50 protein-coding genes, 1 riboswitch and 1 other annotated feature (1 of these 52 only partly in view) are annotated in these 57,243 nt (G+C 64.7%); of the genes, 26 read left to right on the forward strand and 24 right to left on the reverse strand.

Features of this window, described 5'->3' with window-relative positions:
• Positions 1–106: 106 nt before the first annotated feature.
• The 5 genes from tnpA (at position 107) to asrB (ending at position 6,557) form a co-directional block, all read left to right on the forward strand.
• Entirely contained in the window at positions 107–562 is a 456-nt protein-coding gene (tnpA, locus tag H8S57_RS12570; protein WP_186908423.1) for an IS200/IS605 family transposase, read from the forward strand.
• A 268-nt stretch (positions 563–830) separates the two neighbouring features.
• The gene (locus tag H8S57_RS12575; RefSeq protein ID WP_186908378.1) at positions 831–3,506 is read left to right on the forward strand and encodes a molybdopterin-containing oxidoreductase family protein; all 2,676 of its coding nucleotides are present in this window, start codon (positions 831–833) and stop codon (positions 3,504–3,506) included.
• Complete coding sequence (locus tag H8S57_RS12580) at positions 3,503–4,117, forward strand: 4Fe-4S dicluster domain-containing protein (protein WP_186908379.1); 615 nt, start codon at positions 3,503–3,505, stop codon at positions 4,115–4,117. Before H8S57_RS12575 ends, H8S57_RS12580 begins: the two co-directional genes overlap by 4 nt.
• Positions 4,114–5,772 carry an anaerobic sulfite reductase subunit AsrA gene (asrA, locus tag H8S57_RS12585; RefSeq protein ID WP_243204817.1) on the forward strand — a complete coding sequence of 553 codons (1,659 nt, stop codon included), beginning with the start codon at positions 4,114–4,116 and terminating at the stop codon, positions 5,770–5,772. Before H8S57_RS12580 ends, asrA begins: the two co-directional genes overlap by 4 nt.
• Positions 5,769–6,557, forward strand: coding sequence for an anaerobic sulfite reductase subunit AsrB (gene asrB / locus H8S57_RS12590; protein ID WP_186908380.1), 789 nt, complete (start codon positions 5,769–5,771; stop codon positions 6,555–6,557). The genes asrA and asrB overlap by 4 nt, the downstream gene beginning before the upstream one ends.
• A 107-nt stretch (positions 6,558–6,664) precedes the next feature.
• On the opposite strand, the gene H8S57_RS12595 is transcribed toward asrB, so the two are convergent.
• From H8S57_RS12595 to ychF, 8 genes are all read right to left on the reverse strand, one after another.
• On the reverse strand, positions 6,665–7,663 hold the full coding sequence (locus tag H8S57_RS12595) for an amidohydrolase family protein (RefSeq protein WP_186908381.1): 999 nt from the start codon (positions 7,661–7,663) through the stop codon (positions 6,665–6,667).
• Positions 7,664–7,686: 23 nt separating this feature from the next.
• On the reverse strand, positions 7,687–8,883 hold the full coding sequence (locus H8S57_RS12600) for a M24 family metallopeptidase (protein WP_186908382.1): 1,197 nt from the start codon (positions 8,881–8,883) through the stop codon (positions 7,687–7,689).
• A 44-nt stretch (positions 8,884–8,927) separates the two neighbouring features.
• On the reverse strand, positions 8,928–9,902 hold the full coding sequence (locus tag H8S57_RS12605; RefSeq protein WP_186908383.1) for a D-2-hydroxyacid dehydrogenase: 975 nt from the start codon (positions 9,900–9,902) through the stop codon (positions 8,928–8,930).
• 37 nt (positions 9,903–9,939) lie between these two features.
• Positions 9,940–11,265, reverse strand: coding sequence for a TRAP transporter large permease (locus tag H8S57_RS12610; RefSeq protein WP_186908384.1), 1,326 nt, complete (start codon positions 11,263–11,265; stop codon positions 9,940–9,942).
• Positions 11,262–11,810, reverse strand: coding sequence for a TRAP transporter small permease (locus tag H8S57_RS12615; RefSeq protein ID WP_186908385.1), 549 nt, complete (start codon positions 11,808–11,810; stop codon positions 11,262–11,264). The genes H8S57_RS12610 and H8S57_RS12615 overlap by 4 nt, the downstream gene beginning before the upstream one ends.
• 137 nt (positions 11,811–11,947) lie before the next feature.
• Positions 11,948–13,093, reverse strand: coding sequence for a TRAP transporter substrate-binding protein (locus H8S57_RS12620; protein WP_186908386.1), 1,146 nt, complete (start codon positions 13,091–13,093; stop codon positions 11,948–11,950).
• A 282-nt stretch (positions 13,094–13,375) separates the two neighbouring features.
• A complete protein-coding gene (locus H8S57_RS12625; RefSeq protein WP_186908387.1) occupies positions 13,376–14,155 on the reverse strand; it encodes an IclR family transcriptional regulator in 780 nt (259 codons plus the stop codon).
• Positions 14,156–14,420: 265 nt separating this feature from the next.
• Positions 14,421–15,512 carry a redox-regulated ATPase YchF gene (gene ychF, locus H8S57_RS12630; protein ID WP_186908388.1) on the reverse strand — a complete coding sequence of 364 codons (1,092 nt, stop codon included), beginning with the start codon at positions 15,510–15,512 and terminating at the stop codon, positions 14,421–14,423.
• A gap of 320 nt (positions 15,513–15,832) precedes the next feature.
• On the opposite strand from ychF, the gene H8S57_RS12635 reads away from it, so the two are divergent.
• The 3 genes from H8S57_RS12635 (at position 15,833) to H8S57_RS12645 (ending at position 18,287) form a co-directional block, all read left to right on the forward strand.
• Entirely contained in the window at positions 15,833–17,194 is a 1,362-nt protein-coding gene (locus H8S57_RS12635) for an MATE family efflux transporter (RefSeq protein ID WP_186908389.1), read from the forward strand.
• 167 nt (positions 17,195–17,361) lie between these two features.
• The gene (locus tag H8S57_RS12640; RefSeq protein ID WP_243204818.1) at positions 17,362–17,994 is read left to right on the forward strand and encodes a hypothetical protein; all 633 of its coding nucleotides are present in this window, start codon (positions 17,362–17,364) and stop codon (positions 17,992–17,994) included.
• Positions 17,991–18,287, forward strand: a complete 297-nt coding sequence (locus H8S57_RS12645) for a DUF1294 domain-containing protein (RefSeq protein WP_256174484.1) — start codon at positions 17,991–17,993, stop codon at positions 18,285–18,287. The genes H8S57_RS12640 and H8S57_RS12645 overlap by 4 nt, the downstream gene beginning before the upstream one ends.
• A gap of 324 nt (positions 18,288–18,611) precedes the next feature.
• Here the strand turns inward: H8S57_RS12645 and H8S57_RS12650 are convergent, their stop codons facing one another.
• The 5 genes from H8S57_RS12650 to H8S57_RS12670 form a co-directional block, all read right to left on the reverse strand.
• A complete protein-coding gene (locus H8S57_RS12650; RefSeq protein ID WP_186908390.1) occupies positions 18,612–20,453 on the reverse strand; it encodes a DEAD/DEAH box helicase in 1,842 nt (613 codons plus the stop codon).
• 172 nt (positions 20,454–20,625) lie between these two features.
• The gene (locus tag H8S57_RS12655; protein ID WP_186908427.1) at positions 20,626–21,117 is read right to left on the reverse strand and encodes a shikimate kinase; all 492 of its coding nucleotides are present in this window, start codon (positions 21,115–21,117) and stop codon (positions 20,626–20,628) included.
• A 54-nt stretch (positions 21,118–21,171) separates the two neighbouring features.
• Positions 21,172–22,011, reverse strand: coding sequence for a hypothetical protein (locus tag H8S57_RS12660; protein ID WP_186908391.1), 840 nt, complete (start codon positions 22,009–22,011; stop codon positions 21,172–21,174).
• A gap of 138 nt (positions 22,012–22,149) precedes the next feature.
• Positions 22,150–23,526 carry an MATE family efflux transporter gene (locus H8S57_RS12665; protein WP_186908392.1) on the reverse strand — a complete coding sequence of 459 codons (1,377 nt, stop codon included), beginning with the start codon at positions 23,524–23,526 and terminating at the stop codon, positions 22,150–22,152.
• Between the two features lie 5 nt (positions 23,527–23,531).
• Entirely contained in the window at positions 23,532–24,116 is a 585-nt protein-coding gene (locus H8S57_RS12670; protein WP_186908393.1) for an HD domain-containing protein, read from the reverse strand.
• Between the two features lie 117 nt (positions 24,117–24,233).
• Between H8S57_RS12670 and H8S57_RS12675 the strand changes: the two genes are divergently transcribed.
• Positions 24,234–24,794, forward strand: coding sequence for an MntP/YtaF family protein (locus tag H8S57_RS12675; RefSeq protein WP_186908394.1), 561 nt, complete (start codon positions 24,234–24,236; stop codon positions 24,792–24,794).
• Positions 24,795–24,819: 25 nt separating this feature from the next.
• Here H8S57_RS12675 and mnmA read toward each other — a convergent pair whose 3' ends face one another.
• The 3 genes from mnmA to H8S57_RS12690 all read right to left on the reverse strand — a co-directional run bounded on the left by mnmA (position 24,820) and on the right by H8S57_RS12690 (position 28,817).
• On the reverse strand, positions 24,820–25,824 hold the full coding sequence (gene mnmA / locus H8S57_RS12680) for a tRNA 2-thiouridine(34) synthase MnmA (RefSeq protein ID WP_186908395.1): 1,005 nt from the start codon (positions 25,822–25,824) through the stop codon (positions 24,820–24,822).
• Positions 25,825–25,863: 39 nt separating this feature from the next.
• Positions 25,864–27,675: a tRNA uridine-5-carboxymethylaminomethyl(34) synthesis enzyme MnmG gene (gene mnmG, locus H8S57_RS12685; protein ID WP_186908396.1), complete on the reverse strand. Its 1,812-nt coding sequence runs from the start codon at positions 27,673–27,675 to the stop codon at positions 25,864–25,866.
• 251 nt (positions 27,676–27,926) lie between these two features.
• Complete coding sequence (locus H8S57_RS12690; RefSeq protein ID WP_186908397.1) at positions 27,927–28,817, reverse strand: diacylglycerol/lipid kinase family protein; 891 nt, start codon at positions 28,815–28,817, stop codon at positions 27,927–27,929.
• Positions 28,818–28,983: 166 nt separating this feature from the next.
• On the opposite strand from H8S57_RS12690, the gene H8S57_RS12695 reads away from it, so the two are divergent.
• Both H8S57_RS12695 and H8S57_RS12700 read left to right on the forward strand, forming a co-directional pair.
• Complete coding sequence (locus H8S57_RS12695) at positions 28,984–29,694, forward strand: AzlC family ABC transporter permease (RefSeq protein WP_186908398.1); 711 nt, start codon at positions 28,984–28,986, stop codon at positions 29,692–29,694.
• Complete coding sequence (locus H8S57_RS12700; protein ID WP_186908399.1) at positions 29,688–30,020, forward strand: branched-chain amino acid transporter permease; 333 nt, start codon at positions 29,688–29,690, stop codon at positions 30,018–30,020. The genes H8S57_RS12695 and H8S57_RS12700 overlap by 7 nt, the downstream gene beginning before the upstream one ends.
• Before the next feature lie 80 nt (positions 30,021–30,100).
• Here the strand turns inward: H8S57_RS12700 and H8S57_RS12705 are convergent, their stop codons facing one another.
• The 6 genes from H8S57_RS12705 to H8S57_RS12730 all read right to left on the reverse strand — a co-directional run bounded on the left by H8S57_RS12705 (position 30,101) and on the right by H8S57_RS12730 (position 35,747).
• Positions 30,101–30,922 carry an Mrp/NBP35 family ATP-binding protein gene (locus tag H8S57_RS12705; RefSeq protein WP_186908400.1) on the reverse strand — a complete coding sequence of 274 codons (822 nt, stop codon included), beginning with the start codon at positions 30,920–30,922 and terminating at the stop codon, positions 30,101–30,103.
• 97 nt (positions 30,923–31,019) lie between these two features.
• Positions 31,020–31,964 (reverse strand): uridine kinase family protein, encoded by a 945-nt coding sequence (locus tag H8S57_RS12710; protein WP_186908401.1) that lies wholly within the window; start codon positions 31,962–31,964, stop codon positions 31,020–31,022.
• Between the two features lies 1 nt (position 31,965).
• Positions 31,966–33,462 (reverse strand): coproporphyrinogen dehydrogenase HemZ, encoded by a 1,497-nt coding sequence (gene hemZ, locus H8S57_RS12715; protein WP_186908402.1) that lies wholly within the window; start codon positions 33,460–33,462, stop codon positions 31,966–31,968.
• Positions 33,463–33,537: 75 nt separating this feature from the next.
• Positions 33,538–34,143, reverse strand: a complete 606-nt coding sequence (locus H8S57_RS12720; RefSeq protein ID WP_186908403.1) for an MBL fold metallo-hydrolase — start codon at positions 34,141–34,143, stop codon at positions 33,538–33,540.
• Positions 34,144–34,222: 79 nt separating this feature from the next.
• Entirely contained in the window at positions 34,223–34,666 is a 444-nt protein-coding gene (gene dtd, locus H8S57_RS12725) for a D-aminoacyl-tRNA deacylase (RefSeq protein ID WP_186908404.1), read from the reverse strand.
• A 13-nt stretch (positions 34,667–34,679) separates the two neighbouring features.
• Positions 34,680–35,747: an alanine racemase gene (locus H8S57_RS12730; protein WP_186908405.1), complete on the reverse strand. Its 1,068-nt coding sequence runs from the start codon at positions 35,745–35,747 to the stop codon at positions 34,680–34,682.
• 212 nt (positions 35,748–35,959) lie between these two features.
• Here H8S57_RS12730 and miaB point away from each other — a divergent pair, with 212 nt between their 5' ends.
• The 10 genes from miaB to ileS all read left to right on the forward strand — a co-directional run bounded on the left by miaB (position 35,960) and on the right by ileS (position 50,422).
• A complete protein-coding gene (miaB, locus tag H8S57_RS12735) occupies positions 35,960–37,369 on the forward strand; it encodes a tRNA (N6-isopentenyl adenosine(37)-C2)-methylthiotransferase MiaB (protein WP_186908406.1) in 1,410 nt (469 codons plus the stop codon).
• A 158-nt stretch (positions 37,370–37,527) separates the two neighbouring features.
• Positions 37,528–40,122: a DNA mismatch repair protein MutS gene (gene mutS, locus H8S57_RS12740; protein ID WP_186908407.1), complete on the forward strand. Its 2,595-nt coding sequence runs from the start codon at positions 37,528–37,530 to the stop codon at positions 40,120–40,122.
• Positions 40,123–40,158: 36 nt separating this feature from the next.
• Positions 40,159–40,857: a CPBP family intramembrane glutamic endopeptidase gene (locus H8S57_RS12745; RefSeq protein WP_186908408.1), complete on the forward strand. Its 699-nt coding sequence runs from the start codon at positions 40,159–40,161 to the stop codon at positions 40,855–40,857.
• 132 nt (positions 40,858–40,989) lie between these two features.
• A complete protein-coding gene (gene mutL / locus H8S57_RS12750) occupies positions 40,990–42,927 on the forward strand; it encodes a DNA mismatch repair endonuclease MutL (protein WP_186908409.1) in 1,938 nt (645 codons plus the stop codon).
• A 302-nt stretch (positions 42,928–43,229) separates the two neighbouring features.
• Positions 43,230–43,514, forward strand: coding sequence for an RNA chaperone Hfq (gene hfq, locus H8S57_RS12755; protein ID WP_186908410.1), 285 nt, complete (start codon positions 43,230–43,232; stop codon positions 43,512–43,514).
• A 108-nt stretch (positions 43,515–43,622) separates the two neighbouring features.
• On the forward strand, positions 43,623–44,903 hold the full coding sequence (locus H8S57_RS12760) for a biotin/lipoyl attachment domain-containing protein (protein WP_186908411.1): 1,281 nt from the start codon (positions 43,623–43,625) through the stop codon (positions 44,901–44,903).
• A gap of 45 nt (positions 44,904–44,948) precedes the next feature.
• A complete protein-coding gene (locus H8S57_RS12765) occupies positions 44,949–45,653 on the forward strand; it encodes a YggS family pyridoxal phosphate-dependent enzyme (RefSeq protein WP_186908412.1) in 705 nt (234 codons plus the stop codon).
• Positions 45,654–45,677: 24 nt separating this feature from the next.
• Positions 45,678–46,172 (forward strand): cell division protein SepF, encoded by a 495-nt coding sequence (locus tag H8S57_RS12770; RefSeq protein WP_186908413.1) that lies wholly within the window; start codon positions 45,678–45,680, stop codon positions 46,170–46,172.
• A gap of 217 nt (positions 46,173–46,389) precedes the next feature.
• The gene (locus tag H8S57_RS12775; protein ID WP_186908414.1) at positions 46,390–47,187 is read left to right on the forward strand and encodes a DivIVA domain-containing protein; all 798 of its coding nucleotides are present in this window, start codon (positions 46,390–46,392) and stop codon (positions 47,185–47,187) included.
• A gap of 79 nt (positions 47,188–47,266) precedes the next feature.
• Positions 47,267–47,502, forward strand: a binding site (T-box leader).
• Between the two features lie 118 nt (positions 47,503–47,620).
• Positions 47,621–50,422, forward strand: a complete 2,802-nt coding sequence (gene ileS, locus H8S57_RS12780; protein WP_186908415.1) for an isoleucine--tRNA ligase — start codon at positions 47,621–47,623, stop codon at positions 50,420–50,422.
• A gap of 48 nt (positions 50,423–50,470) precedes the next feature.
• On the opposite strand, the gene H8S57_RS12785 is transcribed toward ileS, so the two are convergent.
• Positions 50,471–51,454 (reverse strand): LysR family transcriptional regulator, encoded by a 984-nt coding sequence (locus H8S57_RS12785; protein ID WP_186908416.1) that lies wholly within the window; start codon positions 51,452–51,454, stop codon positions 50,471–50,473.
• Between the two features lie 216 nt (positions 51,455–51,670).
• Between H8S57_RS12785 and H8S57_RS12790 the strand changes: the two genes are divergently transcribed.
• Both H8S57_RS12790 and H8S57_RS12795 read left to right on the forward strand, forming a co-directional pair.
• Positions 51,671–52,804, forward strand: a complete 1,134-nt coding sequence (locus tag H8S57_RS12790; protein ID WP_186908417.1) for a M24 family metallopeptidase — start codon at positions 51,671–51,673, stop codon at positions 52,802–52,804.
• 32 nt (positions 52,805–52,836) lie between these two features.
• The gene (locus tag H8S57_RS12795) at positions 52,837–54,327 is read left to right on the forward strand and encodes a transporter permease (RefSeq protein ID WP_186908418.1); all 1,491 of its coding nucleotides are present in this window, start codon (positions 52,837–52,839) and stop codon (positions 54,325–54,327) included.
• 69 nt (positions 54,328–54,396) lie between these two features.
• On the opposite strand, the gene H8S57_RS12800 is transcribed toward H8S57_RS12795, so the two are convergent.
• Positions 54,397–55,278, reverse strand: coding sequence for a glycosyltransferase family 2 protein (locus H8S57_RS12800; RefSeq protein WP_186908419.1), 882 nt, complete (start codon positions 55,276–55,278; stop codon positions 54,397–54,399).
• Between the two features lie 177 nt (positions 55,279–55,455).
• Here H8S57_RS12800 and lspA point away from each other — a divergent pair, with 177 nt between their 5' ends.
• From lspA to H8S57_RS12815, 3 genes are all read left to right on the forward strand, one after another.
• On the forward strand, positions 55,456–55,944 hold the full coding sequence (gene lspA, locus H8S57_RS12805) for a signal peptidase II (RefSeq protein WP_186908420.1): 489 nt from the start codon (positions 55,456–55,458) through the stop codon (positions 55,942–55,944).
• Positions 55,919–56,833: an RluA family pseudouridine synthase gene (locus H8S57_RS12810; RefSeq protein ID WP_186908421.1), complete on the forward strand. Its 915-nt coding sequence runs from the start codon at positions 55,919–55,921 to the stop codon at positions 56,831–56,833. Before lspA ends, H8S57_RS12810 begins: the two co-directional genes overlap by 26 nt.
• 23 nt (positions 56,834–56,856) lie before the next feature.
• Positions 56,857–56,973, forward strand: a riboswitch (TPP riboswitch).
• Positions 56,974–57,047: 74 nt separating this feature from the next.
• On the forward strand, positions 57,048–57,243 hold the 5' end (the start) of the coding sequence (locus tag H8S57_RS12815; RefSeq protein WP_243204820.1) for an energy-coupled thiamine transporter ThiT. It continues 380 nt past the right edge of the window; only the first 196 of its 576 coding nucleotides appear in the window; its start codon is at positions 57,048–57,050; its stop codon lies off the right edge, out of view.

A 57,243-nucleotide genomic window follows, 5' to 3' on the forward strand; every position in this document is an offset into this window, starting at 1 on the left:
CGGACATGGTTTACAGACTCCTTTCAGAATGGTGTGTCGCAACTTCATTCTACCAGAGTTCTGCAAACCATGTCTCTTTTTATCCTCTTTTATATTTGCGCAACTTATTTTACCTTATCAGCATACGAGTTGGAGATGTCAATATCATATTGTGTTTGCACCGAAATATCGGAGGATGGAGATATATGGGCAGATCAAACCGGATATAGGGATAATTTTGCGAAAGTTATGCCAGCAAAAAGGAGTAGAAATCATAGAAGCAAAAGCTTGTCCGGACCATATTCATATGCTTGTAAGTATCCCGCCGAAGTATGGTGTATCTCAGATTATGGGGTATCTGAAAGGAAAGAGCAGTCTGATGATATTCGATCGGCACGCAAATTTAAAGTACAAGTATGGAAATCGCCATTTCTGGGCTAGAGGCTATTATGTAGACACAGTAGGAAGGAACAAAAAGCAAATAGCGGAATATATCCGAAACCAATTAGAATCGGACCAGCTGGCGGATCAACTGGGACTTAAGGAGTTCGTGGACCCGTTTACGGGTCGCCAGAACAAATAGGCGCAGCGAAAACCCCTTAAGGGGCAGCCCGTGAAAGAAATGCGGTCGGCAAACCTTTCGGGGCCCCTTAAGGGGCTTCGTCCGTATCATGCCCTTCTAGGGCTTACTCAAGCCTCCGGCTTTGCCGGAGGTTTTGACTGCAGCGTACAAGGGGATCAAAACAAAAAACAGGGCTTGCTTTTTGTACGTCCCTATGGCATACTTTTGGTATACCAAAGGAATTCCGGTTGGCGGCGCAGCCGCCGGCCGAAGGAAACAGGAGGGGACTATGCAGGCAAACACATTCAGCCAGGCGGAATTTCTGGCTGCCGCCGGGATCGGGGGCCTGTGCCCGGCACAGGACGACACGCCGGCGTTTGCGGCGCTGGAGGGAGAGGGCCGGGCCGGGGCGGACGAGACCAGGATCGTCAAGACCTGCTGCCGGGCCTGCATCGCCAACTGCGGCGTGCTGGCCACGGTGCGCAACGGCCGGGTGGTCAAGCTCCAGGGCAACCCGGAGGATCCTATGAGCAAGGGGCGCATGTGCGCCAAGGGCCTGTCGGGCATCCAGGCCCTCTATCACCCCAACCGCAACAAGTATCCGCTCATCCGCGCGGGCGAGCGGGGGGAAAACAAGTGGCGCCGCGCCTCCTGGGACGAGGCGCTGGAGTACATCGCAAAGGGCCTGATGAAGGTGCGGGAGCAGTACGGAGCGGAGGCGGTGGCCTGCTCCACCGGCGGCGGCGGCAACCCGGAGATCTGGAGCATCGCCCGCTTCTGCAACATCTTCGGCACGCCCAACTGGTTCGAGCCGGGTTGCGCCCAGTGCTATCTGCCCCGGGTGCTGGCCTACACCATGATGTACGGCGGGGTGGACCCCAGCATTGCCGATTCCAACGCGCTGGAGCTCTACTTCCCCGACGAGACCCCCATCAAGACCCTGGTGCTCTGGGGGACGGCCCCCTCCTACTCCTGCCCCGCCAGCGGCGGCGGCATGGTCAGCGACCTGCGGGCCAAGGGGGTCAAGACCGTGGTCGTAGACCCCCGCATGACCCCGGACGCCGCCAAGTCCGACGTGTGGCTGCCCATCCGGCCGGGCAGCGACGTGGCCCTGATGCTCGCCTGGATCCGGTACATCCTGGAGCATAAGCTCTTTGACCGGGACTTTGTGCGCAAGTGGACCAACCTGCCCTATCTGGTGGACGTGGAGAGCAAGATGCTCCTCCGGGCGGAGAAGAGCCAGGACCCGGATGAGCCCGACACGTTTGTGGTCTGGGATCAGAAGACGGCCGGTCCCCGCCCCCTGCCCTATCCCTGGGACGACGCCCTGGACCCCGCGCTGGAGGGGACGTTCACCGTAGACGGACGGCGCTGCAAGACCGGCTTCCAGCTTTTGTGGGAGCGGGTGCAGGCGTATACCCTGGAGAAGGCGGCCGAGCTGTGCTGGCTGGACGCGGAGCGGATCGAACGGGCCATCCGGCTCTTCACCGACAACAGCCCCAGCGGCCTGGCCATCGGAGTGGCCACCGACCAGGGCGCCAACTCCGTCCAGGCGGCCATGGCGGCGGCCACCATCGACCTGCTCATGGGCAATGTGGAACGTCCCGGCGCGCTGCTCCAGCGCTTCCGCACCAGCGGGCTGTTCGATATGCCCAACTACCCGGTGCCCATCGCCGCCCGGATGCTGCCCGAGGAACAGCTGAAAAAGCGCCTGGGCGCCAACGAGCACAAGGGCCTGCACATCTGGTTTGCGGGGCATCCCTCCAGCATCCGGGACGCCATGATCACCGGCAAGCCCTACCCGGTCAAGGCGTGGATCGACCGTTCCGGCAATAAGCTGGGCGCGGTGGCCGACAGCCAGAGCTGGCTGCCCGCCATTGAGAACATGGACCTGATCGTCCACATGTACACCACGCCCACCTCCTTCTCCGCCTATGCCGACGTGCTCCTGCCCGCCGAGGAGTGGCTGGAGACCGACATGATGGTGGAGACCTGCAACAAACTTTTCGCCCGTCAGGCGGCGACCCACCTGTGGGAGACCATGGACGAGACGCTGTTCTGGTCCCGGCTGGCGAAAAAGTGCGCCGAGCTGGGCCATGAGCGCTGCCGGCTGGCCTTCGATCCGGAGTTTATGGGGAAGGATCTGGCCTACTGGGACAGCATGGACGAATTTTTTACCCACTTTACCTCCCGCATCGGCCTGACCTGGAAGCAGTTCAAGGAAAAGGCGCCCTTTGAGTACCTGCCCCGGGACCAGTGGCGCTCCTACTACGTCTACCGGCAGACCGATCCCAAGACCGGCAAGCCCGGGGGCTTCGCCACGCCCTCCAAAAAGCTGGAGCTGTATCTGGAGAGCATGATCACGCTCAGCCGCACGGGCAAGCCCTTCAGCCTGTATGAGCTGCCCCCCGCGTCCAGGGACTACGATCCCCTCCCCTATTACTTTGAGCCCTATGAAAGCCCCATCGCCAGCACGGAGCTGGCCAAGGAGTACCCCCTGGTGCTCACCAGCGGGCGGGTGCCCTTTTACCACCACGGTACGCTGCGCAACATCCCATGGCTGCGGGAGATCTATCCGGCCCCCGAGCTGTGGATCCACCCCACGGCGGCAGGGCAGTGCGGCGTGGCCGACGGAGACTGGGTCTGGGTGGCGTCCCAGCGGGGCAGGACCCAGGCCATCGCCCGGGTCACCGAGGGCATCAACCCGGGCACGGTGTGCATGGAGCGCTTCTGGAACCCGGAGAAGCTGAACACCCCCACCCACGGCTGGCGGGAGATGAACGTGAACATGCTCACCAAGGCCGACGCCCCCTTCAACGACGTGGTGGGCACCTATACCCTGCGGGGCTTTCTGGTAAAGGTCACCAAGGCGGAGGGCCCGCCGGAGGGCGTGTGGCTCAAGCCGGAGGACTTCAAGCCCTGGCTGCCGCAGCCCACCGAACCGACTCCGGAGGTGCGCGTATGAAACATGGTTTTGTGATCGACCTGGACCGCTGCATTGGCTGCAAGGGGTGCCAGGTGGCCTGCAAGCAGGAGAACGGCGTGGCGCTGGGGGCCAACCGCACGCTGGTGCGCACGGTAGGCCCCATGGGGAGCTATCCCGACGTGCAGATGTATTTCCTGCCCACCCCGTGCCAGCAGTGTGCCGACCCGCCCTGCGTACAGGTCTGTCCCACCGGGGCCTGCTGGCAGAACCGGGAGGAGGGCGTGGTGCTCATCGACCGGGAGCAGTGCATTGGCTGCCGCAGCTGCGGGGAGGCCTGCCCCTACCAGGCCAATACGTTTAATCAGGAGCTGCGGGTCATGGACAAGTGCGACACCTGCATCGCCGCCCGGGCGCAGGGGGAGCTGCCGGCCTGCGTGCGCAACTGCGCCGGCGGGGCCCTGCGCTTCGGGGACCTGGACGACCCCGAAAGCGAGGTCTCACGCCTGCTCGCTTCCGTCCCGGCGGAGAAGGTCCATTCCCTGCGGGACTTTGGCAACGGACCGTCCATCCGCTACATCCTGCGCCGGGACAAGTGGGTGGACGCGCTGCCCCAGGAGCTGGAAACTGCGAAAGGAGGGCGCAACGGATGACACATCCTGAGCTGAACGCCGCCCGGGAAGGGCTGTACCGCCTGCTCTCCCGCCTGTACCGGCAGGAGGTGGACGCCCCCCTGCTGGAGCGGCTGCGCGGCATGACCTTTCCCCAAACCTGCCCCCAGCCGGAGCTGGAGGCGGGCTACCGCGCCCTGGAGCGCTGGCTGAGCGCCGGCACAGAGGACGCTCTGGACGCGCTGGCCGTGGATTTTGCCCGGGTATTCCTTGGGGCCGGCAGCGCCGAGGGCTGCGCGGCCTTTCCCTACGAATCGGTGTACACCAGCCCCAAGCGGCTGGTGATGCAGGACGCGTGGGAGCGGGTAAAGTCCCTCTATGCCGCCCACGGAGTACGCATCGACACAGATTCCTCCGAGCTGATGGAGGACCACATCGCCTATGAGCTGGCCTATATGGCCCTTTTGTGCCGGGAGGGGGCCGAACGCGCGGAGCAGCGCGCCTTCCTGGAGGAGCACCTGCTGACCTGGGTCCCGGACTTCTGCGCGGATCTGCAGCGCTGCGCCGGGACCGGGTTCTACCGCTGCGTGGCCCAGCTGACCCTGGGCTGGCTGAAGCTGGAGGAGGGCCTTCTGCAGGCGGAGGAGAACGCTCCGTCCCCGTTCAGCTGCCGCGTCAGCACCCCGGCGCTGGACCGGATCCTGGAGGCGCTGGGGAAAGAGTACCGCATCTACGCCCCCAAACGCTTTCCCGGCCGGGGCGCCAGGGCGGGGAGCGATTTGGTGCGCTACGCCCCCATCCGCTCGGCGGCTGAGATCGTCACCGACGCGCCCTCCGATTTTTCCGCCAAGGAGATCTTCTACCCCGTCAACCAGACCATGCTGTACTTTCAGGACGATGCGTGCCGGGAGAGCGTGCTCTCCGACCAGCGTGAGATCCTGATCTTTGCCCGGCCCTGCGACATCAACGCCGTCCGGCGGCTGGACCAGATCTTTTTGGGAAACGGCGGGGAGCAGGACGTCTATTACCGGCGCCTGCGGGAAAAGGTACGCTTCCTCCTGCTGGAGTGCGGCGGCGGCTGGGATACCTGCTTCTGCGTCAGCATGGGCAGCAACCGGACCGAGGACTACAGTCTGGCCCTGCGCCTGGAGGAGGGCGGCGCGCTGGTACAGGTGAAGGACCCGGCCTTCGCACCCTATTTTGAGGGGGCCGACGCCTGCGCGTATACCCCGGGCTTTGTGGAGGAGAACCGGCGTGCCGCCCGCCTGCCCGTCATCCCCGACCGGGAGACGCTGAAGACGGCCAGTGGCCTGGATTTCTGGAAGCAGTATGACGAGCGGTGCATCGGCTGCGGCGGGTGCAACACCGTTTGCCCCACCTGCTCCTGCTTCGACACGGTGGATGTGATCTACAACGAGACCAGCCGGGACGGCGAGCGGCGGCGGGTGTGGTCCTCCTGCATGCTCCGTGACTTTACCGCCACGGCCGGGGGGCACCGGGCCCGGAGTACGCCGGGAGCCAATATGCGCTTCAAAGTGCTCCACAAGGTCTACGATTACAAGGCCCGCTTCGGCGGCGAAGAGCACATGTGCGTGGGCTGCGGCCGGTGCGACCGGCGCTGTCCCAAGGACATCTCGTTCTACGACGCGGTCTGCGGCTTTACACAGGCCCTGGAACAGGAGGCGGAACACAAATGAACAACATCATGCTGCCCGCGCCCCATAAGATCCTGAAGGTCGTCAAGGAGACCCGCGCGGAATATACCTTCCGGGTGGCCTACGAGGGCGAGACCCGCCACGGCCAGTTTTTTCAGCTCTCCATCCCCAAGGTGGGCGAGGCTCCCATTTCCGTCAGCGGCAAGGGGGAAGGCTGGGTGGAATTCACCATCCGAAAGGTGGGCCGTCTCACAGAGGGGATCTTCGGTCTGGGCGCGGGAGACCTGCTTTTCATGCGGGGGCCTTATGGAAATTCCTTCCCGGTGGAGGAGTTTGAGGGAAAAGATCTGGTGGTGATCTGCGGCGGCACCGGCATGGCTCCAGTGAAGACCCTGCTCAATCACTTTTACGACCACCCGGAGGTGTGCCGCTCCGTCCATCTGATCGCCGGATTCAAGGACCTGGACTGCGTCCTGTTTACCGAGGAGCTGGAGAAGTTCAAGGGCCGGTTCCATACGGTGGCCACGCTGGATACCATGCAGGCGCCCGGCTTTCAAACGGGCATGGTCACCGCTCATATCCCCGCCATCCCCTTTGCGCGCTTTGCGGATTATAACGTGGTCATCGTGGGCCCGCCGGTGATGATGCACTTTGCCGCGCTGGCATGCCGCAGCGCCGGCGTGCCGGAAGAAAAGATCTGGGTCTCCTTTGAACGCAAGATGTCCTGCGCCGTGGGCAAATGCGGGCACTGCAAGATCAACGAGACCTATGTGTGCCTGGAGGGACCGGTATTCAATTACACCAAGGCCAAAGACCTGTTTGACTGAAGAAACGCCCCGCGCCTTCTCGGAAGGCGCGGGGCGTTTTTATGCAAAAAAGGATCGGACGGGAAGGGGGCCACCCGCCCGGCGGCCTCTTTTACCGGGCGATGTGTTCAGATTTGGGGGAAAATGGCCTGAGCGTTGCCGAAAAAGATCTGATCCAGGTCGTTTTTGCTCATCGGCACTGCGTCAAAGAACTCGTCCACCGCCTCGGGATACTCATAGGGGTAGTCGGTCCCAAACAGGATCCGGTCGAGCCCCAGCACGTCCACGGCACAGCGCAGGGCGCTGGGGCAGAAATCGCCGCTGGTGGTGACCCAGATGTTGTGACGGAAGTAATGTTCCGGCAGCTGCCGGTTGACGGCGGGCGCGATGCTGTGGTAGCCGCGGATCTTTTCATTCATGCGCCGCATGGTATAGGGGAAAATTTCCCCCATATGGCCGATGAGGACCTTCAGTGTGGGCAGACGGTCAAAGATGCCCTTGCAGATCATGCGCATCAGGTCTACCGACACGTCGATGCCGAAGCCGAAGGGGGCGGCGGCCAGTTGGGGGCCCAGGCCCTTCATCCGCTCGTCGATGGGCTGGGTGGGGTGGATGTACAGTGCGCCGTGATAGTCCGCCAGCTTCTTCAGCAGCGGGAAGTAGCAGTCGTCGTCAATATGGGAGGCGCCGAAGTTGGAATCGACCAGCCAGCCCAGAAAGCCCAGCTCCTTCATGCACCGCTCCAGCTCCTGAAGGGAGGCGTCGAGATCCGCCACCGGCAGGGCGGCAAAGCCCTGGAAGCGGCCGGGATACTTCCGCATCCCCTCGTAGAGGTAATCGTTGGCCTTCCGGCACCATTCCACGCTCTCCTCCGGAGACAGAAAGTCGATGCCGGAGGAGACGCTGAGCACCTGCATGCGGACGCCGTGGGCGTCCATGATCCGGATCCGCTCGTCCAGGGACTCCTCCAGGTGGGTGAGACGGTAGGGATGGCGGAGGGTAAAATCGTCGCTGCGGCGGAAGGTCCTGGTCGCGCGGTCATACATGGGATAATCGGTCCGGGTGGAGAAATAATCCATCAGCTCCGGAAAGTAATAGTGTGCTTCAAAATCAATTCGGTTCGTCATGTTATCCCCTCAATTTGGTGTCGTTAAAATTCCAGGGCAAATATCCTCTGTTCCGTGCGGGTGAGCCGTTCGGCGCCGCCGGCGGCGACGCGGAAGTTGTCACAGCAGATGGAGAACTGTCCGTCCCGCATCAGTTCCGGGTGGATGGCCAGGAACATGCCCTCCTCCAGCGCCATCTCCTCCTGGGGGCAGATGACGGGGGCTTCCATCATATCGTAGCCCTGGCCGTGGCCTGCAAAGCGGCCGTTTTTTGCGATCCCCCGGGCGGTGACAAAGTCGTCGAACACCTCGTTCAGCTCCCGGCCCGTGACTCCGGGCCGGGCCGCCGCCGCCACGGCATGCTGCACGTCCCTGGCGGTCTCATACAGCTCCAGCAGGGCGGGGGCGGGCTCGCCCAGACAGAAGGTGCGGGCCAGCTCCCCATAGATCCCGCCGGGGCCGGACACCTCGATCATCACGGTGACGCCGTCTCCCCGCTCGATGCGGCGGTTGGCGGCCGGGTTCTGGTGGAAGGGGACGCCGCCGCCGCCGGGGGCGGAGCCCACAGCCACGTTGCCCAGCCAGTCGCAGCACAGATAGCGGGAGGCGTGCTCCAGATCGGCCAGCACCTCATACTCCATGCGCCCCGGCCGCAGCAGCGCCGGGACCATGGCCATGAGCTGCTCATGGGCGCGCAGACAGCGGTCGATCAGCGCCCACTCTTCCGGACTTTTGACCGCTTTGATGCGGCTGAATTCCGCCGTGAAATCCACCAGCTCGCAGCCGGGTACGCCTTCCCGGACCCCCTCCAGCGTATCCGCGCTCATCAGCTGCCGGAGGATCACGCCGATGCGCCGAAAACCGCGGGAGCGGATCTCACGGGAGAGCACGGCGCCGATCATCCCGTCGGTGCAGCCGAAGGGCTGGCAGTAGGGCTTGCGGATGAGTTTTTCCACGTTGCGCAGGGTGGGAGGGATCGGCGCGGGGTCCATTTCCACCCCGTGGTTGATCAGGACCAGCCCGCCCTGGGCGGGAATGAGCAGGGTAGTGCTGTAGGGATTGGCGGCGGAATCCGTCAGATAACGGGTGATGCTGTCAAAAATGGTGCTCTGGGTCTGGGCAATGCAGCAGTCCAGGCCCTTGTCCCGCATGGCGGCCTGTACCGCCGACAGGCGGCGCTCCAGCTCCGCGCTGGAGACGGGATACTTATAGCGCGGGCCCGCCAGGTTCCATTCCGGCATGTCGTTGGCGCTCCTTTCCATTGGGCCGATCTGCGCCCGGCCGTTCAGCGCAGGGAGGCCACGTCGATCACGTTGAACAGCGGCCGGCCGGCCCGGAAGTTGTCCAGGTTTTCCAGGAACTGTTCCACCGCCCGGTCCACATACAGGGGGCTGGTGGCGGAATACTGGGGCGTGAGGAATACGTTGGGCATGTCCCAGAGCGGGCTGTCCGCGGGGAGGTCGGCCTCGTCGATGGCGTCCAGGGCGCAGCCGCCCAGATGCCCGCTCCGGAGCGCCTGGATCAGGGCGGCGGTCTCCACCACCGGACCCCGGGCGATATTGATGAGGTACGCGCCCGGCTTGCAGGCGGCGAGACGGCCGGCGTCGAACAGGCCGCGGGTCTCCTGCGTCAGGGGGGTCAGGATCACCACGAAGTCCATCTGGCCCAGTGCCAGGTCCAGGTCTTGGTTGGAGTAGACCCGGTCATAGTGCTCCAACGGCACCGCCCTGCGCTTGACGCCGATGACCCGGAAGCCCAGGGTCTTGGCGTACTTGGCCACCTCGGAGCCGATGGCTCCCGCGCCCACGATGCCCAGCGTCTTCCCCTCCGGCTCTTCGGGCAGCGCATCCGGCTTCTGCCGGATGTGCTTTTTCTGATTCTCCAGCATCAGCGGAAATTTGCGCAGGTAGGAGATCACATAGCCCATGGTGGTGACGCCCATGGGCTTGCCATGGATGCCGGCGGCATTGGTAATGATGATGTCCAGGTCTTTGATGCCGCATTCCATCAGCGGGTTGACCCCGGCGGAAAAGGAGTTGAACCATTTCAGGCGGCGGGACTGCCGGCAGAAGGTCTCGGGCTGCTTGCCGGTCCCGCCCCAGGCGAAGAGCACCTCCGCATCAGCGCCGCTGGCGAGCAGCTCTTCCTCGTTTTTAAAGTAGTATACATGATCCGCATGCCGGCGCATCTGCTCCAGATGGCACGCCCGGATCTTCAGGGGCATTTTTTCGCTGTTGGCGTGCATAACGATGACGTCCATTCTGCTTCCCTTCTCTCTCCTGTTTTGTGCCGCGGCGTCAGACCGCCCACATGATCAGCGCGGGGATGTATGCGATCAGCAGCAGTCCCACGACCATGGCGACGATATAGCGCGCCGCGGCGCCCGCCAGCTCATGCAGCTTGGTGTCCGTGACCGCCATGGTGGTAAACAGGACGTTGCCGAAGGGCGGCGTGATCATACCGATACAGCAGGCGATGGAAATGACGGTGCCCCAGTGCACCATGTCGTAGCCCAGTTTCACGAACAGGCTCTGGAACAGGGGCACCACGATGAGGATGATCGGGGAGGTACCCATAAAACACCCCATGATCAGTACGATGACGATGACCAGCAGCATGACCACCCAGGAGCCCATCGTTTCGGCCACCGGCGCCAGGCTGGCGACCACCTTGTCGGGGATCTTGGAATAGGTGAGCACCCAGGAGAACAGCCCCGCGCAGCACATGATCCAGAGCACGGTGGAGGTTCCCTTGCAGGTCTTGCGCAGAACTTTGATCACGTCGCGGATCTCATACTCCCGGTAGACGAACACGCCCACGATGAAGGAGTAGACCACGGCCACCACGGCGGACTCGGTGGGGGTGGCGATGCCGCAGAACATGGAGCCCAGGATAATGACGGGGGCGATGATGGCGGGAATGGCGTCCACGACGATCCGCAGGATCTGCCTGCCGGTCAGCCTGTCCCCGGGCTGGATGTGCTCGAAGCCCTTCAGCTCGTTGAGGCCGTAGGTCTTGGGCAGGCCCTTGTAGCCGTGCCTGCGGCAGCCCCACAGGGCCACCAGCACCAGAGCGGCGCCGATGATCAGGCCGGAGGGCAGGCCGGCCTGATAGAGCTTGGCGATGGACACCTGAGCGGTGGCGCCGTAGACGATCAGGGAGGTGCTGGGCGGGATGATGGGGCCCAGACAGGCGGCGGAGGCGATGATGGCGGCGGAGAACCTGCGGTCATAGCCCGCGTCCAGCATATAGGGCAGCATGATGGAGCCGATGGCGACCGAGCAGGCCATGGCGGATCCGGTCAGCGCGGCGAAGAAGGCGCACACCACCACGGTGACCAGGGCCAGGCCGCCCGTAACGTTGCCGAAGATCAGATTAATGACCCGCACCAGGCGCTTGGCAATGCCGCCGGCGCCCATAAGCTCGCCGGCCAGGATGAACAGAGGCACGCACATGATGGTCAGGGAATCCACCGATGAGATCATGCGCTGGGCCACAATGGAGAGGGGGACGCTCTGCATCAGGATATAGACGATCGAGCTCAGGCCGAAGGAGGTGGCCACGGGCGCGCCGATGAGCAGCAGAACGACCAATACCACCAGAAATACGAGAATCGAATTCATTTGTCGCCGTCCTCCTCTTTGCGTTCCGGTTTCCCCTCCTGGCGGTCCTCGTCCACGATGGCCACATACTCAGCGGAGGCAAACTGGCGGACAATCTTGGCCAGATGGCCGAAAAACATGATGACGCAGGAGATGGGGATGATGGAGTAAATGATGGCGTTATTGATGTGCGTGTTGGTGGTGACGGATTTGCTGGCGATCTCCAGCGCCGGGAAGCTGAATACGAACACCAGCACCAGGAACACCATCGCCAGCAGCTGCTGGAGCACGAACAGGACCTTGCGGCCCCTGGCGCTGTGCAGGGCGTCGTTCAGAATGGTGATGTTCACATGCACGCCGTTAACGGAGGTCATAGACGCACCCACATAGGCCAGCATGATCAGACAGATCTTGGCGGACTCTTCCGTCCAGGAAAAACCGTGGGTAAACACGGCCCGCGCCACAAGCTGGATCAGCAGAAAGACCACCATTCCCACCATCAGGACGATGGAGAGCACATCCAAAACCTTCAGCAGCACACCGGTGATTGTTTTCATAGCTTTCATAGCAGATACCCCTCTGTTGAAAAATACGCTTACCGCCCCATAAAGGGGGATGGCAGCCCGAACAGCACACCCGCACTGTCCAGGCTGCTATCCCGCATGTTACGTTTTGTCCAATGGGTGAGTACCGGGCCGCGCGCTCAGTTGGCGGCGCAGATCTCGGCGATGGCGGCGGCGTAGCTGCCGAACTCGTGGGTGGAGACGAAGTTTTCGTAGACGGGCTGTACCGCCTCCTGCAGCTGTGCAATCTCCTCCTCGGTGGGGTAGTAGAAGGTGATGCCGTATTCATCGGTAAGCTTCTGGACATAGGTCTCGTTGTCCGCCTGCAGGGCCTGGGTGCGGAACTCGGCGGCCTCGGAGGCGGCCTTCTGGATGAGGGCCTGGAGGTCCGCGGGCAGGCCCTCATAAAACTTGTTGTTGATGTCCAGGCCATTGAAGTGGGCGGCCTGGTTGGTCACGGCCACATACTTGATGTATTCGCCCTGGCCGTTGCCGGTGTACAGGGTCACGGGCACGTGGTCCACACCGTCGATGGTGCCGTTCTGGAGGGCGGGCATGATCTCGCTGGCGCTCATAGACACGGGCGCGGCGCCCCAGGCATTGTAGTCGTCCAGGAAGACGGGGCCTTCGGTGATGCGGATGGTCTTTCCGGCCAGCTCGGACATGTTATGGACGGGGCCGGCATTCTCCGTGGTGCAGATGGTGCGGAAGCCGATGCACTGCAGGGCCAGCAGGCTGGCGCCGGTGCTGGAGAACTCGCCCAGCATGTCCGCCCATACGTCGGAGGCCATCACATCGTAAACGTCGTCGTAATCCTTGATGAGGTAGGCCAGGTCCAGCACGTCGAAGAGACGGTTGTAGTTGGCCATGATAGCGGTATTGTTCACGCCCATCTCCAGGGTACCGGCGATGACCTGATCCACGATCTCACGGTCGGAGCCCATGGAGCCCATGTAGAGGTCCACGATGACGGCGCCGTCGGTCCAGGTCTCCACCCGCTCCTTAAAGGCGTTGGCCAGCACGTTCAGATGGCTCTTTTCGTTGCTCTGGGGGGTGGCCAGCTTGATGGTCAGGGGGTTCTCGGGCGTGTAATCGCCAAAGTCCAGGGCCGCTTCGCCCTGTGCGCCGGACTCGATGTCACCCACGTTGGTCAGCGTATCGGAGGACTCGGGTTCTGATGCGGGCGAGGGCGACGGAGCTGCGCTTCCACTTCCGCTTCCGCCGCCGCAGGCCGCGAGGGACAGGGACATGACAAGCGCCAGCAATAGAGCAATCGTCTTTTTCATTGGTACTCCTCCTCAAGAATATTGGTTGATATTCAATTTCAATTATTGAATATCTATGCCATATATTTAGCACTAATTTTAGATTTGGTCAATATAGTTTTTTAAATAAAAAATAAAATCGAGTTTTTGTATAAAATGTCGAGTTAAAATTTGTGCATTAAGTAAAACGGATGGGATTCTCAAAAACATGGGATCTAATTTGGAGATACAGCGCCCAAAGATGACGAAAGCGGCCGGCGCAGTACTGCGCCGGCCGCTTGGCTGGGATAATATGACCTCGTATCAGAGGGCTTTGTATGCCAACTGCGCGGAGATCTCTTCCGCGGCATGCCGGAGATGAGGCAGGGCGTGACGGACATATTCGTCCGTCAGGCGCTCGATGGGGCCGCCTACACTCAGCCCGGCGATGATCTGGCCCAGATGGTTGCGCAGTCCGACGGCAATACTGCCGTTCCCGCTCTCCAGTTGCTCGGTACAGAAGCTGTACCCCAGCTGCTGGACCTCCTTCACCTTTGCCCGGATGCTCTCCGGATCGGTCACCGTCTTGGGGGAGGGTTTGTCGTAACTGGCCTGGCGGAGGTATTCCTCCAGCTGGGCATCGGAATAGCCGGACAGGATGATGATCCCGTTTCCGCCGCAGTGCAGGGGCACATGCTTGCCGATAAAGGGCATCCGCGTCAGCACCGAGCCGGGAGGGCTCACCATGTCGATGTAGACCAGTTCCTGCTGCTGCGGGATGGCCAGGTAGCAGATCCCGTCGCAGCTGGCGGCGATGTTCAGCATATAGGGGTGTACCAGGTCGCGCAGATCGAATTTGGCCCGCACCATGTCCCCGATCAGGGAAAATTTCAGGGAAAGGGTGTATTTGGCCGAATTTTCATCCTGGATCACATATCCACGCTCCCGCAGGGCATTGATCATGCGGAAAGCGGTGCTCTGCGGGATCCCGCTCAGCTTTGCGATATCGTTGAGGCGCATGGGCGCGCCGTTGCGCACCATGGTCTCCACCACGTCAAATATCTTATCTGCGGATTGATTGGTCCGCGTCACCTTTTCAGCCATTCGGATCCTCCATTACACAAGTGCTGCCGGAGCGCGGACAAATTCGGCTCAACCTGGCATATAAATTCAATTATTGAAATTCACCATATATTTTTTACCATAGTTCGCCCCTCTTGTCAATCCAAACGAGCCAAACGGCTCCAAGGGCAAAGAAAGAGCGGACGCCCGGGCGAAGCCGCCCGGCAGGCGTGGAATCCCGTGGGCGCGTTTCGTCCCGGGATTCCGTATGGCGGGATCATGCGCGGGAGCCGCCGGAAAAGGGCGGTCAGACGTTGAAGCGGAAGAGGACGATATCGCCGTCCTTCATGACGTACTCCTTGCCCTCGGAGCGCACGAGCCCCTTTTCCTTGGCCGCGGACATGGTGCCGCAGGCCGTCAGATCGTCAAAAGCGATGACCTCCGCCCGGATGAAGCCGCGCTCGAAGTCGGTGTGGATCTTGCCCGCGGCCTGCGGGGCCTTGGTGCCCCGGGTAATGGTCCAGGCACGGCACTCGTCCTCGCCGGAGGTGAGGAAGGAGATCAGCCCCAGCAGGGCGTAGCTGGCGCGAATGAGCCGGTCCAGACCGGACTCCGGAATGCCCAGCTCCTCCAGGAACTCCTTTTTCTCCTCCGGCTCCAGCTCGGCGATCTCCGCCTCCAGCTTGGCGCACACGGGAATGACCTGGGCCCCCTCCCGGGCGGCCAGATCGGCCACCAGCTGATAGTAGGGGTTGTTCTGGTGGTCGGCAAAGCCGTCCTCATCCAGGTTGGCGGCGTAGATGATGGGCTTGAGGGACAGAAGCTCCGAGGTGGCGATCAGTTCGGCGTCCTCCTCGCCGCAGGCAAATGAGCGGGCCGAGTTGCCGTCGTTGAGCCAGTCCCTCAATGCGGAGAACACCTCCACCTCGTGCAGGTACCGCTTGTCGCCCTTTGCGGCTTTCTGGGCCTTGTCGATGCGCCGCTCTACCATCTCCACGTCGGCCAGGATGAGCTCGATGTCGATGATGCCGATGTCCCGCAGGGGATCGGTGGAGCCCTCCACGTGGATGACGTTTTCATCGTCAAAACAGCGTACCACGTGGATGATGGCGCTGCACTCCCGGATGTTGGCCAAAAACTTGTTGCCCAGGCCCTCCCCCTTGGAGGCCCCCTTCACCAGACCGGCAATGTCCACAAACTCGATGACGGCCGGGGTGGTCTTTTTCGGGTGGTACATTGCGCTGAGCTTGTCCAGCCGCGCATCCGGGACCGCTACCACGCCCACGTTGGGGTCGATGGTGCAGAAGGGGTAGTTGGCGCTCTCCGCGCCGGCGTTGGTGATGGCGTTGAACAGGGTCGATTTGCCCACATTGGGCAGGCCCACAATGCCTAATTTCATGGCGTATAGCCCCTCTTTCGCAGCCTTCAGCGGACAAAGGGCGGCGCCGTTGTTCCGCGCGGAGCTCCCATCCGGATTCGCGGCCTGTGCCGTCGGGTGGTTCCGCGCCTGAAAACGCAGCCGGAACACGCGGTGCGCCTTGTTCGCTGAGGGTAAATTCGCCCCAATATTATATAGGAATCCCGCGAAAAATACAAGAGGGCGCCAAAATGAGACCGTCCCCTTGTATTTCCCGGGCAAAGCGTGTAGAATCATCTGGCTGCGCCGCGCGGCGGCGGAGCGATGCTTGATGATGCGGATGACGATGGATAGGAGGTCGTATGGGTATCCTGCGGCAGAACAGCGGCGACATCACCCAGGGGGTCATCTGGAAACAGCTGCTGGCCTTCTTTTTCCCCCTGTGGTTCGGTACGTTTTTTCAGCAGCTCTATAACACCGTGGACACGGTCGTGGTGGGCCGTTTTGTGGGCAAGACCGCTTTGGCCGCTGTGGGCTCCACCGGGGTGGTAGTCAACCTGACGGTGGGCGTCTTTACCGGGCTTGCCAGCGGCGCGGTGGTCATCATCGCCCAGCACTACGGCGCCCGCCGGGGCCCGGAGGTCTTTCGGAGCGTCCATACCGCCATGCTCCTCTCCCTGCTGCTGGGCGCCTTTTTTATGGCGGCGGGCTTCCTGCTGACGCCCTGGTCCCTCCGGGCCATGGGGACCACTGAGGAAGCGCTGCCCGGCGCCATCCTCTATCAGCGGATCTACTTTCTGGGCATGATCCCCAATGTGGTCTACAATATGGGCACCGGTGTGCTCCGGGCGGTGGGGGATGCCCGGCGGCCGCTCTATTTCCTGATTGCCGCCTCGCTGTGCAACATCGTGCTGGACCTGGTGCTGGTGGTGGGCTTCGGGCTGGCGGTGCTGGGGGTGGCCCTGGCCACGGTGCTCTCCCAGCTGCTCTCCGCCGTGCTGGTGGTGCTCTCCCTGATGCGCTCGCAGGGGCAGGCCTATCAGCTTTTCCCCCGGCAGCTGCGGCTGTACGGCGCTCCGCTGAAGGATGCCATGCGGGTGGGCGTGCCCGCCGCCCTTCAGTCGGTGATGTACTCCGCCTCCAACATCGTCATCCAGGCTGCGATCAACTCCTTCGGCACCGACGCCGTAGCCGCCTGGACCGCCTACGGCAAAATGGACGTGATCTTCTGGATGTCCATCAACGCCATGGCCCTGGCCATCACGACCTTTGCCGGGCAGAACTACGGCGCGGGCCAATACGACCGGCTGAAGAAGGGCGTGCGGGTGTCGGTAGGCATGAGCGCGGGCTTTACCGTGCTCCTCAGCACCGCCATGACCGTGTTTGCCCGGCCGATCCTGAGCATATTCTCCCCCGACCCGGACGTGCTGGAGATCGGCGTGGCCATGGTGCGCTTTCTGGCGCCCTGCTATATCACGTATATCCTGGTGGAGCTGCTCCCCGGCGCGATCCGGGGAGCGGGCAGATCCATGGTGCCCATGCTCATCTCGGTGTTCGGCGTGTGCGTGCTGCGGCTGGTGTGGCTGTTTACCGTGGTGCCGGCCCATCACACCATCGAGGCCGTGGAGCTGAGCTATCCCATCACCTGGGCGGTCACTTCCGCAGCCGTGCTGATCTACTACCGCTGGGGGCATTGGCTGCAGCCGCGGAACGGGACGGAATAAACGATCGCACACAGCGGTGCGGCTCTGGACAAGGACTGCCCCGCCGACGCTAAGCGCCGCCGTCAACGATCCCTGATTTCGTGCAAAACGCGGTCGTGCTTCGGCCTTGACAGGTCTGCTATACTGATAAGCAAAAGGGGAATTCCCAAAGAAAGGCAGATGCCGTTTTGAGCGAGCGCATATCCCTGCAGCATCCCGAATATCTGGAGATCACCGGCCCCGGCGGCGCGGTCACCCGTGGGGCGGATCAGGAGTGGTTCCCCGAGGGGTGGCAGCGCATGGCGGGCTGCGGCCCCACGGCGGCAGCGGTGGTCTTTGCCTACCTGGCCCGCGCCCATGCCGCCCTGGCGCCTCTGTGCCCCGGGGACGTGAGCGGCCGGAGGGAGTTTACGGCGCTGATGTGCCGGGTGTGGGACTATGTGACGCCCCGGCATCACGGGCTGAACAAGCCGGAGCTGATGCAGCGGGGCATGGAGGCCTATGCCGGGGCGCGGGGGATCGCGCTCTCCCCTGCCCGGCTGGAGATCCCCGCCGCCCGCACCAAGCGCCCGGAGTATGCCGCGGTGGCCCGTTTCGTGCGGGACAGCCTGGAGCGGGAGTGCCCGGTGGCCTTCCTGAACCTGCACAACGGCAAGGTGAAGGACCTGGACTGGTGGCACTGGGTCACCATCGTCGCCCTGGAAGGGGAGCGGGCCGTCATCCTGGACAGCGGCAGGGAGCTGGAGATCGACCTGGCCCTCTGGCTGGAGACCACCCGCAAGCGGGGCGGCCTGGTGTCCGCCCTGGGGGTGCGGCCGTGAGGGCGTGGCTCGCCGCCCACTGGATCGGGGCGGCGGGATATGTGCTGTGCGTCAGCCTCGCCGCCTTTCTCCTGATGGGGGCGGACAAGCGCCGCGCCCGCCGGGGGGACTGGCGCGTGCCGGAGCGCACCCTTTTCCTGGCGGCACTGCTGGGGGGCGCTCCCGGCGCGCTTCTGGGGATGTGGGCCTTCCGGCACAAGACCCGGCACTGGCAGTTTCGGTTTGGCCTGCCTGCCATCCTGCTGCTTCAGGCGGCCCTGCTGCTCTGGTGCCTCGCCGGCGGGGCGGGCTGACCGGCGCACGCCGGCCGGTTGAAAAAGGGGCTTGGCCGCGTTTGGGGGGAGGCTGCACGAAAGTTTCGCCTCGGTTTCCGGCCGAATTACCGGCCGATCCTTTGCGGGGAACGCCACGTTCTGAGGCCGCAGCGTGAGGACCTGCGCCGGCGGCGCCTGTTTCGCGCAGGCCGGTGCGGCTGTGGCCCCGGAAAAGGCGGATTTCGATTTTACACCGCCGTCTTCGGACGGCGAAACGCCGCAAGGCCCTCCTGCGGGAGGCCTTTGACAGACCGACGTGGGCCTCCGGCTTTGCCGGAGGCCCACGTGACGTTTGCAGGGGGATCAGTCGTCCCGGCTGAGGTAATAGGGCTTCATCAGGCTGGGCTGTTCGGTGGAATCCTTTTGGCTGCCGGTGCGCAGGGTGACCTCCGGCGGCCGGCCGCCGCGCCCCCGGGCGCCGGAACGCTTTTTCTTCGCCTTGGGCACGGCCAGGGGCTCGGCGGCCGGCCGCGCCGGCTGGGCCTGCTGCGTGCCTCCGGACTTCGTTTTGCCGCCCCGGCGTTTTGGACCGCCGGACGCGGCCCCGGTCCGCTGTTTGTCCTGCTTTGCGCGGGGGGGCTGGGCCGGGCTGCTTTTCGGGGCCAGAAGCCGCGCGGTGGCGTCCAGGATCACATCGCTGGCCAGGGGGTCCGGCTTATAAAAGTCGCTGTACTCCTCCGCGGCGGCGGGGCGGCTTGGTGCGGTGGCGGTCAGGGCCTCTTCCAGCGTGGCGCTGGCCCGGTAGCCCCGGGCGCGCTTTTTCTCACCGGGGGTGCGCTGGGCGGAAGGCGTCTGCTCCAGGGGCCCGGCCGCCTTGGCGGGCCGTGCCGCCTTGGCCCTGGAGGGCTGGGCCGCGTCCGCCGGGCGGGCCGGCGCGGCGTTTGCCTTCCGGTCTGCGGCGGCCGCCCGGTTGGCCGCGTCCCGCTCCTGGCGGCGGGCTTTGGCGGCGGCGCGGGCTTCGGCGTCCTCGGGATTGACTACACGGCCCTTCTTGTCGCGGGGCAGGGGCTCCAGGATCTCCATGGGCCAGGGGTGCCCCTCCACCACCGGGATCTTACGGGCGATCAGCTTCTCAATGGCCTTGCGCTCCTCCTGCTCGTTGCTGTCGCAGAAGGAGACGGCGGTGCCGCCGTGGCCCGCCCGGCCGGTGCGGCCGATCCGGTGCACGTAGGTCTCCGGTACGTCGGGCAGGTTGTAGTTGAACACGTGGGAGAGCTCCTCGATGTCCAGTCCCCGGGCGGCGATATCCGTGGCCACCAGGACCTGCACCGCGCCGGACTTGAAGTCCGCCAGGGCCTGCTGCCGGGCGGTCTGGCTCTTGTTGCCGTGAATGGCGGCGGCGGAGATGCCCGCCTTCACCAGGTCGCCCGCCACTTTGTTGGCTCCGTGCTTGGTGCGGGTGAACACCAGGGCGTTTTTGACCCCGTCCTCCCGGACGAGCGCGGAAAGAAGCTTGGTCTTATTGCCGCGGTCCACATAGTAGAGCTTTTGGTCGATGACCTCCACGGGAGAGGAGATGGGGTCCACCGCCACCTTGACCGGGTCCTTCAGCAGGGAGTCCACCAGACCCTGCACCTCGGCGGGCATGGTGGCGGAGAAAAAGAGGGTCTGCTTTCGGGCGGGCAGCCAGCTCAGGATGCGGCGCACGTCGTGGATGAAGCCCATGTCCAGCATCCGGTCGGCCTCGTCCAGCACGAAGATCTCCAGCCGGGAGAGGTCGATCAGCTTCTGCCCGTACAGGTCGCCCAGCCGGCCGGGGGTGGCGACCAGGATATCGACGCCTTTTTTCAGGCGCTCCACCTGGGGCGCCTGCCCCACCCCGCCGAAAATAACGGCGCAGCGCAGCGGCAGGTTCTTGCCGTAGGCCTCGAAGCTCTCCTGGATCTGGAGGGCCAGCTCCCGGGTCGGGGTGAGAATGAGGGCCCGGATGGGCCGTCCGCTGGCCTTCCCTGCGGCCAGACGCTGCAGGATGGGGGCGGCGAAGGCGCAGGTTTTTCCGGTGCCGGTCTGGGCGCAGCCCAGTACGTCCCGCCCGGACAGGGCGGGGGGGATGGCTTTTTCCTGAATGGGGGAAGGGCGTTCATAGCCCTGATCGGCCAGCGCCCTCAGGATGGGCTTGTTCAGGCCGAGTTCCTGGAATGTCATGTTGCAGAATCCTTTACCATTTAAATTTGCCCTCCCTGCGCAGGGGGGCGGATTGCCGGGAAGCCGCGGCGCAGACGCGGCATATCACACGACGAACAAGCCCGCCGGGGCCCCGGCGGGCGTTTCGCACGCGATATTCCTACATTCTGTAGTATATCACATTTTTCCAGAATTACAAGCGCGGCGGAAAACGCCCGCCCAGCGCCCGCAGCACCGCGGCCACCGTCTGCTCCAGGGTATCTCCGGCCACATCCACCGCGGCGCCGGCAAAGCGCTCGTACAAGGGGGCGCGGTAGGCGTAGAGGTCCGCCAGGGTCTGGCCGGGAGCCATGGCGATGCCCCGGGTGGTGATGTTGTCGATCCGGCGTTCCAGCTCCGGCAGGGGCACCCGCAGGTACAGGACCCGGCCCAGCGCCCGCAGGTGTTCCATGGCCCGCTCCCGGCACACGGCGCTGCCGCCGGGGGCGATGACGCTTGCGCGGCAGTCCAGGGAACGGATGGCCGCCTCCTCCGCGTCCAGAAAGGCGTCCAGGCCCCGCTGGTCCAGAAGTTCCTGGAGCAGCAGGCCCTCCCGCTGCTGGATGAGCAGGTCGGTGTCGATAAACGGAAGGCCCAGGGCCTTGGCCAGCAGCACGCCGACGGTGCTCTTGCCCGAGCCCGGCATGCCGATCAGGGTGATGTTGTCCTTCAAGGGAATGCTCCTTCCGGGGATGAAATGTCAGGGCAGTTCCAGGGCGACGGTATGGCAGGCGCCCCCGGAGGCGTCCGCCGTGGCTTCGCCCAGCACCAGCTCGGCGGGACCCTCCGCACCGGCGGGGAGGAAAAAGACCAGCTGCCCGTACAGGGGGTCGTCCCACTGGGCGTCGGACAGGGTAACGTCGTACACCCCGTATTCACTCAGCTTGCGGGAGAGGACGGGGTCCCCGTCCACGGCGCAGACCGTGGTCCCGTCGGAGAGGATCAGGTAAGGGGCGGGAAAGCGCTTGCCCCTCAGGACCTGTCCGCCCTCCACCCAAAGGTCTACCGCTACGCACCGGGGTGGGAAGCCAAACTGCTCGCTGAGCGCCTGCACGCCTTCCACCGCCCAGGCGTCTTCTACGGTGACCTCCATGCCGCTGATGGAGAAGGTCTCCCACAGGGCGTGGGCCCGCGCCTGCGGACGGACGGAAAGCGGTCCGCTCCCCGCGGTCCGCCAGAGGGCCAGGCATGCCCCCAGCAGCGCCGCCGCGGCAACCAGCGCCAGAACGGCCCGAGCGGCGGCGCGCTTCCGGCGCGGCCCGGCCGGCTCCTCACAGGCGGCGCAGTCCCGGATGCGCCCGGCATGCCGCCCGCGTCCCGCCTCCGGCATGCTGCCGCGGGTAGGATGGCCGCGGCCCGGGCGGTTTTGTGCGGCGCGCTGCTGATTCTGCTGACCGGTCTGAAACCGGGCGAGCATCTCCTGCTCCAGCCGGGTGGCGTCGCTGTCCGGCGGGGGGTTGAAGCTGCCGCATTTGGGGCAGAAATCGTCTTTGTCGTAATCGTAGCGTCTGCCGCAGTCCCGGCAGATGATGCATGGCATGGCCGCACCCCTCCTCAGGTCCCGTTTGCATGGCGGACGACGGACCGCTTCCGGAGCCGGTTGAACCATCCGCGCCCTGCCGTTTCGCCCGGCGCAAAAGGACCGCTCCGCCGGCGTTTGCGGGGGAAGAAACAGGGCCTAAGCCCCAAGCTGTTTGCGGCGTGCCTCCAGAATGCGGGGAAAGCGCCGCAGGAAGACCAGGCCGGTGGCGGTGGCGGCCAGAAGGTCGGCCGCCGGCTCGGCCAGGTAGACGGCAAAGACCTGGTTCCCCGTCAGCAGGAGGGGCAGCAGATAGATCAGCGGGATGAGCAGGATGACCTTGCGCAGCAGGGCCAGGAACAGGGAGACCCTGGCCTGCCCCAGCGCGACGAAGGTCTGCTGGCAGGCGCTCTGAAGGCCCATCATAAAGAAGCCGGCCATATAGATGCGCAGCACCCGCACGGTAAGGGCCACCAGCTCCGGCTTGTTATTGAACAGGGCCACGAACACGCCGGGAAACAGCTCCACTGCCGCCCAGCCCGCCACGGACAGAAGCAGGGAAAAGCGGAGCATCAGCGAGAAGCACCGTTTCACCCGGTCCAGGCTGCCTGCGCCGTAGTTGTAGCCGATGATGGGCTGCGCCCCCTGGGCCAGCCCCTGAAAGGGCATCCAAAGCACCTGCATGATGCTGCTTGCGATGGTCATGGCCCCCACATAGAGGTCTCCGCCGTAATGCTTCAGGGAGGAATTGAGGGCGATGTTGACCAGACTCTCCGTGGACTGCATGATAAAAGGAGAAACCCCGATGGCCACCACCGGGGCCAGGATGCTCCAGCGCAGGCGCAGGCAGCGTGCCTGGAGCCGGAGCCTGGTGCGCCTGCCCCGCAGAAAGGAAAGGACCCACAGGGCGGAAACGCCCTGGGCCAGAATGGTGGCCAGGGCCGCGCCCTTCACCCCCATGCCGAACCCGAAAATGAAAATGGGATCCAGCACGATGTTGGTGACGGCGCCGATGACCACCGTGGCCATGGAGTAGGTGGAAAAGCCCTGGGTGGTGATAAAGTTGTTCAGCCCCAGGGAGACCTGCACGAACAGGGTGCCCCACAGATAGACGCCCAGGTAGTCCGCGGCGTAGCCGATGGTGTTGCCGCTGGCGCCGAAGAGGAGGAGCATGGGCTCCTTGAGCAGCTGGAACACCACGGTGACGGCCGCCGAGATGACCGCCAGCAGGGCGGCGCAGCTGCCCAGGATCTCATTGGCCAGGTCCTCCCTGCCCTCCCCCATGCGGATGGCGGCCCGGGAGCCGCCCCCCATGCCCACCAGAGCGGATAGGGCGGAGATAAACATGAGCACCGGGAAGCACACGCCCAGGCCCGTGAGCGCCAAATCCCCGACCCCTTCGATGTGGCCGATGTACATCCGGTCCACGATATTGTACAGGGCGTTGATGAGCTGCGCGGCGATGGCGGGCAGGGCCAGACGCACCAAAAGCGTACCCACGCGGTCCCGGCCCAGGTCGTTGGTTGGCTTTGCCATTGGGGTCACGCCTCGTCTTTCTCCAAAAAATAAGTAGCCTCCATGTCCGCCAGGGACAGGGCGAAGGCCAGGGGATACTGCTGCAGGGCCTGTCCCACCAGGCGCTTGTCCTCATCCCCGGAAAAGCCCATGTGCCAGCGGATGGCCATGGCCTCCTCCCGGGTGAGCTTCAAAAAGCCGGAGATGATGTAGACGCTCTTCTCCCCATGGCCGTAGGGGAGCGTGTCCTCGTAAAAAAAGGTGGGCACGCTCTGCCACTTGCCGTCGCTCCCCTTCACGTTGCGGGAGCCGGCCTTGTAGCAGCCGATCTTGCACAGGTCGTGGAGCAGGGCGGCCACGGCCACGGATTCCGCCGGGTACTCCAGCGCGTACAGCTCCTGCACCCGCTCCCGTTCCAGATAGGCGCACAGGCAGTGGTAGACGTTCAGACTGTGCTCGCACAGCCCCCCGGCGTAGGCGCCGTGGAACCGGGCCGAGGCGGGGGCAGTGAAAAAATCGCTTTTGTGCTCCAGATAATCCAGCAGGGCCTCCGCTCCGTCCCGGCGGATGTTCTCCCGGTAGATCTGGATGAATGTTTCCTTCGCGCTCATAAGGGCCTCCCTCGTATGCAACTCATTGCGCCCTATTCTACCACAGCCCGCCGGAAAAGGCCACCCCCGCACCGCGCGGGCCGGGCGGGCATAAGATGGGCGGAATGGAGTGAGACGATGGCGCATTTGGGAACGGGGCTGGCCGTACTGCTTTTCGTGGCGGCCTGTAATCTGGACACACTGATCCTGGCGATGGGCTACGGGGTCAAGGGGATCCGCCTTTCCGCCGGACGGCGGCTGGTGCTCTCGGCGGTAACGACCCTGGTCACGTGGCTGTCCCTGGTTCTGGGGGATATCGCCGCGCTGGTGCTCACGGCCCGGGCGGGCGCCCGGCTGGGCGGGGTGGTGCTGGTGGGCATCGGCCTGTGGTTCGTGCTGGACTGGCTGCGCCGCGCCGGAGGCGGCGGGGAGCCCGGCGGCGGGGCGGCCACCCTTTGGGAGTGCGTGTGCCTGGCCGCCGCCTTGGCGGTCAACAACGCCGGGGTGGGCGCGGCCGCCGGGGTATCCGGCCTGAACCCCCACTGGGCGGCCCTGGGAAACTTCCTGGCCACGCTGGCCGCCCTGGCCCTGGGCTACCGCCTGGGCGCGGGGCCGGCGGGGCGGCTGCTGGGCAAATACGCCCTTCCGCTCTCCGGGCTTCTGCTCATCCTGCTGGGCGTGTGGGAGATGCTCGGATAACGGGGCCCGGAGCAGGCGCCCCGCTTTATGCGATCCAGCCGCTGCCCACGACGGCGTCTGCGTCGTAAAACACGGCCATCTGTCCCGGCGTGGGGGCGCGGGCGGGCTGATCCATGCGCACGCGCACACAGCCGCCCTCCGGAAGGATCACGGCGCGCTGCTCGGTGCGGGAGTGCCGCAGGCGCACCGTGACCGCCATGGGAGCCGTAAGGGCCTCCACGGCGATCCAGTTGGGCGCGGTGCACAGCAGCTCCCTGCGGCCCAGGTCGCCGCCGTCGGAGAGCACCACCTGATTGCGTTCCGGCCGGATGGCGGAGACGAAATAGCGGTGGGGGCCGGACACCCCAAGCCCCCTGCCCTGCCCCAGGGTGTAGTGATGGATGCCCTTGTGCCGGCCCAGCACGGTCCCGTCGGGGGAGACAAAGTCGCCGGGCGGCGGGGTGTTTCCCCGCCGGTCCAGCCAGGCGGCGTAATCCCCGTCGGGAATAAAGCAGATCTCCATGGAGTCCGGCTTGTCCGCCACCGGGATGCCAAATTCCCGGGCTAGGGAGCGTACCTGGACCTTTTCGTAATCACCCAGGGGAAACATAACGCGCTGTAATATGCTTCTGGGCAGCCGGGCCAGCATGTAGGACTGGTCGTTGGCGGGCCGCCCCTTCCGCAGCACCCCTCCCTCCGCCCGGGCGTAGTGCCCCGTGGCCACAAGGCGGGCCCCCACGCGGTCGGCCAGCGCCAGCAGGGCGGGAAACTTTACGGCGGGGTTGCACCGGGCGCAGGGCAGGGGTGTGCGCCCCGCCAGATAGTCGGCGGTAAAGGGCGCGCAGACATGCTCCTCCAGGGCCTGCCGGATGTCCGCCGTGGCAAAGGGCAGATTCAGGGAGGCGGCCACGGCCGCCGCGTCAGCCGCGCCGGAGCCGCCCAGCCCGATGTCCAGATAGAGGCAGTATACCTCGTAGTCCTGCAGCAAAAGCCGGGCCGCCACGGCGGAGTCCACTCCGCCGGAGAGGCCCAGAACGACTTTTTCCTTCATAAGCACCTCGATCCGTTTGACTGCGGGGCACGCGTGCGCTCAGCCCCGTTCCAGATAGACCATCAGCGCCGCGATATCTGCGGGGCTGACGCCGGAAATACGGCTGGCCTGCCCCAAATTCAGGGGGCGGATCTGGTCCAGCTTCTGCCGGGCCTCGATGCGCAGGCCCTGCATCGCCGTATAATCCAGCCCCCCGGGCAGGGGACGGTCCTCCATCTTCCGCCACTCCTCCACCTGTCGGAGCTGCCGGTCGATATAGCCCTGGTATTTGACGGCGATCTCCACCGCCTCCTGCACCGCCGGGGGCAGAGCGGGCCGCCCCGGGTCTGCGGGCGCGAGCGACGCATAGGTGTTTTCCGGGCGGCGCAGCAGGTCGCACAGGCGGCCCTGGGCCGTTCCGGCGTGCTCCAGCCGTTTGATCTCCCGGGCCGCGGCGGCGTATTTTTCCTGTACGCGGGCGTACCGTTCGCCGCTGACCAGTCCGATGGCGTACCCCACGGGGCACAGGCGCTGGTCGGCGTTGTCCTGGCGGCAGAGCAGCCGGTATTCGGTGCGGGACGTCATCATGCGGTAGGGCTCGTTGGTGCCCTTGGTCACCAGATCGTCGATGAGCACGCCGATGTAGCCCTGGTCCCGCCGCAGCACCAGCGGCTCCCGGCCCAGCAGCTTCAAGGCGGCGTTCGCCCCGGCCACAAGGCCCTGGGCGGCGGCCTCCTCGTACCCGGAGGAGCCGTTGAACTGCCCGGCCCCGTACAGGCCGCGCACCCGCTTGTGCTCCAGGGTGGGCAAAAGCTCGGTGGGGTCGGCGCAGTCGTACTCGATGGCGTAGGCGCAGCGGGTCATCTCGGCCCGTTCCAGGCCGGCGACGGTGTGGAGCATCTCCGCCTGCACGTCCTCCGGGAGCGAGGAAGAGAAGCCCTGGATGTACACCTCCTCGGTGTTCAGCCCCATGGGCTCGATGAAGAGCTGATGGCGCGGCTTGTCGGCGAAGCGGACCACCTTGTCCTCGATGGAGGGGCAGTACCGGGGCCCCACCCCTTCGATCACGCCGGAAAAAAGCGGCGAGCGGTGCAGGTTGGCGCGGATGACGGCGTGGGTGGCCGCATTGGTGTAGGTCAGATAGCACACCGCCTTGTTTTCCGGCGGCGCGGCCGTCTCGAAGGAGAAGGGCACGGTCTGCGCGTCCCCCGGCTGGAGCTCCATTTTGGAATAATCCACGCTCCGGGCGTTGACTCGGGGCGGCGTGCCGGTTTTAAAGCGGCGCAGGCCCACCCCCAGCGCCCGCAGGCTGTCCGTCAGGGCCAGCGCGGGCGCGAGGCCGTCCGGGCCGGAGGAGCGCGTCACGTCCCCCACGATGGTGCGCCCGCCCAGATAGGTGCCCGAGGCCACCACCACGGCGCGCACCCGGTATACCGCCCCGTGGCAGGTGCGCACGGCGCTCACCGCGCCGTGCTCGGCGTAGATGTCGGTGACCTCCGCCTGCTTGAGGCACAGGTTTTCCTGCCGCTCCAGGGTGTGCTTCATGATCTCCTGATACCGCCGGCGGTCGGCCTGGGCCCGCAGGGACCACACCGCCGGGCCCTTGCCCAGGTTGAGCGTGCGGTATTGGATGCAGGCCGCGTCGGCGGCCCGGGCCATCTCGCCGCCCAGGGCGTCCAGCTCCCGCACCAGGTGGCCCTTGCCGGTGCCGCCGATGGCGGGATTGCAGGGCATATTGCCCACCGCGTCCAGATTGACGGTAAAGCACAGCGTCCTCAGGCCCAGCCGGGCCGCGGCCAGGGCGGCCTCGATGCCCGCGTGCCCGGCTCCGATCACTGCAATATCATAAGTTCCCGCTTCATAGTCATGCATTAATGGCGTACCTCACTTTGCTGCGCCGGTCGCGCGGGGGCCCCAAATGCCTTTTTCTTCCTCAGGCGGAATAAATCCGCCTTGCGGCAAGGTTTTCGCTGTGGGCGAAAACGCTTGTGCGCGCCGGTGGGCGCGCCCCCGCTGTGCGGGGTCCCCGTGCCCGGCTCCGATCACTGCGATATCATAAGTTCCCGCTTCATAGTCATGCATCAATGGCGTACCTCACTTTGCTGCGCCGGTCGCGGACGGGCTTATTTCCCGTATACGATCGAGACCGCCCTGCTGCAGTTTTCGATCTCCGCCGTTTTGGGCGCGCCGCCGTATTCCCCGTCCAGCGTCCAGGGAAGCTCCTGCCGGCAGGTGATGCGCAGCCGGCTGGTGCGGTAGCTGGTGACCAGCCCCTGCTCGTCGGGCGACATGGTGAGCAGCGCCTTGATGATCGCCTGCAGCTGCAGGGGGTTCTGGGGCTGACGCACCAGGACCACCTCGAAGATGCCGTCGTCCAGACGCACCGGCTCGGTGGGCATGCCCTTAAAACCGCCTACCGAGACCGTGTTGGAAACCATGCCGTAGCAGTAGCTGCCCACCTCCATGCCCGCGTCGTGCTCCACGGTCATGGGGTAGGCCTGAATGGAGCTCAGCCGCGTGGCGCCCTCCAGCACGTAGGCCAGGTGGCCGAAGAGGTTTTTAAACGGCTGGGGGGTGTTGTAGGCCACGTCGGTAAAGGCCCCAAAGGCGGCCACGTAGATAAAGAAGCGGTCGTTGAACCGTCCGATATCCACCGGCCTGGGACAGCCGGCCGCCGCCGCGCGGGCCATGGCCTCCATGCCCCGGGGCAGGCTCAGGTTTTTGGCAAAATCGTTGGTGGTGCCCGCCGGGATATAGCCGACCGCGGGCCGCGTTTCCTGGGTCATGAGCCCGGTCACCACCTCGTGGAGCGTGCCGTCCCCGCCGGAACAGACGATGCGGTCGAACGCACCGGCGCGCTCCGCGGCCACGGCCGTGGCGTCCCCGGCGCCCTGGGTGGGGTGGACGCTCACGTCCCACCCGGCCCGGACGAAGCAGTCCAGCACCGCCGCCAGCCTGCTTTTCAGCAGTCCCTTCCCGGCGTGGACGTTGTAAATAAAGAGCAGCTTTTTCATGGTGGCCTCCGTGTCGCCTGTTCTCTCTAGGGTGGTATTATACAGATATTGTACCAAAAAACAACCTCTCTTTTGTGAACGGACGGGAAATTCTGCCTCCGCCCTTGCTTTTCCCTGCTAAAGCGGATAAAATAAGAATTCGACGCCGCACAAGGGAGTGTTTGCTATGGATCGAAAAGCCCTCTCCGCCGCTTTTCCCGTCACCGTCCCGGTCCTGATGGGATATCTGGCCATTGGGATCGCCTTCGGGCTGATGCTGCAGGAGATCGGATACAACTTCATCTGGGCCTTTTTCATGAGCCTGACCATCTATGCCGGGTCGGGGCAGTATCTGGGGGTCACCCTGCTGGGGACCGGGGCCGCGCTGGGCACCGTGGCGCTGATGACGCTGCTCATCAACTTCCGCCACCTGGTCTACGGCCTGTCCATGCTGGAAAAGTTCCGGGGCATGGGTTGGCGCAAGCTCTATATGATCTTTTCCCTCACCGACGAGACCTATGCCCTGCTCGCCTCCGCCCGTGCCCCGGTGGGGGTGGAGCCGAAGCGCTTCTACTTCGCCATCGCCCTGCTGGATCACAGCTATTGGATCCTGGGTTCGGTGATCGGCGCGGTGGCCGGGGCCCTGATCCCCTTGGATACCACCGGCATCGACTTTGCCATGACCGCCCTGTTTGTGGTCATCGCCGTGGACCAGTGGAAGGCGTACAAAAACCATCTCCCCGCCCTGCTTGGGGCCGGGGCCACCGTGCTGTTCCTGATCGTGCTGGGCCGCCGGTTCGGCCAGCAGCAGATGCTGCTGGTCTCCCTGGGCGTGATCGTGCTGGCGCTGATGGTGCTGCGGGACCGGCTGGAGGAAACGGAGGAGACGTCATGCTGAGTACCGGACACGCCGTGGCCGCCATCGCGGTCATGGCGGCAGTGACCTTTCTCACCCGGTTTCTGCCCTTTCTGCTCTTTGACCGGGGCGAGGCGCCGCCCAAGATCGTCCTCTACCTGGGACGGGTGCTCCCCCCCGCCATCATTGCCATGCTGGTGGTCTACTGCCTGAAGGGCGTCTCCTTCGCGTCCCCCGCCGGGTGGGCCCCCCAGCTGATCTCGGCAGCGGCGGTGGCGGCGCTGCACGTGTGGAAGCACAATAACCTTTTGTCCATTTTCGGCGGCACCATACTCTACATGGTGCTGGTGCAGGCCGTGTTCGTGTAGTGGAAGAAGCCTGGCGGCGGACGCCGGGAGGCGAAAACAGAGGGGCGGGTCCGCCGTGATGGCGGGCCCGCCCCGGTTGGTTATTCGGCCAGGTCCCTGGCTACGGCGGAGAGATAATTGGGCGTATAATCCTCGATCCTGCCCGCGTCGCAGGCGGCGGCCACGCCGGGGTCGATGGGCAGGCGGGCCAGGACCCTCAGCCCCAGCTCCCCCGCCACCTTGTCGATGCGGCTCTGGCCGAAGATGCTGTGCTCCTTCCCGCAGTCGGGGCACTTGAAGTAGCTGTAGTTCTCCACCAGACCCAGTACGGGGATCTTCATCATCTCGGCCATCTTCACGGCCTTGGTGACGATCATGCTGACCAGGTCCTGGGGGGAGGTGACCACGATGATGCCGTCCACGGGCAGGGACTGGAAGACGGTCAGGGGCACGTCCCCCGTTCCGGGGGGCATGTCCACGAACAGGTAGTCCAGCTCGCCCCAGATCACGTCGGTCCAGAACTGCTTCACGGCGCCGGCGATGACGGGCCCGCGCCAGATGACGGGGTCGGTCTCATTGGCGGTGAGCAGGTTGAGGCTCATGATCTCCACGCCGGTCCTGGTGACGGCGGGATAGATGCCCAGCTCGCTGCCCTCCGCCCGGGCGTGTACGCCGAAGGCGGTGGGGATGGAGGGGCCGGTGATGTCGGCGTCCAGTACGCCGACCGTTTTGCCCAGCTGCTTCATGGCCACGGCCAGAGAGGACGTGACCAGGCTTTTGCCTACGCCGCCCTTGCCGCTGACCACGGCGATGACCTTGCCGATCTTGGACAGGGCGTTGGCGGGCGCCTGGAGGCTCTGGGGCTCGGCGCGCTCTGTGCAGCTTTCGCCGCAGGAGGAGCAGTCATGGGTGCATTCGGACATGGGAGATTCCTTCTTTCCTATCTTGTTTGAGCCCGCCGCGGCGGGCGGTGCGGCGGTGACGGGCCCCAAAGGGCCACGCTTCCCGCCGGGGGTCGCATCAGTAGCGGTAGCTGCCCCCGCCGATAAATTCCCGGATCAGGGAATCGGAGGCGACCAGCGCGGGGTCCACCGGTTCAAAGTACGCAAAGGCGCTCACCAGATCGTGAAGCTCCCGATAGCGCGCGTTTTCGGGGAGGACCAGGTCCACCGCCTGACGCAGGGGCGCGGCGTAGTTGGCAAAGACGCTCACCTCGTAGCGCAGGGAGGAGTCGATGACGATCTTGGCCCGGCCCTTGAAGGGGGAGATATACGCCTTTTCCCCCCGGCGCACGTTGTACCACATGGACAGGGTCTCCCCCAGGTCGGTGCCGCGGAAGTTGAAGTCCCGCACCGCCCGGCGGGCCAGGCGCATCCAGGTGCCCTTAAAGCGCAGCGTCTCCCCCTCCAGAATATTGGAGCGGGCGGAAATATACAGCGTGGTGGCCTCCGGGTGGCGGCCGGCGATGTCGTCGTTGAGGGCGTGGATGCCCTCGAAGATGGCGATTTCGTTCTGGTCCAGCTTGAGCAGGGAGCCCCGGCTGTCGTTGCGCATCTGGCGGGCGAATTCAAACTTGGGCACCACCACCCACTCGCCCCTGGAGAGCTTGGTAAAGGTCTCGTCCAGCAGGTCCATATCCAGCAGGCGGGGGGACTCATAGTCGATATCGCCCTCGGGCGTGCGGGGGGCGGTCTTCCGGTTCAGGGTCTTGAAGTAATTGTCCATGGAGATGGTGTGGGTGTTCACCCCGCGCCGCTCCAGCTCCTGCTCCAGCTTGAGGGCGGTAGTGGTCTTTCCCGAGCCGGAGGGGCCGGAGAGCAGGACGATGGGGCTGTCCTTCATCCGCGCCAGGATGGCGTCCACGGCGGTATTGATGCGCTGCTGGTAATGGGCGTCGCACTCGGCCAGAAAGGCCACGGGGTCTTTGCGGAGCTTGTCGTTGATCTCGTTGAGCTGATAGGGCATACTACCCCTCCTTATTTTGATTCCATGCCGCAAAAAAATCCGCCACGCGGGACTTTTCCCGGATCATTTGATCCAGGCCGCGCAGATACTCCTGGGGGTACTTGGCGTTGGCGATGCGCTCAATGCGTCCGGTATGGGGGTCCACCAGCTTGGTCACGCCGCCGCCGCCCAGTGAGACGATGGTATGCAGCTCCTCCATCATGCAGATGTTGTACAGGCTCTCAAAGCCCGGCCTAGCCCAGCCCACGTTCTCAAAGGAGCCGGACATATATTTCTGCCGGTAGAGGTAATAGGGCGTCTGGCGCGCAGCGCGCAGCGCGCTCCAGGCGTAGTCCAGCATGGACCCCACATCCGCTCCCGAGGGCAGCGCGCCCCCCTCCTCCATCAGCCGGGAGCCCTTTTTCAGGGCCAGAGTATGCACGGTGACATTTTCCGGGCCCAGGGCGAGCACCTGCTCCAGAGAGGCCCGGAAGCCTTCAGGCGTGTCGGCGGGCAATCCGGCGATCAGGTCCATATTCACGCAGGGGATCCCGTGCTCCCGCGCCAGGGCGTAAGCGCGGTGGGTGTCCTGGCAGCGGTGGGCGCGGCCCATGGCGGCGAGGACCCGGTCGTCCATGCTCTGCGGGTTGACGGAGATGCGCCCCACCCCGCGCCGCGCCAGCACGGAGAGCTTTTCCGCCGTGATGGTGTCCGGCCGCCCGGCCTCCACCGTGTATTCGGTGCAGCGGGAGAGATCCACGTGCTCCGCCAGGTGGCCCAGCAGGGCGTCCAGCTGAGGGGCGGACAGGGTGGTGGGGGTCCCGCCGCCGAAGTAGACGGTGCGCACCCGCAGGCCGGCCCGCTCCAGCATGGCCCCTGCGGCGGAGATCTCCCGGTGCAGGGCCGCCAGAAAGGGGTCGATCAGCCTGAGGGCGCGCCCGACGTCGGCGGAGACGAAGGAGCAATAGGCGCAGCGGGTCGGACAGAAGGGAATGCCCACATAGAGGGAGACCTCGTCGCGTCTCAGGCTGTTTTGGGCGGCCAGGCTGGCCCGGGCGCAGTCCATGGCCAGCGCGCGCCGGGGGGCGGACACCCGGTAGGTGTCCCGCAGCAGGGCCTCCGCCTGGGCGGGGGAGGCCCCCTGCGCCATGGCCCGGGCGGGGATCTTCACGGGGCGCACCCCGGTCAGCGCCCCCCAGGGGGGCTCGCGTCCCAGCGCGCGCACCCCCGCGTCGTAAAAGGCCAGCTTTAAGATCCGCTGGAGGGCCCGGCTGTCGGCCAGGCCGCCGGTGAGCTCGGCAGACGAACAGCGCCGGACGGCGGCGCAGCGCTTCCCCCGATAGGAGAGGCGCGCCGTGGCCGTGGCCCAGACCGGCCCCCGGAACAGGGACAATTCCAGCGCGTCCTCCCCCGCTGCGGGCGGGGACGCGGGATACTCCGGCCGCTGGCCGGGAAACAGGGTCAGCAGCATTTGCTCGGCGGCATATTTGTAGTCGTGGCCCTTGAAATAGAGCTTCATGGCCGCCTCCGGTCCGTTGGCCGCGCTTGCCCGGCGGCAGACCGGGACGGGCGGCTTCTCCCATAGCGCCTCATATCAGCCCTCCAGGGCTTCCATCAGGTAGTAGTTGCTCCTGCGCTCCCGTTCCAGGGTGGAGGCGTCCATGTGGCCGGGCAGCACCTGATAGTCGCCGCTCAGCTGCCCCAGGCGCCGGAGGGAGGCCAGAATGGCCTCGTAGGAGCCGCCGGCGAAATCGGTGCGGCCCATGGAGCCCTGGAAGAGGGTGTCGCCGGTGAACAGCGCGTCCCCCGCCAAAAGGGTCACCCCGCCGGGGGTGTGGCCCGGGGTGTGCAGCACGCGCACCGTCAGGGAGCCCACGGTGAGGGCGTCCCCCTCGTCATAGGGCACGGTGGCGCCGATGGGGGGAAAGATGTCGCTTCCCAACAGGGCGGCGTCCGCCGGGTGCAGGTAGACCGGCACGCCGGGCAAGGCCTGCCGCAGCTCCGATACCGCCCCGGTGTGGTCAAAATGGGCATGGGTGAGCAGAATGGCGCGCACCGTCATCCCGTCGGCGCGCAGCTGGGCCAGGATACGCCCGGCGTCGCCGCCCGGGTCCACGACGGCGGCGGCGTTGGTGCTCTCGTCTTCCAGCAGATAGCAGTTGGTGCCCATGGCGCCAACCGGCAGGGCTTTGATTTGCATGGCTTGTTTCTTCCTTTCTTGCCGCCGGACGGCTGTGTCCTTCGGTACCGGGGGTGAGACCGGGCGCCTGGGACGCCCGTCACATCTGGTCGGTGTCCAACAGAATGGTGACCGGCCCGTCGTTCTGCGAATAGACCTGCATGTCGGCGCCGAATTCCCCGTGCTCCACCGGAAAGCCGCGGGCGGCGCACTCGGCCATGAATTTCTCGTACAGGGGGACGGCGAGCGCGGGCTTGGCGGCCCCGGTAAAGCCGGGGCGGCGGGACTTGGTGTCGGCGTAGAGGGTAAACTGGCTCACCACCAGCAGGCTTCCCCCCACGGCCTCCAGATTCCGGTTCATCTTCCCGGCCTCATCCTCAAAGATGCGAAGGCCGCAGATCTTGTCCGCCAGACGGACCGCCTGGGCTTCGGTGTCCGCGGGACCCACGCCCAGCAGCACCAGGAAGCCCTGGCCGATCTCGCCGTTCACTTTGCCTTCAATGGTGACCTTCGCGTTTTTTACGCGGGTAACGACAGCGCGCATAGACTTGTTCTCCTTATCGGTATTCTCGTGTAAAGCCGCGGGCGTAGAGCGGGTCGATGTCAAAGACGGCCGCGTCCCCGGCGGCGCATTTCAGCTCCGTCACGTCCACGATGGTCTCGATGGCGCCGATGCGCCCGATGATGCGGGCCTTTTGGCCGTTGATGCGCACGGTCTGCTTTTTGGCGCTGCGCCACCGCCGCAGGGTGGCCCAGAGTCCGGCGTCCCGCGCGCGGCCCACGCCGAAGCCGTTCTGGTAGCCCACCGGCAGCACCGCCACCCGGGTGGGGTGGCGCAGGGTCACCAGCTGCTCGTTGCCCACCGTGTGGCCGCGGGGAAGCCACCGGGTCTCCTCGATGCCCACCTCGCCGTAGCCCACCTTCAAAAGACCGTCGCCCCGGCTGCGGCGGCAGCGGCCCATCAGGGCGGAGCCCGCCCGCACCGCGTCCAGCCGGGCAAATTCATAGTGCATCAGGGCGTAGGAACCGGCGGCGTGGACGACCCCGGTCTCGAAGCCGGCGGCGCGGATGGCCTCCACCACCTGCTGGAATTCCTCCAGCTGGGGCGCGGCGTCCCGGCCGTCCCGTTTTGTGGCGTGGATCTGCGTATAGACACCCGAGATCGCCACGTTGGGCAGGTTGCGGTAGGCGGAGAGAATCTTGTCCGGCTCGGCGGCCAGAAAGCCCCCGAAGCCCATGCCCGTGTCGATCTGGATATGGGCCTCCGCCACGGTGGAGCGGGCCTCCGCCACGCCGTTGAGGGCCATGCCCGTATCGGCCGAGCCGATGGTGCACACCACGTTCAGGTCGATGAGCTGTTCCAGCTCCTCCCGGTCGGTGGTGGGGCGGAGCATCAGGAGCTCCTCTTCCACCAGCCCGGCCTTGCGCAGGGCGGCGGCCTCGGCGGGCTCGGACACGGCGAAGCGGCCCACGCCCTCCTCCCGCAGCAGCTGGGCCAGCTCCGTGATGCCAGCGCCGAAGCCGTCCCCGGTGAGCACGGCGTAGATACACGCCGATCCGGCCCGGTCCTTGACCACGGTGATGTTATTTTTGACCGCTTCCCGCTCGATGACCAGCTTTTTCATGGCATGGCCGCCTTTCCGTTCAGACTGCGCGCCGCCGCCGCGCCCCTGCCGCCGCGCGCGGCAGGGCAAATGCGGCAGGGGGTCCTTCGCGTGTTTGAAAGCATTATATCACTTCTGTAAATAGACCGTCAACGAAAAGGGGTTGCCGCTTGTGTTTTTCCGGGAAAGATGATACAATTTCAGAGATTGAATACCGTTTTGGAGGAACCGTTTTGAACCGAGAGACGACAAGAATCGCGCCGGAAGACATCGCCCGCCAGCGGGAGTTCTGCGCCCTGCTGCACGAGCGCAGCGCCGCCCGCCCCACGCCGCCCCTGGCCTTTGTGGACACCTACGGCTGTCAGCAGAACGAGGCCGACTCCGAGCGGCTGCGGGGCTACCTGTCCGAGATGGGGTATCAGTTCACCGATCAGGAGGCGCAGGCCGACCTGATCCTCATCAACACCTGCGCCATCCGGGAGCATGCGGAGATGCGGGCTCTGGGCAACGTGGGCGCGCTGGTGCACACCAAGCGGGCAAAGCCCGGCCAGCTGATCTGCGTGTGCGGCTGCATGGCCCAGGAGCCCCATGTGGCCCGGAAGATCAAAGCGTCCTACCGGCAGGTGGACCTGGTCTTCGGCCCCCATGCGCTCTGGCGCTTTCCGGAGCTGCTGTACCGCCTGGTCACCCGCCGGGGGCGCATCTTCGATATCGCGGACGAGCCCGGCTCCATTGCCGAGGGCATTCCCCTGGTGCGCCAGGACGGGGTAAAGGCCTGGGTGTCCATCATGTACGGATGCAACAACTTCTGCTCTTACTGCATCGTGCCCTACGTCCGGGGGCGGGAGCGCAGCCGGGAAGCGGGGGCCGTTCTGGACGAGATCCGGGCGCTGGCGGCGGAAGGCTATCGGGACATTACCCTGCTGGGCCAGAACGTGAATTCCTACGGGAAGGACCTGGAGGGGGGCATGGACTTTGCCGACCTGCTCGCCGCCGCCAACGATATCCCGGGGGACTTTTTGCTGCGCTTTATGACCAGCCACCCCAAGGACGCCTCCCAGAAGCTCTTTGAGACCATGGCCCGGTGCGAAAAGGTGGCCCCCCACTTCCACCTCCCCTTCCAGTCGGGCAGCACGCGGGTGCTGCAGGCCATGAACCGCCGCTATTCCAGGGAGGGGTATCTGGAGCAGGTCCACGCCCTGCGGGCCCTGATCCCCGATATCGTGCTCACCTCGGACGTGATCGTGGGCTTCCCCGGCGAGAGCCAGGAGGAATTTGAGCAGACGTTGAGCCTCATTCAGCAGGTGCGCTTCGACGCGCTGTTCACCTTCCTCTTCTCCCCCAGGGAGGGCACCCCCGCCGCCGCGCTGCCCGACCCCATGCCCAAGGAGCAGAAGGCCGCCAACTTCCAGCGCCTGGTGGAGGAGCAGGACAAGATCAGCGAGGAGCGCCACGCCGCCTACGTGGGCAAAACGGTGCGCTGTCTCGTGGACGGGGCGGACGAGAAGGGCCTTACCGCCCGCACCCCGGGCAACCGCCTGGTGCGCCTGAGCGGGGACAGAGCCCTGATCGGGCGCTTCGTCCAGGTGAAGGTCACCGGGGCCAACAAGTGGTCTCTGACCGGGGAAGCGCAGCCGGACTGAGCGCCTGCCCCCGCGGCGGCCGCCCGGGCGAGATCCCCTTGAACGACCAAACGGCCCCCTGCGGGAAAGCGCCCTGCCCGGCGAAACGACCGCTCCCCCATCCCAAGGTCCCCCGTCCACCAATCCAGGCGTTCAGAGAAAAAAGAAGGAGACACCCCATGGCCGAACTGACCCCCATGCGCAGGCAGTACAAAGAAATGAAGGAGCTCCACCCGGACTGCATCCTGTTTTTCCGTCTGGGGGACTTTTACGAGATGTTTGACGAGGACGCCCTGCTGGCGTCCAAGGAGCTGGAGCTGACCCTCACCACCCGGGACCGGGGCAAGCCGGAGGAGGAGCGCACCCCCATGTGCGGGGTGCCCTACCACTCCGCCGACGCCTATGTGGCCCGGCTCATCAGCAAGGGCTACAAAGTCGCCATCTGCGAACAGATGGAGGACCCGGCGCTGGCCAAGGGGCTGGTGGAGCGGGAGGTCGTCCGCATCGTCACCCCCGGCACGGTCATCGACTCCAACATGCTGGAGGAGGGGCGCAACAACTACATCTGTGCCATCTGCCGGGATGCGCAGGGCACGGGGGTGTGCTTCTGTGATATCTCCACCGGCGAGTGTACCGCCGCCTCTTTCGCCGGGGACGGAGGCGAGCACCTGTACAACGAGCTGGGCCGTTTCTCGCCCCGGGAGGCGGTGCTGTCCGATGAGGCGTGGTCCGACCCGGCGCTGCTGGCGTTTCTCCGGCAGCGCCTGGAGTGCCGCTGTGAAAACGGCGGCGGGGAGCGCTTCCGGCCGGAGCGCGCGCGCAAGCTGGTAAACGACCAGTTTCCGGAGGGCGCCCGCGCCCTGCCGGAGGGGGACGGCCACGCCCTGCAGGCGGCGGGCGGCCTGCTCTCCTATCTCTATGAGACCCAGAAGACCGACTTGTCCCACATCTCCGCGCTGGGCTACCAGACCACGGGGCAGTACATGGAGCTGGATCTGACCGCCCGGCGGACCCTGGAGCTGACCGCCACCATGCGCTCCGGCGAGAAGCGGGGCAGCCTTTTGTGGGTGCTGGACAAGACGAAAACGCCCATGGGGCACCGGCTCATCCGCGCCTGGATGGAGCGCCCCCTGCTCTCCCCCGCCGCCATCACCCGCCGCCTGTCCGCCGTGGAGGACCTGGCGGGGGACGCTGTGGGCCGGGAGGAGCTCGCCCTCTGCCTCAAGGAGGTGGGCGATCTGGAGCGGCTCATCGGCCGGATCGTATACGGCGCCGCCGGCTGCCGGGACCTGGTGGCCCTGGCCGCCGGCCTGGGGCGGCTGCCCCGGCTGCGGGAACTGCTCGCCCCCTATCCCTCCGCCCTGCTGGCTTCCCTGCGGGAGGAGCTGGACGACCTGGAGCCGCTGCGCGCGCTCATCGGCGCCGCCGTGGTGGACGAGCCCCCCTTCTCCGTGCGGGAGGGCGGCTTTATCCGCGCCGGATACAACGCCGATGTGGACCGGCTCCGGGACGTCATGGTCAACGGCAAGGGCATGGTGGCCGCCATTGAGACGCGGGAGAAGGAGCGCACCGGCATCAAGAGCCTGAAGGTGGGGTACAATAAGGTCTTCGGGTACTATATCGAGGTCTCCAAATCCTATTACGATCAGGTGCCGGAGGACTACATCCGCAAGCAGACCCTGTCGGGCTGCGAGCGCTACATCACCCAGGAACTCAAGGACATGGAGCATACCATCCTCTCCGCTCAGGACAAGATCACCGCCCTGGAGTATGAGCTGTTCTGCGCGGTGCGGGAGCAGACCGCCGCCCAGGTGGGGCGCATCCAGCGCTCCGCCGCCGCCGTGGGGCAGGTGGATGTGCTGGCTTCCTTCGCCGCCGTGGCCGACGAGCAGAACTACTGCAAGCCGGAGGTGGATCTGTCCGATACCGTCGAGATCACGGAAGGACGCCACCCAGTGGTGGAGCGGATGCTCAAGACCAGCCTGTTCGTACCCAACGACACCCGCATGGACAGCCGGGAGAACCTGGTGGCCATCCTCACCGGCCCCAACATGGCGGGCAAGTCCACCTATATGCGCCAGGTGGCCCTCATCGTGCTCATGGCCCAGATGGGCTGCTTTGTACCGGCCCGACGGGCCCGCATCGGGGTGGTGGACCGGGTGTTCACCCGCATCGGGGCCAGCGACGACCTCTCCGCCGGGCAGTCCACCTTTATGGTGGAGATGACCGAGGTGGCCGAGCTTTTAAAAAACGCCACCAGCAAGAGCCTGCTGATCCTGGATGAGATCGGACGGGGCACCAGCACCTACGACGGCATGTCCATCGCCCGGGCGGTGCTGGAACACTGCGCCGACCGGCGGCGCCTGGGGGCCAAGACCCTGTTTGCCACCCACTATCACGAGCTCACCTGTCTGGAAGGGCAGATCCCCGGCGTGAAAAATTACAACATCGCCGCCAAGAAAAAGAAGGACGACATCCTCTTCCTGCGCAAGATCGTCCGGGGCGGGGCCGACCAGAGCTACGGGATCGAAGTGGCCAAGCTGGCCGGAGTGCCCGACCGGGTCATCCAGCGGGCCAGGGAGATCCTCTCCGAGCTGGAGCGCGACGGCTGCGTCCGTGGCGCCGCCGAAGCCGCCGCGGACGGGGACGGGCAGGTCTCCCTGCTGGATCTGGGGGCCAGCCAGGCGGCGGAGCGCCTGCGCAGGGTGGAGGTCGATACCATGACGCCCATCGAAGCGATGAATCTTCTGTTCGAGCTGAAACAGCTGCTGTAACGGGGCGAGAGCCGTGAAAAGAAGGAGATGACCGACATGCCGAAACACCGCCGCCAGTGGCGCAGCCAGCTTACCCGCGCGGAGGAGGGGCGGGGGTGGGTGTTTTTCGCGCTGTACGTGCTGGCCTTCCCTTTCCTGATGGGCTTGGTCCAACGCTCGTTCGGGGGCGAGCTGCCCGTGGCCGAGGCCAGCGTGATCTATTACCTGCTCTCGGTGACCCTGGTCTTTCTGGTGTTCTGGAGCTTTTTGAAAAACGGCTTCTACCTGCTTCTGGACTGGCTGCCCGAGAACCTGTTTGCCTTTGGCACCGGCCTTGTGGGGGCGGGGGCGCTCCATTTCCTGGTGATGCGCCTGCCCTATCCGGTGGAAAATCCGAACGCCTACAACTACCTGGAGCAGTACGCCATGTCCCCCGCGGCCACGGTGGTCATCGTGGTGGTGCTGATGCCCATCGTGGAGGAGGCCCTGTTCCGGGGGTTGCTGTTCGGCGCGGTGCGGCGGTACAGCCGGGCGCTGGCCTATGGGCTCTCCACCCTGCTCTTCGCGGTGTACTGCGTATGGCAGTTCGTGTTTACCTACAACGGGATGGACCTGCGCTACCTGCTGCTGTTTGCGCAGTACGTGCCCATGTCCCTGGCCCTGTGCTGGAGCTATGACAACGGCGGCTCCGTCTGGACCCCCGTGGCCCTGCACATGGTCCTCAACGCCGCCGCCCTGTTTCACGCGATCCGTTGATCCCGCCGGGGCCCTTTAGCGGCTGCGCAGACCGTCCGGAGGGACGCCGGCCGGAGTCCCGTCTTCCCTGCGGGGAAAACGCCCGTACTCCGGGGCACCGGTGTACGGGCAGCCCCATGGAAGGAGAATGAGATGCCTCACATCCAGCAATTAGAGCCCCACGTGGCCGACCTGATCGCCGCCGGCGAAGTGGTGGAGCGGCCCGCGTCGGTGGTCAAGGAACTCATGGAAAACGCCATCGACGCCGCCGCCGCCACGGTGACGGTGGAGGTCCAGCACGGCGGCATGACCCTGATCCGGGTCACCGACGACGGCTGCGGCATCGCCGCCGGGGAGGCGGAGACCGCCTTCCTGCGCCATGCCACCAGCAAGATCCGAAGCGAATACGACCTGGAGGCCATCGGCACCCTGGGCTTCCGGGGGGAGGCGCTGGCGGCCATCTCCGCCGTCTCCCGGGTGGAACTGCTCACCCGCGCTCAGGGGGCGCAGCTGGGGATCGCCCTCTCCCTGGAGGGGGGCGCGGTGGTCGCCCGGGACGAGGCGGGGTGCCCGCAGGGTACCACGATGGTGGTGCGGGACCTGTTCTACAATACCCCGGCCCGCCTGAAATTCATGAAGAAGGACGCCGCCGAAGGGGCGGCCTGCTTTGCCATGGTGCAGCGGGTGGCCCTGTCCCATCCGGAGGTGAGCGTCAAATTCCTCCGGGACGGGAAGCAGGAGCTGCGCACCCCCGGCGACGGGAAGCTCCAGTCCGCCCTCTACGCCGTGCTGGGCCGGGATCTGGCCCTGGGCTTCGTGCCGGTCGGCGGCTCCGGCGAGGAGATGACGGTCGCCGGCTTTACCTCCCTGCCCACCTGCTGCCGGGGGACCCGGGGCTATCAGCACTTTTTTGTGAACGGCCGGTATGTGAAAAGCCGCACCATGACCGCCGCGGTGGAGGAGGCCTATGCCAACCAGAAGATGGTGGGCAAGTTCCCCGGCTGCGTGCTGCATCTGAACACCCGCCTCAACGCCGTGGACGTGAACGTCCACCCGACCAAGCAGGAGGTCAAATTCGGCTCGGAAAAGCGGGTGTTCGACGCGGTGTATTACGCCGTCAAGTCTGCGCTGGAGGCCGACCGTACCCGTCCGCAGCTGGAGGGGGGCGCGCGGGAGCGCCCCCTCCGCGCCGCCGTGCGGGATACCGCCGCCCCCAGCCAGACGGCCTTCCGGAATCAGACGGCGCAGGCCTTCCGCCAGGAACACGGCTCCCCCGCCCTGCCCCTGCGCGACGTGACCGCGCCGAAGCAGCCGCCCCGTCCGGACGCTCGGGACGGGACCGCCTCCGCGCGGCCGGCCCCGCAAGCGCCCGCGGCTGCGGTGGGCGCTGCCGGCGCCGGAGCGCCGGGCTGCGCGGCCGTCCCGGCGCCGCCCCGCCCGCTCCGCGCCCCCGCTGCGCCGGGGGAAGACCGCGCGGCGGCCCCGGCCCCCGGCCCGGCCCCCGCGCCGGAAGAGGTCCCCGCGCCGGAGCCGTGGCGTATGGCGGGCGAGGTGCTCCATACTTACATCATCGTGGAACAGGGCGACAAGATCCTCCTGATCGATAAACACGCCGCCCATGAGCGGCTCAATTTCGACCGGCTCAAGGCCGAGGGGTACCAGCCCATGGTGCAGGCCCTGCTGACGCCGGTGGTCTTCACGCCTCCCGCCGAGGAGGGGGCGGCCCTGCTGGCCCAGCTTCCCCTGCTGCGCCGCTTCGGGTTCGAGGCGGAGGAGTTTGGCGGCGGAGCGCTCATTGTCCGGGCGGCCCCCGGCGATGTGGCCGCCGGGGAGATCGAGGGCGTACTCACGGAGCTGGCGGGCCGGCTGCTCATCACCGGCCGGGCCGATCCGGAGGCGGCCCGGGACGCCTTGCTGCACACCATGGCCTGCAAGGCCGCCGTCAAGGGCGGCCAGAGGAACGGGCCACAGGAGCTGCAGCGCCTGGCCGAAGCCGTCATGGACGGCACGGTCAAATACTGCCCCCACGGGCGTCCGGTGGCGATTGAACTGACGCGGCAGCAGCTGGAGAAGCGGTTCGGGCGGGCGTGATTTGACCGTGCCCGCGCCTGCGGCGCGTCCAAGCGTTTTGCGCAGCAAAACCTTGCCGCAGCGTGAATTCAGTTCACGCGAGGAGGCAAGATCGCCCGGGGCCCCCGCCGGGCCCGGCCCGGCGGGGTACAAATACTGCCCCCACGGGCGTCCGGTGGCGATTGAACTGACGCGGCAGCAGCTGGAGAAGCGGTTCGGGCGGGCGTGACCGATATTTCGGCCCTTCGACAAAATGCGAGTTGATCCATTGGATAAAATGGTATATATTGGATGCACCCAACAGAAAGAAGGAGTGCATCCAAATGCAAAAGACAAACAACCTGCAGGACCGGTTCCTGCTCCGCGCCCGTAAGACCCGGGCCCACGTCACCGTGTTCCTCATCAACGGCTACCAGCTCCGGGGCGTCATTGCAGGCTATGACGCCTTTGTGGTGGTCCTTATGAGCGAGGGCAAGCAGCAAGTCATCTACAAGCACGCGATCTCCACCATCACGCCGGAGCGGGCCGTGGATTTGAGCGAGGACGAGGCGTCGCCCGCGCCGCAGGCGGGGCGGAGCCCGGCGGAAGGCGCGCCGGACGGACGGTAGGGCGAAGGCAGAAGGCCCCTGCGGGGCGGCCTCCGTCTGCCGGAGCAGGCCGCCGTACGGGCCGGGGCCCCGGCGCGAAACATCGCTACATAAACAAGGGACAAGCCTATGAAACAAGGAAACGCCATCAACCGAATCATCATGCTGGTGCTGCTGGGGGCCGTGGTGCTCTACCTGGCGGTGTCGGCCTGGAACAGCCTGACCGACCCCTTTTCCACGGTGGTCTCCTATGCCTACACGGTAGACGACGCAGTGGAGTGCACCGGCTTTGTGGTGCGGGAGGAGACGGTGCTCGCCGGGACCGGCGGCATCGTGGACCTCCTGCCGGAGGAGGGGGAAAAGGTCGCCAGGGGCGAGACGGTGGCCCTGGTCTATCAGAGCGAGGCGGGCCTGGACCGCAAGCAGCAGATCCAGGCCCTGACGCTGGAGCGGGAACAGCTCCAGTACGTCCTGGCCCAATCCGCCGCCGGGGGGGATACCGCCCAGCTCAGCCAGCAGGTCATCGGCGCCATCGTGGCGCTGCGCTCCTCGGTGGCAGCCGGGGACCTGACGGGGCTGGAGGAGGAGACCATGTCCCTCAAATCGCTGGTGTACAAGCGGGAATACACCTATGGCGAGGGGGACGGTGGGGCCGGTCTGGAGGACGCCATCCTTGCCGTGGACGCGCAGATCCAGGCCCTGAGCAATCAGGCCGCCCTGGATACCGCCCGGGTGAGCGCCGCGCAGGCGGGCGTGTTTTCCGGCCAGGTGGATGGATATGAGGGGCTGCTTACCCCTGAGATGCTGTCCTCCCTGACCCCGGCCGACCTGACCAGCCTGGCCAATCAGAGGCCCCAGGCCGATGGCAATGCCATCGGGAAGCTGGTGACCAGCGCCCGGTGGTATTTCGTCTGTCCGCTGTCCGAGCGCGACGCCGAGCGCCTGAATGAGGGCGGTACCATCGCCGTGCGCTTTTCCCGGGACTGGTCGGGCCAGGTGGAGATGGATGTGGAGCGCATCGGAGCGGCGGAGAACGGCCGCTGCGTGGCGGTGCTTTCCACGGACCGCTACCTGTCGGACACCACCCTGCTGCGCCGCCAGACGGTGGAGCTGATCTTTGAGACCCGGACCGGGATCCGGGTACCCAAGGCGGCCCTCCGGGTGGAGGAGCGGACCGTCACCGACGAGGACACCGGGGAGAAGCGGCAGGTCCAGATCAACGGCGTATACGCCCTGGTGGGAGCGCAGGCGGAGTTCAAGCCTGTGACGGTGCTGGCCCAGCAGGACGACTTCTGCCTGGTGCAGGCAGCTTCTGCGGGCAGCGCCGCCGAAGCGAAAAAGGCCCTGCGGGCGGGGGATGAGATCATTGTGGCCGCCGAGGATCTGTTTGATGGAAAAGTCGTGCGGTAGGGCCGCATGTTTTGACGCCGAAGACGTTTCAGGAGGTGCGTTTTGATGTCCCTTGCGGAACAGATTGCGCGGGTAAAGGAAAAAATCGCCGCCGCCGCCCGGGAGGCGGGACGGGAGCCGGAGGCGGTCACCCTGGTGGCCGCCACGAAGGTGCAGACCTCGGATACCATCCGGCAGGCCATTGCCGCCGGGATCACGGCGTGCGGGGAGAACCGGGTGCAGGAGATGACCGCCCATCTGGAGGAGAACGCCTACGCGGGGGCCCGCCTGCATTTCATCGGCCACCTGCAGACCAATAAGGTCCGGCAGGTGGTGGGGCGGGTGGATCTGCTGGAGTCGGTGGATTCCGCCCGACTGCTTCAGGCCGTGGAGGCGCAGGCCGCCAGGCTGGACCTGGTACAGGACATCCTGCTGGAGGTCAATGTGGGCGGGGAGGCGAGCAAAAGCGGCGTGTCTCCCGACGAAGTGCCCGGCCTGGCACGGCAGGCCATGGCGCTGCCCCATGTGCGCCTGCGGGGGCTGATGGCCATCCCGCCTGTGGCAGGCAGCGGCGGAAATCGCCCTTTTTTTGCAAAAATGTATCAGCTTTATGTTGACATAAGAACTGAAATGGACGATAATGGGACTGTTATTAACTGCCTTTCCATGGGCATGAGCGGCGATTATGAGGACGCCGTGCGGGAAGGGGCCACTCTGGTGCGGGTGGGCACCGCCCTGTTTGGGCCGCGTCCGCCGCTGCATACACGGTGAATGAAATTCGGGAGGTTGACCGAAATGGGATTTATTGATGAGCTCAAGCGCTTGGCGCGCCCCTACGAGGACGAAGAGGACGAGGAGGAGTTCGAGGACTTCGAGCCCGTCTCCCGCAGTGAGCGGATGGACCGTACCGACCGGATGGAGCGCAAGAGCGCCAAGCAGGACACCGGCGCCCTGTTCCCCAGCGAAAGCACGCCCGAGCGGCGCAGCAACAAGGTGGTGAACATCCACACCACCACCCAGCTTCAGGTGGTGCTCGTCAAGCCCGAGCGGTTTGAGAACGCCTCCGAGATCGCAGACCACCTGCGGGAAAAGCGCACCGTGGTGCTCAATCTGGAGTCCACCAATAAGGACATCGCCCGCCGCCTGCTGGACTTCCTTTCCGGCGTGGCCTATGCCAACGAGGGCAAGATTAAAAAGGTGGCCATCTCCACCTACATCATCACGCCCTACAACGTGGATATTTTAGGCGATCTGATCGACGAGCTGGAGAATAACGGACTGTATTTCTGACGCAGGAGGAAGGAAGCGGCGTCCGCGTTGTCCCGCCGGGAGTCCGGCGTCCCAAGCGTTTTGGCGCAGCCAAAACCTTGCTGCCGGGCGGATCCGCTTCATCCGCGCAGGCCAAAGGGGGCCCCGCACGATGCGAAGCATCGGGCGGGGCGGAACAACGGGCCGTATTCTTGACCAAGCGTTCCATTCATTTTGTACATAAAGCGGGGGAAAAACGATGCTGACACCGCAGGAAGTTTCCGAGCACGCCTTTGCCAAAGCGTCTTTCGGGGGCTACAACATGGCCATGGTGGATGAATTTCTGGACGTATTGACGGCGGATTACACCACCCTTTACAAGGAAAACGCCACCCTCAAGGCCAAAATGAAGGTCCTGGTGGACAAGCTGGAGGAGTACCGCTCCACCGAAGAGGCCATGCGCAAGGCGCTGCTGACCGCCCAGCGCATCGCCGACGACATGGTGGCCGAGGCGGAGAGCAAAAAGGCCGAGCTTCTGCGGGACGCGGAGACCTCCGCCAAGACGCGCATGGGAGAGCTGCGGCAGGAGATCGCCAATGAGGAGGCGCGCCTTGCCGCCGCCCGCGGCTCCACCGCCGCCTATGTGGCCAAGCTTCAGGGGCTCTATCAGCACGAGATGGACTATCTCAACGGCCTGTCTTCCCTTGTGGCTCCCGCCCCCAAGGGCCCCGACCCCGTGGCCGCCGCCGCCCAGGACATCGAGGCCAGTGTGGAGAAGCTGGTGGCTCCGGAAGGCCCCCAGGCTCCGGAGGACGCGGAGGACACCCTGGACCTGAGCGGCGGAACGGCCCGTGTGGAAGTGCCCGTGCAGGAAAAGGACGGCGGGCTGTACGCCGAGCTGCTGGAGCTCAACCTGAACCCGGCCGAGGGCGAGCGCGCCAAGCGCCCGGTGCGCACCCCCCTGGAGGAGGCCGACGTGCCGGAGGAACCCGCCGAGCCCACCCGCCGCATCGACTTCGACCATCTTCAGTTTGGCCGGGACTACGAAATCAAATAACCCACTTGACAGAAGCCCTGCAAACATGTAAGATACTCCAGGACGCAGAACAAAGCGTCCTGGAGTATCTTTTATTCCGAAAAACGCTGAGAAGAGGACGAGTACCGTCCCCCGCTCCTGTGCAGAGAGCCGCCGTTTGGGTGCAAGGCGGACGGGAGGGGCCGGGAAGATCACCTTGGAGCGCCCCGCTGAACAGGGAAACGGGTTTCCCTCTGTAAGCGGGGACGGCTGGCCCCGTTACCGGCCTTCGAGGGGCTGCGGCGCGTCCGCGGCAAGAAGAGTGGTACCGCAGAGGTTTGCGCCTTTGTCTCTTACAGAGACAGAGGCGCGTTTTTTGTCCCTCACCCGCCCTCGCGCGCCGGAAGCAGGCCGTGAGGACGGCCTTTCCGCCAATGGATCGAAAACAAAATTCAGCATAAAGGAGAACCCACCTATGGACTACAACCAGACCGTCCACCTGCCTCAGACCGATTTCCCCATGCGGGCGGGGCTGCCCCGCCGGGAGCCGGAGATGCTCCAGGCCATGTACGACCACGACCTGTACCACAAGCTGATGAAAAAGAACGAGGGCAAGCCCCTGTTCGTTCTCCATGACGGCCCTCCCTACGCCAACGGCAACATCCACATCGGCACTGCCCTGAACAAGATCCTGAAGGACATCATCGTCAAGCACCGGAACATGACGGGCTGGTGCGCCCCCTATGTGCCCGGCTGGGATACCCACGGCCTGCCCATCGAGAGCGCCATTCTGAAGAACAAGAAGATCAAGCGGGACGAGCTGACCACCGCCCAGTTCCGGGAAAAGTGCAAGGAGTATGCCCTGGACTTTGTGGACAAGCAGCGGGAGCAGTTCAAGCGCCTGGGGGTGCTGGGCGAGTGGGACGATCCTTACCTGACCCTCAAGCCCGCCTTTGAGGCAAAGCAGGTGGAGATTTTCGGCAAGATGGCGGAAAAGGGCTTTATCTTCAAGGGCATGAAGCCGGTGTACTGGTGCCCCAATGACCAGACCGCCCTGGCCGAGGCGGAGATCGAGTATGCCGACGATCCCTGCACCACCCTGTTCGTCAAGTTCCCCGTCCGTGACGACAAGGGCAGGCTGGCGCAGTACGCCGACCTGAGCAGGACCTATTTCGTCATCTGGACCACCACGCCCTGGACCATCCCGGGCAACATGGCCATCTGCGTCAACGCGGACTTCGACTATGTGCTGCTCCAGGCCCCCAACGGGGAGGTGTATATCCTGGCCAGGGACCTGGCGGAGCGCGTATGCAAGGCCGCGGGCATCGACTATGCCGCCTGCAGGGTGCTGGCCACCCTCAAGGGCAGCGCGTTCGAGCTGATGACCGCCAAGCATCCCCTCTTTGACCGGGAGAGCGTGCTGCTGTGCGGCGAACATGTGACCCTGGACGCCGGCACCGGCTGCGTCCACACCGCCCCCGGCTTCGGCGCCGACGACTTCAACATCTGCCGCGCTTACGACAAGGCGGGCAAGACCAACATCGGCGTGCCCGTGCCGGTGAACGCCAGGGGCGTCATGACCGACGAGCGTTACAACGGCCAGTTCTATGCCAAGGGCAACGACCTGGTGGTGGAGGACCTGGAGGCCGAGGGCTTCCTGCTGGCCAAGGAGAACATCACCCACTCCTATCCGCACTGCTGGCGCTGCAAGCATCCCATTATTTACCGGGCTACGGAGCAGTGGTTCTGCTCCGTAGACGCCATCAAGGACGCGGCGGTGAAGGCCTGCGACGGCATCCAGTGGAAGCCCGACTGGGGCAAGGACCGCATGACGGGCATGATCACCGAGCGCAACGACTGGTGCATCAGCCGCCAGCGGGTGTGGGGCGTACCCATCCCCATCTTCTACTGCGCCAAGTGCGGCAAGGACATCGTCACGCCGGAGACCATCCGGCGCGTCTCCGACCTGTTCCGGGCGCACGGCTCCAACATCTGGTTTGACAAGACTGCCGACGAGCTGGTCCCCGAGGGCCTTGTCTGCCCGGAGTGCGGGCACGCCCACTTCACCAAGGAGTCGGACATCATGGACGTGTGGTTCGACTCCGGCTCCACCCACGCCGCCGTTTTGGATGAGCGCCCCTACCTCCACTTCCCCGCCGACGTGTACCTGGAGGGCGGCGACCAGTACCGCGGCTGGTTCCAGTCTTCCATGCTCACCTCCATCGCCGCCAAGGGCGTGGCGCCCTACAAGCAGATCATCACCCACGGCTGGACCGTGGACGGCGAGGGCAAGGCCATGCACAAGTCCCTGGGCAACGCCGTGGGGCCGGAGGAGGTCATCAAGGACTACGGCGCGGACATGCTGCGCCTGTGGGTGGCCAGCGCCGACTATACCCAGGATATGCGTATTTCCGGCGACATCATGAAGCAGCTCTCCCAGGCGTACCTCAAGATCCGCAACACCGCCCGGTACATGCTGGGCAACCTGTGCGACTTTGACCCCGACGCCGATTTGGTGGCGGCCGAACACCTGATGGGACTGGACCGCTACGCCCTGCACCTCTTTAACCAGCTGGTGAAGACCGTCCGCGCCGCCTATGACCGCTATGAATTCCACGCCGTGTACCGCGCCGTGTACAACTTCTGCGTGGTGGACCTGTCCAACTTCTATCTGGATATCATCAAGGACCGGCTCTACTGCGGGGATGAGGCGGCCCGCCGCTCCGCCCAGACCGCCCTGTACGTCATCCTGGACGGCATGACCCGGCTCATCGCCCCCATTCTGGCCTTCACCTCGGACGAGATCTGGCATGCCATGCGCCACGGCAGCGACGCGGACGCCGAGAGCGTGCTCTTCAATGACATGCCCGGCGACAACGCCGCCTTCGCCCTCGCCGGGGCCGATCAGGAGCGGTGGGAAAAGCTGGTCTCCCTGCGGGACGCGGTCAACAAGGCCCTGGAGAACGCCCGCACCGCCGGGGTGTTCAAGAAGGCGCAGGATACCGAAGTGACCCTCTCCGTGTCGGAGCAGGACGCGGCCTTCCTGGCGGGGGAGGACCTTGCCACCCTGTGCATCGTGTCCAGCGTCATCGTGACGACCGGCAGCCTGGAGGGCGAGCGGGCCGACGAGTGCCGCATCCCCTGCACCATCGCCGTCCGGCTTTCCGACGCGCCCAAGTGTCCCCGCTGCTGGAACCACAACGAGCACGTGGGCGGGGATCCCGAGCACCCCGACCTCTGTCCCCGCTGCGCCGGCGTGGTCCGGGGACAGGGCTGATGCGGCCGGGGACGGCCTGTCCCGAGAAAAATGCAAGAGCAGAGGCTTTTATGCCTCTGCTCTTGCATTTTCACCGAAACAGGCTGGAAAGGAAGCGGCATCCAGGGGCGGGAAAGCGCAGGCCCCGGCTGAACGTGCGGCAAAATACTCCTTGAGCAGGGCGGCATAGGCCAACAGGACCGGACTCGCCGAATGAGAGCGCCAAATGGCGGAAAAGGTGCAGGTCTCCGGATATCCGGTCAGGCGAATGGACTGAAACAAGGCCGGAACCGTTGGATGGCAGCATTCCGGCAAGAGCATAACGGCCTGATTTGTGGCCACGAGCATCTGCTGCGTGTCGAAATTTGGCACAACAAAGGCGGGGGAAAGCGCATGGTGATTGAGCATCTGCTCGGTTACCGTAAGATTATAGGTCTGAAAACCGATGCTCTCTTCCCCCTGAACGGCAAACTTTTCATTGCGGATATCGGCAATATCCACGGCGTCAAATTGTGCCAGAGGGTGATCGCGGGAGACAAACAGCCGCCACCCGCAGGTGAGCAAGGGCTCGATCACAGCGTCGGAGATGGTATTGTCGCTGAAATCATAGGGCATTGCGATCGCCATAGCCAGCTTGCCGACCGTATATTTATGAAATAATTCGGTTGGAGTGCCCGGGCGGATCGTGATCTGCATGCTGGGATATGCCTGGAGCAGACGCTGGATCACGCAGTAGGTGTGGGTGGTATCCAGGCCCGGCCAGATTCCCAGGGAAATATATCCGGAAAGGTTATGCGCAATGCACCGGGCACGGGAAAGCGAACGGGAATAGAGAGCAAGCAGACGCAGGCTGCTCTCGTAAAATGACTTTCCGGAGTCGGTCACGGTAAATCCGCGTTTGCTGCGCACGAACAGCGGAAAGCCGAGTTCCGCTTCCATCGAGGCGATTTGCTGGCTGATAGCCGCCTGAGTAATATAGTTTTCCTGGGCGGCCTTTGTAAAACTGTTATACTTGACGATATCCACAAAACATTTGATTTTCTCCAGATTCATACAGCAATCACCTTATTTCTGCAGAGAATGGATTTTGCCGGCGCTGGGTCCAGTATAACACAAAAGAAGGCGGACTTCATGGGGAATGTACAAATGGCACAATAGATTTTTCTTATCGGTGTGATCGCATATTCTAATTTGACGAATCCACCGTCCGCAATTATGCTGAATCCAGAGAGAAGCGCTTCTCAAAACGATAATTGGAGGCAAGCGGCTATGGATGAGCGCAGAAAAGAACGGGACCGGAGATTGGAGCTGTTCAACCAGCTTATGGAACAGGCGGGGTTGGACGCGTTGATTTTTACCTCCACCGCCCAGCAGACCTGCCAGATGGCGGTGAAATACGCGACCAATTATACGCTGAACACACGCCGGGATTTTGCATATATGGCCAGGGGCGGCATGCTGAACCTGCTGGTCCCGACCGTGGGGCAGCAGTTCCATGCCCGGACGTTGAGCTGGCTTCCCGAAGAGAACATCCGATGCGGCGATATGCTCCAGGAGGTGCTGGCTTTTATCCGATCCCTGCCGCAGGAGCACCCCAGGATCGGACTTTATGAGCCAAAGGAACTTCCCATTTGCATCTACCGCGAACTGACGGACACAAATGCGGAATTTGTGGATATTACAGCCCGGCTGACGGAGCTGCGGGCCCCCAAGTCTGAATATGAGCTGGAGCTGATCCGCGCCGCCTCACAGATCGCGGTGGGTTCCTTCGAATGGGTGCTCAAGCACATCCGCCCCGGGGTCACGGAACAGGAGATCGTGGGGGGCGCGGAGGGCTTTTTGCGGGCCCGCGGCGCGGAGGACAGTCTGGTGCTCATCCGCGCGGAAAAACCCCACACGTTTATCACGCGCGCCCAGAACAAGCCGATCCGGCCCAATGAGGTGTTCGTTTACTCCTGTGAGATGGCGGGGCCGGGCGGCTACTGGACGCAGATGGTGCGCCCGATCTTTCTGGAGCGGGGCTGTGCGCCGGAGGCGTATGAAGTGCTCCAGGTGATCCGGGAGGCGCTGGCAGCCGGCGAGGCGGCGGCGCGGCCCGGAAACCGGATCTGCGACGTGGACGAGGCCATTGCGCAGGTTGTGAAAAAGCGCGGCTGTCACGCGGGCGTATGGTCCGGTCACGGCATGGGCGCGGATTTGGGGGACGGCATCGATATCGGCGCGCCCAATAAAATGGAGCTCAAGCCCAATATGATCCTGACGCTGCATCCCAGCGTGGTGGGGCGATCGGACGGACTGCTGTACGGCAATACTTACGCGGTCACGGAAACGGGGGTGCAGAACCTTACGGATGCCTATACGGGCAGCAGCTATCTGGAGGACCTGCTGGAAGAGATGGGATAAGGGTGAGAATAAAGATAAGAGGAGGGAGTCGTATGCCGGATACAGGCATCAAAAAGCAAACCTATACCGCTTATATCGTTAAGCTGCTGGTCGGGCTGTTTTTCATTTTTGTTTTTGGGCGGGTCTGCCCGCCGTGGGGCGGGATCACGCAGACCGGCATTCAGGCGATCGGCATTTTCTTCGGATTGATTTTCCTGCTCTCCAATTCGGAGTTTGGGCTGATTTTGCCGTCGCTGCTGGGCTTTCTGGCGGTCCTGCTCACAGATGCGTATACCCCCAGTTCCCTAATGGCGGCCACCTTCGGGAACTCCACCGTGGTTCAGATCATTTTTGCCTACGTACTCTGTCAGACCATTATTTCCACCGGAGCGGGTGAGTTTATCTCCAAATGGCTGCTCACGCGGAAGGTGCTTCGGGGAAAGCCCTACCTGTTCTGCTTTGTCTTTTTCTTTGCGGCCTGGGTCATGGGCGCGTTTGCCAAAATTGGCGGCATCGTATTCGTGCTTGCATTGCTGGATTCGCTCATTGACAACCTGGGGTACGAGAAAGAGGGAAGCTTTAACCGCTGGATGTCTCTGGGGTCCTTTGTTTCCGCCTGCATAGGGATGGCGCTGATCCCCTTCCAGGGCCTGCCGCTGGTCATTTTCGGGGCGATACTGAGCGCTATGGCGCAAAGCGGCATTGTGCTGAACTATGCGGTGTATATGCTCTCCATCATCGTCTTTTCCATGGCGTTTATCGTCCTGTTCGCCCTGACGATGAAGGCCTGCCGTGTAGACGCAGACAAACTGCGCGCCTTCGATGTGAGCCGTATCAGCGGCGAGCAGGGCGGCAAACTGCGTATGACCCGCAAGCAGGTCCTGGCCTGCCTGATTTTCCTGTTTGCGATCGCCTACTCGGTGGTCATGGCCTTTCTCCCTGCAGACAGCCCCCTGGGGCAGGCGCTTTCCACCTTTGACCAGTGTACCTGGTTCATCTTGGCGCTGGTAATTTTCTTCCTTCTGCGGGAGGACGGCAAACCGCTGCTGAACGAAGAGCAGACCTTCCGCAGCAGCATTTCCTGGGGCATCGTTCTGGCCGTGTGCATTTTCAACGTGATCGGCGGCATGCTGGCCAACCCGGAACTGGGCGTACGGGGCTGGCTCAACGCGTTGATGGAGCCCATTTTCACCGGACTGCCCTTCCCTGTGTTCATGCTGCTGATCTGTTTTGTCTCTACGATCTGCACCAATGTATTTGCCAATGCGGCGGTGGGATTGATCGTAGGGACGCTGACTATGCCCTTTGCCATTACGTATGGCGATACCATCGGGATCAATGTAACGGTGTACGGCGCGGCGGTGACCATGTCCGCCATGTTCTCCTTTATGACCATGGCGTCGGCAGGGTATGTCCCCCTGTTTCTGACAAGGCCCTGCATTCAAAAAAATCAAAAATTCCTCTGGGGGGTCGGAGGAGGAACCTGCTTGGGGGGCATCCTGCTGATGACGGTTCTATTCACTGCCCTGGCCTATCTCCTATAAGCGACCAGACGGGAGCGCCCGTCCGCCTGCAGGGCGGAACGGGCGCTCCCGTCTCGTCGCGGGGCGTTATCAAGGCCTTTGCACGGCGGCGCGCCTGCGCCGCCCCTTCCGCGCCGGGAGGCGGGGCAGCTCCGGAAGGGCAAGACTGCCGCCGTCGGTGGCGGCGGAGATCAGATAGCGGTAGACCCGGCCCTTTTGCCGCTCGTACAGGTCCAGGGTCTGATAGAGGTCCTTGTAATAGGAAAAGGTCTTCTGCTTCATCTCCAGAGTGCGGCGCAGGGTGGGCTGGGTCATGACCAGACTGTCCTCCCGTTTGATATAACAGCACACCGGCTCCGGGACGGCGGCCACCAGACGGACATATTTGATGTACTCCAGATTGAACAGAAAATCCTCGCACCAGCTCAGCTCCTCCGGGCAGCGCAGCTGGTGGGCCTCCACAATGCTGCGGCGGTAGAGCTTGTTCCAAAGCACCCCGTAGTAGAAGTTGGCGGGGGCCTTGACCATCTCCTCTGCAAACTCTGTCCGCGTGAGCACCCGGCGGCCCCGGATATGCCCCTGCAGCGCCTGGCGCTGACCGGATACCCGGTAAAAACGGGCGATCACCAGGTCGGTGCCGGTGCTCAGAGCGGCGTGGACCAGGACCTCAGTGGCGTTGGACAGGAGCCGGTCGTCCCCGTCCACAAACTGGAGGTACTGCCCCGTAGCCGCCGCCAGTCCCGCGTTGCGGGCGGCGGAGACCCCTGCGTTTTGCTGATGGATGACCCGAAAGCGCGCGTCCCGCTCCGCCGCCGCGCGGCACAGGGAGAGGCTTTCGTCCGTGCTGCCGTCGTCCACCAGTATGACCTCGATCTCCCGCCAGGTCTGGACGCGGATGCTCTCCAGACAGGCGGGAAGATACGCCGCCACGTTGTATACCGGCACGATGATGCTGACCTTTGCGCGTTCCAAAACGACACTCCTTTTTGTAATGTGCTCAAATCCCATTATAATGCGCCCGCCGCCGGGCCGCAAGAGCGGATCGCACGAAGGCGCGCCGGAACAGGGGCGGGGCATTGCAATGTTTTGGCGCCTGTGGTACACTATCCGGGAACCAAACGCCCGATGGGCGTGCAAAGGAGAGCGCTTATGCTGTATTTGATCCTTGCGGCCCTTCTGGTCGCCCTCGACCAGGCGGTGAAATTTTTGGTACGCGCCCACATTCCGCTGGGGGGCTCCCTTCCCGTTCTGCCCGGTGTGCTGGACCTGACCTATGTGCAGAACACCGGGGCGGCCTTTTCCCTATTTACCGGGCATACCTGGCTTCTGACCATCATCTCCCTGGCGGTCTCCGTGGCGCTGGCGGCGGCGCTGGTAAAGGGCGTGCTGCGGCATCCCTTTGCCCGCTGCGCCCTGGCGGTGGTGCTGGCCGGTGCGGTGGGCAACCTGATCGACCGGGCCTTCCTGCGCTTCGTGACCGATATGTTCCGCACGCTGTTCCTGGATTTCCCCGTCTTCAATGTGGCGGATATCTGTGTGGTGCTGGGGGGCATCGCCCTGTGCGTGTACGTGATCTTTTTCTACGATAAGTACGAGAAACGGGAGAAGCAGGATGACGCCGCTCCATCTGACGGCTGACCGGGCCGGGGAGCGGGTGGACCAGTTCCTCGCCCGCACCCTGCCGGAGCTGACCCGCTCCGCCGCCCAGCGGCTGCTGGAGGAGGGCGCGGTCACCCGCGGCGGCGGGCGGGTAAAGAAGAATGACAAGACCGCCCCCGGCGACGTGTTTACCGTCGTCCTGCCCGACCCTGCCCCGATTGACGTGCTCCCCCAAAAGATCCCGCTGGATGTGATCTACGAGGACGGCGACGTGATCGTGGTCAACAAGCCCGTGGGGCTGGTGGTCCACCCTGCGCCGGGCCATCCGGACGGGACCCTGGTCAACGCGCTGCTGTATCACTGCGGAGCGTCCCTCTCGGGCATCAACGGGGCGCTGCGCCCCGGGATCGTGCACCGGATCGACCGGGACACTTCCGGTCTGATCATCGCGGCCAAAAACGATTTTGCCCACCTGGCGCTGGCCGAACAGCTGCAGGATCACTCCCTTTACCGGGAATACGAGGCCGTGTGTGTGGGCAATCTGAAGCAGGATGCCGGTACGGTCCGCGCACCCATCGCCCGGCACCCCACCGACCGGAAACGGATGGCGGTGGATGTGCTCCACGGCCGGGAGGCGGTGACCCACTGGACGGTGTTGGAGCGGTTGGGGGGCTATACCCATATCCAGTGCCGACTGGAGACCGGCCGCACCCATCAGATCCGGGTCCACATGGCGAAGCTGGGGCATCCCCTGCTGGGGGACACGGTATACGGGGCCAAAAAGCCCTACCCCGGCCTGGCGGGCCAGTGCCTGCACGCCCGCAGGCTCTCCTTCACCCACCCACGGACGGGACGGCGCATGACCCTGGAGTGCCCGCTCCCCCCTTATTTTGCGCAGGTATTGACAAAACTGCGGCAGTTGGTATAGAATTTGCAGTAACCGCAGGACAAATCGAATAGCAGGGGCGCTGGACGCATGTCCGGCTGAGATGGACGCCTATCGCGGCGCACGGTCCCTTGAACCTGATCCGGGTAATGCCGGCGTAGGAAGAGTATTCGGCACACATTGTCGTTTCTCCCGTACCGCATTGCGCTACACCCGGTTTGCGCTGCGGTACATCTTTTTGGGAGGAATCTGTTCTATGACAACCACAAGCAATCAGAAATCGCACCTGGGCGTGCGGATGCTCTGCGAAGGGGCGATCATGATCGCCCTGTCCCTCGTGCTGGGGCTGCTGAAGGTGTTCGAGCTGCCTCAGGGCGGCTCCGTCTCGCTGGAGATGCTGCCCCTGCTGCTGTTCTGCGTACGCTGGGGCATGGGCGGCGGCTTGATCGCCT

It is taken from the genome of Lawsonibacter hominis, from assembly GCF_014287895.1.
Lineage (GTDB): Bacteria > Bacillota > Clostridia > Oscillospirales > Oscillospiraceae > Lawsonibacter_A > Lawsonibacter_A hominis.

Coding starts and splice junctions, on each gene's coding strand:
- H8S57_RS12575 (WP_186908378.1), top strand. CDS start 831: ATGCAGGCAAACACATTCAGCCAGGCGGAATTTCTGGCTGCCGCCGGG.
- H8S57_RS12580 (WP_186908379.1), top strand. CDS start 3,503: ATGAAACATGGTTTTGTGATCGACCTGGACCGCTGCATTGGCTGCAAG.
- asrA (WP_243204817.1), top strand. CDS start 4,114: ATGACACATCCTGAGCTGAACGCCGCCCGGGAAGGGCTGTACCGCCTG.
- asrB (WP_186908380.1), top strand. CDS start 5,769: ATGAACAACATCATGCTGCCCGCGCCCCATAAGATCCTGAAGGTCGTC.
- H8S57_RS12595 (WP_186908381.1), bottom strand. CDS start 7,663: ATGACGAACCGAATTGATTTTGAAGCACACTATTACTTTCCGGAGCTG.
- H8S57_RS12600 (WP_186908382.1), bottom strand. CDS start 8,883: ATGCCGGAATGGAACCTGGCGGGCCCGCGCTATAAGTATCCCGTCTCC.
- H8S57_RS12605 (WP_186908383.1), bottom strand. CDS start 9,902: ATGGACGTCATCGTTATGCACGCCAACAGCGAAAAAATGCCCCTGAAG.
- H8S57_RS12610 (WP_186908384.1), bottom strand. CDS start 11,265: ATGAATTCGATTCTCGTATTTCTGGTGGTATTGGTCGTTCTGCTGCTC.
- H8S57_RS12615 (WP_186908385.1), bottom strand. CDS start 11,810: ATGAAAGCTATGAAAACAATCACCGGTGTGCTGCTGAAGGTTTTGGAT.
- H8S57_RS12620 (WP_186908386.1), bottom strand. CDS start 13,093: ATGAAAAAGACGATTGCTCTATTGCTGGCGCTTGTCATGTCCCTGTCC.
- H8S57_RS12625 (WP_186908387.1), bottom strand. CDS start 14,155: ATGGCTGAAAAGGTGACGCGGACCAATCAATCCGCAGATAAGATATTT.
- ychF (WP_186908388.1), bottom strand. CDS start 15,512: ATGAAATTAGGCATTGTGGGCCTGCCCAATGTGGGCAAATCGACCCTG.
- H8S57_RS12635 (WP_186908389.1), top strand. CDS start 15,833: ATGGGTATCCTGCGGCAGAACAGCGGCGACATCACCCAGGGGGTCATC.
- H8S57_RS12650 (WP_186908390.1), bottom strand. CDS start 20,453: ATGACATTCCAGGAACTCGGCCTGAACAAGCCCATCCTGAGGGCGCTG.
- H8S57_RS12655 (WP_186908427.1), bottom strand. CDS start 21,117: ATGCCGGGCTCGGGCAAGAGCACCGTCGGCGTGCTGCTGGCCAAGGCC.
- H8S57_RS12660 (WP_186908391.1), bottom strand. CDS start 22,011: ATGCCATGCATCATCTGCCGGGACTGCGGCAGACGCTACGATTACGAC.
- H8S57_RS12665 (WP_186908392.1), bottom strand. CDS start 23,526: ATGGCAAAGCCAACCAACGACCTGGGCCGGGACCGCGTGGGTACGCTT.
- H8S57_RS12670 (WP_186908393.1), bottom strand. CDS start 24,116: ATGAGCGCGAAGGAAACATTCATCCAGATCTACCGGGAGAACATCCGC.
- H8S57_RS12675 (WP_186908394.1), top strand. CDS start 24,234: ATGGCGCATTTGGGAACGGGGCTGGCCGTACTGCTTTTCGTGGCGGCC.
- mnmA (WP_186908395.1), bottom strand. CDS start 25,824: ATGAAGGAAAAAGTCGTTCTGGGCCTCTCCGGCGGAGTGGACTCCGCC.
- mnmG (WP_186908396.1), bottom strand. CDS start 27,675: ATGCATGACTATGAAGCGGGAACTTATGATATTGCAGTGATCGGAGCC.
- H8S57_RS12690 (WP_186908397.1), bottom strand. CDS start 28,817: ATGAAAAAGCTGCTCTTTATTTACAACGTCCACGCCGGGAAGGGACTG.
- H8S57_RS12695 (WP_186908398.1), top strand. CDS start 28,984: ATGGATCGAAAAGCCCTCTCCGCCGCTTTTCCCGTCACCGTCCCGGTC.
- H8S57_RS12700 (WP_186908399.1), top strand. CDS start 29,688: ATGCTGAGTACCGGACACGCCGTGGCCGCCATCGCGGTCATGGCGGCA.
- H8S57_RS12705 (WP_186908400.1), bottom strand. CDS start 30,922: ATGTCCGAATGCACCCATGACTGCTCCTCCTGCGGCGAAAGCTGCACA.
- H8S57_RS12710 (WP_186908401.1), bottom strand. CDS start 31,964: ATGCCCTATCAGCTCAACGAGATCAACGACAAGCTCCGCAAAGACCCC.
- hemZ (WP_186908402.1), bottom strand. CDS start 33,462: ATGAAGCTCTATTTCAAGGGCCACGACTACAAATATGCCGCCGAGCAA.
- H8S57_RS12720 (WP_186908403.1), bottom strand. CDS start 34,143: ATGCAAATCAAAGCCCTGCCGGTTGGCGCCATGGGCACCAACTGCTAT.
- dtd (WP_186908404.1), bottom strand. CDS start 34,666: ATGCGCGCTGTCGTTACCCGCGTAAAAAACGCGAAGGTCACCATTGAA.
- H8S57_RS12730 (WP_186908405.1), bottom strand. CDS start 35,747: ATGAAAAAGCTGGTCATCGAGCGGGAAGCGGTCAAAAATAACATCACC.
- mutS (WP_186908407.1), top strand. CDS start 37,528: ATGGCCGAACTGACCCCCATGCGCAGGCAGTACAAAGAAATGAAGGAG.
- H8S57_RS12745 (WP_186908408.1), top strand. CDS start 40,159: ATGCCGAAACACCGCCGCCAGTGGCGCAGCCAGCTTACCCGCGCGGAG.
- mutL (WP_186908409.1), top strand. CDS start 40,990: ATGCCTCACATCCAGCAATTAGAGCCCCACGTGGCCGACCTGATCGCC.
- hfq (WP_186908410.1), top strand. CDS start 43,230: ATGCAAAAGACAAACAACCTGCAGGACCGGTTCCTGCTCCGCGCCCGT.
- H8S57_RS12760 (WP_186908411.1), top strand. CDS start 43,623: ATGAAACAAGGAAACGCCATCAACCGAATCATCATGCTGGTGCTGCTG.
- H8S57_RS12765 (WP_186908412.1), top strand. CDS start 44,949: ATGTCCCTTGCGGAACAGATTGCGCGGGTAAAGGAAAAAATCGCCGCC.
- H8S57_RS12770 (WP_186908413.1), top strand. CDS start 45,678: ATGGGATTTATTGATGAGCTCAAGCGCTTGGCGCGCCCCTACGAGGAC.
- H8S57_RS12775 (WP_186908414.1), top strand. CDS start 46,390: ATGCTGACACCGCAGGAAGTTTCCGAGCACGCCTTTGCCAAAGCGTCT.
- ileS (WP_186908415.1), top strand. CDS start 47,621: ATGGACTACAACCAGACCGTCCACCTGCCTCAGACCGATTTCCCCATG.
- H8S57_RS12785 (WP_186908416.1), bottom strand. CDS start 51,454: ATGAATCTGGAGAAAATCAAATGTTTTGTGGATATCGTCAAGTATAAC.
- H8S57_RS12790 (WP_186908417.1), top strand. CDS start 51,671: ATGGATGAGCGCAGAAAAGAACGGGACCGGAGATTGGAGCTGTTCAAC.
- H8S57_RS12795 (WP_186908418.1), top strand. CDS start 52,837: ATGCCGGATACAGGCATCAAAAAGCAAACCTATACCGCTTATATCGTT.
- lspA (WP_186908420.1), top strand. CDS start 55,456: ATGCTGTATTTGATCCTTGCGGCCCTTCTGGTCGCCCTCGACCAGGCG.
- H8S57_RS12810 (WP_186908421.1), top strand. CDS start 55,919: ATGACGCCGCTCCATCTGACGGCTGACCGGGCCGGGGAGCGGGTGGAC.